Genomic DNA, 57,495 nt, shown 5'->3' on the forward strand with positions numbered 1-57,495 from the left:
ACGCGAGGTCCATCCCGAGCTGGAGCCCGCCGCCTACGGACTGCTCGTACGGCTGGAGGAGACCGGCTGCCAGCGGGCCACCGAGCTGGCCGGCTACTTCGGGGTCGGCAAGGCGACGATGAGCCGGCAGCTGCGTGCCCTGGAGGACCTGGGGCTGGTCACCCGCGAACCCGATCCGGCCGACGGGCGCGCCTCGCTGATCCGCATCACCGACGAGGGGCAGGCCCGCTTCCGGCGGGTCAGGGACGCGCGCCGCGCGATGTACGTACAGAAGCTGGCCGACTGGGACCGCGGCGAGGTCTCGGAACTGGCCCGTCTGCTCCACCACCTCAACGCCCGCGCGGAGAGCTGACAGCGGCAGGGGATGAGGGTTCGCGAGGGGTGAGGGGGGTGTGAGGAGGGGGGCGCCCCTCCTCACAGCTCCACGTACGTCACCGTCGCGTCATCGCTCGTCTTCCACCGGCGGAACGCCACCCCCTCGGGGTCCGCCCACTCCGCCGCCCGCACCCGGTCGATCAGCTCCTGCGGGCCGTTCTTCCGTACCAGCGCCAGGCAGTCCGTCCAGCCGCCCTCCCGGAACATCTCCACCCAGCGGGCCGCGCCGTCCGTCAGGGCCAGCACGGCACGCACCTCCGAGGCCGGCGTGCGGCCCGTCACCGCCTTCGCCGCGACCGCCGGATCCGCCGCGGCCGTGAAGTAGCCACCCTCCGTGTTGCGCAGGGCGTCCGCCGAGGCGACCGAGCGGAGGGCCTCGCGCGGGACGCGGTCCAGGCGGTCGTCCAGCACCGCCCGGACCTCGCCGTCCGGCGACTCCAGCAGCAGCGTCGAATCGGAGAGCACCAGATGCTCGACCGCGTCCGTGCCCCAACGCACCAGGACGACCGTCGCCTGAGGGGTACGTACGTGAGAAAGGTCACAGGTGGCGCGATGGGCGTCCGCGGTGCGCAGGATCGACATGGCCAGAATCTCGCTCAGTGTCATATCCCGCCGCGAACCGGACAGTTCGGCCAGCGCGCCACCCAGCCGGGCGGTGAACCAGGGCACCCCGTGCACACATCCGTCGTCGCCCGCCGGCGGTGTCACCCCGTCCAGGACGACCAGCGTCCCGCCCTCGCCCGCGGCGGGCAGCGCCACCGTGGTCCAGTCCTCATTGGGCCGTGCGGTGGCGCCGGGCGCGGTGGCGAATTCGATACGCATGGATCCCAGTCTGCACGACTCCGGCCGCCGTCCCCCACGACTCCTTCACGAGCTCTGCACGCCATGCCGACAGGCCCGTACCGCCAGGTCAGCCGCTGTCATTCGGCCAGCGCAAGCCGCCGGGGGAAGCTGCGGGCGCGCATCCTGCCAAAGCCCGCGCGGAAGGTCCACCCGGCAGGTAAGTTTCCGGAAGGGCCCTCAGTGGGAAGAGTTGTTCGCCAACTCCTTCTTGATGTTCACTCGTTCAGGTGGCGGAGCGGCCGATACACGCCTCCTTCCCAATAGGCTGGAATGGTCGAAAGCCGTACCAGGGGTGGGGGGTTCTCGTCGTGACCGGTCGTCACCTCTGCTTCACAGGCGGACGAATCAAGAATGCGAGCACCGGTGCAGAAAAAGCGGCCTCGGGGCAATGGCGTCACGCGCGGCGAATCTCCGGGCGACGCCCAGAAACCGGGAGTCACCGGGGCCGGCGAGGCCACCGGAGCTGAGGCCATCAAGGCTCAGGAAGGACGCCGAGTGCGGGTACGCAACCGGCTGGTCGCCGGTGTCGCCTTTGTCGGCATCACCGTCGTCGCGGCAGGCGCTCCCGCCGTGCTCAGCGCCTCCTCCGAACTGACCGACGCCCAGCGTCTGGTCACTCTCGCGGAGCTCAACCGGCAGGCCGTGACCCTCGCCCACTCCCTCGCGGACGAACGCGACGAGGTCATCGTCTACATCGCGGCCGGCCGCGACGAGCAGTCCGGCCAGGACGCCGGCTCCACCACCGGCGGCGCCGCCAAGGGCAAGGGCGAGCACCGGATCTCCGGTACCCGCAGCACCCGCGTCGACCGGCAGATCGACGAGATGCGCGCCGTCGCCTCCGCCTCCCCCGGCCTGCTGCGGGACCTCTCCACCGTCCCCTCCATCCGCCGCACCGCCCTCACCGGCAAGGGTTCGGCGCTGGAGGCGTACCGCGCGTACTCCGAGGTCATCGCCAAGCTCCAGGCCCTCGCGGACGAGCTGGCGGAGCGGACCCCGCCGGAAGCCGCCAACGGCACCCGGGCGCCCGCCGCCCTCGGCCGCGCCGTCGAGCAGGCCTCCGCCACGCGCGGACTGCTGCTGGCGGCGCTCGCCGTGCCGGCCGCCGCCGAGACCACCCCGCAGTTCGACCCGATCACCGGACTCCTCGTAGAGCCCCCGGCCGACGCGGACAGCAAGAAGAACGACCAGCTCCGCGACGATCTCAGCGCCGACGCACAGCAGTCGCGCGTCCGTGAACTCGCCGCGCTGGCCGACTTCGACCAGACCGCGGGCACCGAGGCGCGCGACTCCCTCACGACCACCGTCACCGGGCCCGACGTCAAGACCGCCGAGGGGTATCTGACCCGGCTCACCGACCAGCCCGAACTCTCCGACGCCGACCGCGACGCCGACCAGGAGAAGGTCGAGTCCTCGCTCTCCGCCAGGATCGACCAGATGCGTGGCGTCGAGTCGGGCCTCGGCTCCAGCCAGCTGGCGCGTCTCGAGCAGCTCCGTGACGACGATGTCACCGCGCTGGAACTGAGCATCGCGCTGCTCGGCGGCTGTCTGCTGATCGCCGTCGGGGTGTCCACCGCCGTCGCCCGCACGCTCACCAGGCCGCTCGCCGTCGTACGGATCGGCGCGGCCCGGCTCGCGGCCTCGCCCGGGACCGAGGAGCCGGTCCGCTTCACCGGCCGCAACGACGAGTTCGCCCAGGTCGTACGGTCCCTGAACACCCTGCACGGCAAGCTGCTCGACCTCTCCAGCCGCACCGGGAAGCTCGACAGCGACCGCACCGACCTGATCGGCGCGCGCGAGAAGGTCGTCGCCCAGCGCGCCGAACTCCAGGAGCGTACGGCCGACCTCGCCGCCCAGCTCCAGCAGCTGCGCCACACCGTCCACCACACCTTCGTGAACCTCTCGCTGCGCACGCTGGGACTCGTGGAGCGCCAGCTCGGCGTCATCGAGGGCCTTGAGGAGCGCGAGCAGGACCCGGAGCAGCTCGCCACGCTCTTCAAGCTCGACCACCTGGCCACGGTCATGCGCCGGCACAGCGAGAACCTGCTGGTGCTCGCGGGCCACGACCACGGCCACGGCTCCACCGGCCCGGTCCCGCTCGTGGATGTCCTGCGCGCGGCCGTCAGCGAGATCGAGCGGTACGAGCGGGTCACCATCCAGTCCCTGCCGCCGCACGCGCAGGTGGCCGGCTTCGCCGCGGACGACCTCAGCCATCTCGTCGCCGAACTGCTGGAGAACGCCACGGCCTTCTCCCCGCCGGACGCCGAGGTCCAGCTCTCCGGCTGGCTGCTGGAGAGCGGCGAGGTGATGCTCTCGGTGGAGGACCAGGGCATCGGGATGTCCGAGGACCGGATCGCCGAGCTCAACGCCCGGCTCGCCGAGCCGGCGGAGCACGACGACCACGAAGACGGCGAAGCCCGTGCGGACCGCGGCGGCCACGAGCCGCAGCGGGCGTACGGAGCCGACGCCGAGGGCGACGGGCTCGGGCTGCGTGTGACCGCGCTGCTCGCGGCCCGCCATGGCGTACAGGTCGAGCTGCGCAAGCACGAGCAGGGCGGGGTGGCCGCGGTCGTCGTACTGCCGCAGGCGCTGCTTCCGTCCTCGCCGCCGGCCGCCTCACCGCACCAGGCGCGTACGGCGGGGGCGGCCCCCGTGCTCAACCTGCCGGGGTCCGCCGCGGAGGCCAACTCCAATGCCCTGCCGGGCCGTTCGGCGGCCGATCCGCTGGTGGCCGCGGCGGAGGCCGCGATCCGCAAGGCGGAAGCGGCCGAGGCGCGGACGGCGGAGCCCCAGACGGTGGAGCCGCAACCCGAGCCCGCCCCGGAATCGGAGCCCGCCCCGGAATCGGAGCCCGTCGCGGAGGCGGAGTCCGTAACGGAGGCGGAGTCCGTCACGGAGCCGGAGACCGCCCCGGAGCCCGAGCCGACGCAGGCTGTCGCCGTACCCGAGACCGCGCAGCGGCCCGGCCCGTACGCCATCGGCCCTGACAGCCACGAGCGCGTCCCCGACGGCGAGCCGGAGACCACCGGCCCCGATCAGGACACCTTCACGATGCGGCTGCCCCGGCAGCAGCCCGCCGCGTCCCCGGCCACCGAGGTGGCACCCGAGGCGGCACCCGACGCGGACGAGTCCCCCGCCGCCGGCCCTGAGCGCATCACGGACAAGGGACTCCCCAAGCGCACCCCCAGGATCGTCGCGCCCGCTGCCGCGCCCACCAGGAGCAGTGGCAGTTTCGACGCGGACGCGCTGCGCCGCAGGCTCGGCGGCTTCCACCAGGGGGCGAAGGAAGGTCGACGCGATGTCGAGGCCGAGCTCACCGAGCAGATAGAGCCCACAGAGCAGACCGAAGAACATACCGATTCGACGGGGGAGACAGTCGAGGAGGCACGCAGTTGACTGCGACCGGCACATTCGGACTCAGTAGCGAAGCCCGTAACCTGCACTGGCTGTTGAGCAACCTTGTCGAGGAGGTGCCAGGAGTGCACTCGGTCGCGGTCGTCTCGTCCGACGGACTCCTGCTGCTCTCCTCGGACCCGGGGCAGAACGCCGAGGCGGCGGCCACCACCACCGTCCGCAAGGAGGGCCCCAGAGGCTCCAGCGCCGACCTGGCCACCATCGTGTCGGGCATCGGCAGCCTGACCGTCGGGGCGGCGAAGCTGATGGACGGCGGCGGGATCAAGCAGACCATGATCGCCATGGAGGAAGGCAGCGTCTTCGTCATGGCCATCAGCGACGGCTCGCTGCTCGGGGTGCACGCCACACCCGACTGCGATATGAGTGTGGTCGCGTACCACATGGCGCTGTTCGTCGGCCGCGCCGGACATGTACTGACCCCTGAACTCCGCGACGAACTGCGTAAATCGATGGAGAGCGCCCGATGACGCCTCCCGCAGACCCCACCCGCAGACTGCCCAAACGCGGCTCCGACCGCCGGCCGGCCCGGGTCCGCCCGTACTCGCTCACCGGCGGCCGTACCCGCTCCGGACACGTCCTGCTCGTCGAGACGTTCGTCGCCGCGCTGGAAGCGCCCGACGAGCGCATGGAACTGACGGACGGCGGGGCCTCCTCGCGCGTCATGCCGGAGATGCGGGCCATCGTCGAGCTGTGCCGGCGCATGCGTACCGTCGCCGAGATCTCGGCGCTGCTCAAGATGCCGCTGGGCGTGGTCCGCGTGCTGCTCAGCGACCTTGCCGACCAGGGAAAGATCCGTGTGTACGGGACCGGGCACGGCACCGGCCAGCCCGACCACGCGCTGCTGGAAAGGGTGCTCAGTGGACTCCGCCGTCTCTGACGTCACTGGCGTCTCCGGTTTCACCGGGGTCACCGGTAGGACCGGCCCGCCGGTCACCGCCGAACCCGAAGAGGCCGTCCAGGCCTGGCAGCTGGACCGTACCCGCGCGCCGATCGCCACCAAGATCGTGGTCGCGGGCGGCTTCGGGGTCGGCAAGACGACCTTCGTCGGGGCGGTCTCCGAGATCCCCCCGCTGCAGACCGAAGCGCTGATGACGCAGGCCAGTGCGGAGATCGACGATCTCAGCCAGACGCCCGACAAGCTCACCACGACCGTGGCGATGGACTACGGCCGGCTCACCCTCGACGACGACCTCGTGCTGTACGTCTTCGGCACACCCGGTCAGCAGCGTTTCTGGTTCATGTGGGACGACCTGGTCCGCGGCGCGATAGGCGCCGTCGTGCTGGCCGACACCCGGCGGCTGCCCGACTGCTTCCCCGCGCTCGACTACTTCGAGAGCTCCGGACTGCCGTACGTCGTCGCCGTCAACCACTTCGACGGCTCAGCGGCGTTCGAGACGGAGGATGTGCGGGACGCGCTGACGATCCCGCCGCACGTCCCCGTCCTGATCATGGACGCGCGCGACCGGATGACGGTCGTCAAGTCGCTGCTCACCCTGGTGCGTCACGCACTCGACGCCTCCCCCGAGTAGCGTCGGCCGACGTCAGCCGTCCGCCACGCGCGCACCACGTCGCACCACGTACGCAAACGGAGAACCCGCCATGCGGAAGATACTCATCGTCGGAGCCGGTCAGTCAGGACTGCAACTCGCCCTCGGACTCCAGTCGCAGGGGTACGAGATCACCCTCATGTCCAACCGTACGGCGGAGGAGATCCGGGCCGGCCGGGTCATGTCCACGCAGTGCATGTTCCACACCGCGCTCCAGCACGAGCGTGATCTCCAGCTGGGCTTCTGGGAGTCACAGGCACCGAAGATCGAGGGCGTCGGCGTCTCGGTCTCGGCCCCCGACTCGTCCCGCCCCATCGACTGGGTCGGCACGCTCGACGGTTACGCGCAATCCGTCGACCAGCGGCTCAAGATGGCCGGCTGGATGGAGACGTTCGCACAGCGTGGCGGCCAGCTGGTGATCCACGGCGCGGCCGTCTCCGACCTGGACTACTTCTCCCGTGCGTACGACCTGATCATGGTCTCCGCGGGCAAGGGCGAACTGGTCCAGATGTTCGGCCGCGATGCCTCCCGCTCTCCGTACGACGCCCCGCAGCGCGCGCTCGCCGTCTCGTACGTCCACGGCATGGGCCCGCGCCCCGAGCACCCGGACCACGAGGCGGTCCGCTGCAATCTGGTGCCGGGCGTCGGCGAGCTGTTCGTGATGCCGACCCTCACCACCTCCGGCCGCGCGGACATCCTCTTCTGGGAGGGCGTTCCCGGCGGTCCGCTCGATGTCTTCCAGGGCGTCAAGGACCCCGCCGAGCATCTCTCGCTCACCCTGGAGCTGATGGAGCGGTTCACGCCCTGGGAGTACGCGCGCGCCACGAAGGTCGAGCTGACGGACGCCAACGGCACGCTGTCGGGGCGGTACGCGCCGACCGTCCGCAATCCGATCGGGCGGCTGCCCGGCGGCGGCCTGGTCCTCGGTGTCGCCGATGTCGTCGTCGCCAACGACCCGATCACCGGACAGGGCTCCAACTCGGCGTCCAAGTGCGCCGCCTCGTACCTCGACTCGATCGTGGCGCGCGGCGACCGGCCGTTCGACGAGGCGTGGATGCAGTCGGCGTTCGACCGCTACTGGGACACCGCGCAGCATGTGACCAAGTGGACCAACGCCATGCTGGGCGTTCCCCCGGAGCATGTCCTCAATCTGATCGGCGCGGCGGGCCAGTTCCCGCCGGTCGCCGACCGGTTCGCGAACGGCTTCAACAACCCGGCCGACTTCGAGAACTTCTTCTACGAGCCCGAGAAGACGAACGCGTACCTGGCGGAGGTCTCGGGCGCGCTCTGACGGACGACCGGCCCGGGGGCGGGGCTTGTTTTTGATCCGGCGCCGCCCCCGGCCTTCGGTGTCCTAGGTGCCAGGGCCGTTCTACGGAGCGTTCTCCTCGCTGTAGCCGGTGTCCGTGCCGTCCATGGCGCCCGGCGGCAGCTCCGGTGGCCGGTACGACGCCGGGGCCAGCGAGCCGGCCGCCGGGTCCGGCCGTACGGCGCCCAGCAGCGGGTTCGCCGCGAGCGGTGAGACCTTGACGTGGCTGCCGGGGCGCGGTGCCTGGATCACCATCCCGTCGCCCAGGTAGATCGCCACATGCGTGGCCGTCGGGAAGTAGATCACCAGGTCGCCGGGGCGCAGTTCATCGAGCGAGACCCTGGGGAGCTCACGCCACTGCTCCTGGCTGGTGCGCGGGATGGCCAGACCGGCGCGCGCCCAGGCCTGTGAGGTCAGCCCCGAGCAGTCGAAGGACCCCGGCCCCTCGGCGCCCCACTCGTACGGCTTGCCGATCTGCTCGACGGCGTACTCCACCGCCTCGCCACCCCTCGCCGAGGGCGCCCTGCGCCCGCCCCCCTGCGGGGCCGCCTCGGGGCCGAGCGCGCCCGAACTGATCAGATCGCGCTGGGCCTTGTCCGTACCGGCCTTCTCCAGGGCGGTCACGGCGGCGATCTGCCCGCTGCTGAGGGAGGCGAGCAGCCGCTCGACCTCCTGGAGCCGGGCCCTGACCATGTCGCGCTGCCTCTGCTGCCTCGTGGCGAGGATCTGCTGCTTGTCGAGGGCCTTGCGGGAGGCCGACGCCAGGGCGTCGGCGCGCTTCTCGCCGCCTGTCAGCCGGGCCATGGTGGCCGCCCTGCCGCGCGCCGCGCGCTCCATCAGATGGCCTTCGTCCATGGCGTGCTGCGGGTCGCGGGCGAGCAGCAGCCGGAGAAAGCCGGAGAGTTCCGACCTTCCCTGGTACTGCTCGCGCGCCAGCCGGCCGACGTCGACGCGGCTGCGGGCGAGGGCGGTTCGGGCCCGGGTGAGGCCGGCGCCCAGTCTGGTGGTCTCGTCGCGCAGCCGGGTCAGCTCCGTCTCGGTGGCGTTGTACGCCTCGCTGGCCTCCTCGGCCTCCCGGTACAGCCGCTGGAGCTGGGTGAGCATCCCGGATACGGTGCCGGGCGCGGCCATCGCCCCGGGCGCGGCGACGGGGGCGGGTTCGGGTGCGGGTGCGGGTGCGGAGGCGGGTGCGGAGGCGGGTGCTGAGGTGGCCGGTGCGGAGGGGGCCGACGCAGAGGGGGCGGGCGCGGAGGGGTCCGGTGCGGCGGCGGTGTTCGTGGGTACGGCGCCGTCCGCCGCCGCGCCGGGCGTCGGTGACGCGGATGCGCTGGGTGTCGGCGCGGCGGGGGGCGGGGCGCCGGACGCGGACGCGCTGGGTACCGGATCGGCGCCGGGCTCCGCGGCGGCGTGCGACGCGAGGGGCACCGCCGCGAAGACCGTCGCGGTCGCCAGCGCCGCCGTACAGGCCGCGCGCACACGTCTTCCTGACACGTCATCACCTCCGGTTGCGGGATGGAGTATCCAGTCCTAGGTGATGACGAGAGGACAAATGGTGTGACTAGCTCACGAGTAGGCGGTTCAGCGCAACAGCGTCACCCCGGGCGGGCCGATGCGGCCGCCGCCCGGCGTGGCGTTTAGGCCCTGTCCGGGACTTATCGTGTGGAGCCGCCCGGCTTCGACCAGGGCCACTTCAGGGTGCGGGGTTCGCGGCCCTCGGAGACGTACTCGTACATCCAGCCGCGCTGGAGTCCGAGCCGCTTGGTGTAGCCGGCCGGCGCGCGCCGGTACGTGTGGATGGTGGGCGGCCCGCCGTCCGCGGCCGGCACCGGGATCTCGTACCACTTGGGCGGATGCCCGGTCGGCCCGGTCAGGACGGGCAGTACGCGCCCGTCCATCGGCCCGCCGACAAAAGGAGTTTCTTCGCTTCTCACACCCCCAGTCTCGCTCAGACCCGGCAGGCCGTCGCTCCGGTGCGGCGCGGGCGGCCGGGTCCGAGAACACCCGACGCGCGGCACTAGCGGAGATGCGCCGCCTCGTTCACCACGGGGATCAGCCGGCGGGCCAGCGTTCCGACAGGCCCGTCCGGATTCTCGTGTGCCGCCAGCCCGCTGATGGCCGCGGAGGTCTCCTCGTCCGTGGCCGACGTCGCGGCCAGCAGGGCGATGAGATGGTCGACCAGCCAGTCGCGCAGCTCACCGGCGGTCGGCTGCTTGCCTTCGTCCAGCCATATCAGCGACGCCGACTCGACGGCCGCTATCCAGGTGCGCACCATCATCCGCAGCCGCGCGCCGGGACGGTCCGTCCCGAGATGCAGCAGGATCTGCTCGGCCGCGACCCGCCGTACCTCGTCGACGATGGCGGTCGTCCGGGACGTCTCGCAGACGCTGCCGCCCTGGAGCAGCGCGCTGAACCCGGCGTCGTGCTGGTCGACGAAGGCGAGGTAGCGGTCGAGGACGCGCTTCAGCCGCTCGGTGGGCGGTCCCACCGGCGGCTCGGTGAAGCACAGCTCCAGCTCATCGGCGGCGGAGCGCAGCGCGGCCTCGTACAACTGCTGCTTACCGCCGGTGAAATAGCGGTAGACGAGCGGCCTGGACACGCCGGCGGCCGTCGCGACGTCGTCGAGGGAGACATCCTCGGGCGCCCGGTGCGCGAAGAGCGTGAGGGCGGCGTCGAGGAGTTGAGTACGGCGCTCCTCGACGCTGAGCCGTCGGTACGCGGGCGTTACGGGCGCGGTCATATCGGCAGCGTAACCGCAGCGCACCGCACCGGCGAGCGGCCGGACGGGAGCCGGTCAGGCAAGGAGACCGGATGACTTCCAGAGCTTGCGGCCCGGTCCGCGCAGTACGCCGATGTCGTCGAGGAAATCCGTGAGCCGCTTGGCACCCGACTGCATCACCTCGCGGCGGTGGCCGCTCGCCCTGACCTGCGCGACGGCCTCCGCGCGGTCGAGACCGACGTTCTCGTACACCTGCGGGTTGATGAAGCAGACCGAGAAGACCCGGGCCGCCTGGCCGCAGCTGAGCCGGGTGAACTCCTGCTCCCAGCGCGGGGCGGTCACCATCTGGCGCCGCAACTCCTCGCGGGCGTAGCGGACATGGCGTGCCTCTTCGATGACATGGATACGGGTCACGCCACGGACGAGGCTCTGGACGCGCTCGTCGGGGAAGGTCAGCCGCTGCATCCAGTCGAGGATCTCCTCGCCGAGGAGGGTGGCGGCGAAGGACCCCGGGGTTGTGGAGACGGTCTTCAGGACGCGCGCGATGTTGTGGTAGCGCCGGGGGACGGGGTAGGCGGGGGCGCCGCCCTTCTGGATCATTTTCGCGAACATCATCGAGTGCCGGCACTCGTCCGCGATCTCGGTGAGGGCGTAGCGGACGTGGTTGCTGGTCACGGGCTTGTCGTAGATGTGCCTGACCAGCAGCTGCATCAGGATGATCTCGAACCAGATGCCGAGCGAGGCGAGTGACGCGGCCTCGTGCCTGGCCAGGTCCATCCGCTGCTCCTCGGACATCTTCCGCCAGAGCGGAGTGTCGTAGAGGGACACCAGCTCCGGTGGCCAGAACCACTTGCCGTCCTCGGCCGGTGCCTCCCAGTCGAGTTCCTTGTCGGGGTCGAAGGAGTGCTTGGCGGAGGATTCGAGCAGCCGCTCGGCGACCTGCTCGCGATCCCGGAGGGGGCCGAGGGCGTCGCGGAGTATCTGCACGTCGCGTTCGGTCACTGTCGTCATGGCTGAGCGCACCTCATGGCTGGGTCACCGGGCACGGGCCCGGGCCCGGTAGGGGTTACCGGCGGGTCACCTCTTATGAGACTGCTCGTCAGCAGGGACGTCAATGCCTTGGGTGGGACTTGTTGACTCGGCGTCTAGTGGCGTGTGGGGGCTGGAGTTGTCGTCTGCGGGTGAGGGCCGAGGGGTATTCGGGGTGGGCCGGGTTGTGTGGTGTCGGGTGGGGCCGCCCCTTTCTGTGTGAGTGTCGCGGTTGCGGGCCGGGCGTCAAGGGCGCTCCTGCGTCGCGTCGGCTGCGCCGATTCCGCTGCGCTCCACCCTTGACCCCCGCCCCTCCACCGCAAGTGAAGGCAGTGGGGGGCGGCCGGGGGGAGGGGTTCCCGGGGGGCTTGGTTCTGGGCCCGGGCGCTTTGCCGTCTTCGGGTCGGTGGGTGGATTGCGCGGCAGTGGAATGGGGCGGCCCGGCACCGGCTCAGCGGCAAACCCTTATCAGCTGTCTGAGGCGCAAGCTGGTGTCTGAGCTGGGGTTGTCGTCTGCGGGTTAGGACCGGGGGGTACCCGGGGTGGACCAGGTCGCGTTGAGCACCGGAGGGCCGCCCCTTTCTGTTTGAGTGTCGCGGCTCCGGGCCGGGCGTCAAGGGCGCTTCGCGTCGGCTGCGCCGATTCCGCTCCGCTCCACCCTTGACCCCCGTCCCTCCACCGCAAGTGAAGGCAGTGGGGGGCGGCCGGGGGGAGGGTTCCCGGGAAGATCCGCTGTTCCCTGGGGTCCGTTCCCGGCCGCCAGGTCGGTGGGTGGTCCGCGCGGCAGTGGAATGGGGCGGCCCGGTTCGGCTCGGCGACTGACCATCGTCCGTGGCCGAGGCGCAAGCTGGTGTCTGAGCTCCGTGACCGCATGACACCCCAGAAGCGGGTACGAGAGGCGCTCGACGCCCTGATATGTACCTATTTGCCCGGCTGGTTGGGGTCCTCGGAGGACGGTGCTGTGTCAGGGGGTGCGTTAAGCGGGTTCCCGAGCACATCGGAGCCCTCTACCGGCCCACTTTCGTCTCATACGTCACACCCACCCCGCCACCCACCAAGCTCAGACACCTGCTTGTGCCTCGGACAGCTGATGAGGGTTTGCCGCTGAGCCGGTGCCGGGCCGCCCCATTCCACTGCCGCGCAGACGACCCACCGACCCGAGGTCGGCAAAGGGCCCGGGCCCAGAACCAAGCCCGCCGGGGAACCCTCCCCCCGGCCGCCCCCCTCAAAGAGTCACTTGCGGTGGAGGGACGGGGGTCAAGGGTGGAGCGCAGCGGAATCGGCGCAGCCGACGCGACGAAGGAGCGCCCTTGATGCCCGGCCCGGAGCCGCGACACTCACACAGAAAGGGGCGGCCCCACCCGAACCACACAACCCGACCCACCCCGAATACCAGCTTCTGACCCGCAGACAACAACCCCAGCTCAGACACCTGCTTGTGCCTCGGACAGCTGATGAGGGTTTGCCGCTGAGCCGGTGCCGGGCCGCCCCATTCCACTGACGCGCAGACCACCCACCGACCCGAGGTCCGCAAAGGGCCCGGGCCCAGAACCAAGCCCGCCGGGGAACCCTCCCCCCGGCCGCCCCCCTCAAAGAGTCACTTGCGGTGGAGGGGCGGGGGTCAAGGGTGGAGCGCAGCGGAATCGGCGTAGCCGACGCGACGGAGGAGCGCTCTTGATGCCCGGCCCGGAGCCGCGACACTCAAACAGAAAGGGGCGGCCCCACCCGACATCAAACGACCCGGCCCGCCCCGAATACCCCTCGGTCCTGACCCGCAGACAACAACCCCCCGCCTACCCCCGCACCGCAGCCGCGTGCGTTTCCGCCGCTTGGGCGATCTCAAGCAGCGAGGCATCCGCTCCTCGCTCCGCCACCAACTGCAGGCCCACCGGGCAGCCGTCCGGGGTGAAGCCCGCCGGGATGCTTGCCGCTGGGTGACCGCTCAGGTTGAAGGCCCAGGTCAGTGCGGTGGAGTACAGCTCGCCCGGACCCTCGTGCCCATGCGGCCGGTTCGGGGTCACCGGGGTGATCAGCAGTGACGTACGGGCGAACAGGCCGTCGAGCCTGCGGTCGTTCTCCGCCCGCACCTCCCCGGCCCGTACCCCCGCCGTCCCCGCCGCACCGCCGCCGCGCACCGCAAGCCATGCCTTGCGCGGGTCGAGCAGGGCGAACGGCCGCCGCGGCGGCTCCAGCCGTATGACCCCGGCCGTCACCAGCCGCTCCACGGCGGCCCGTACGACCGTCGCCACCTCCGGGTCCGGCCGGGCGAAGCCCAGGTCGGGGGAGAAGACAGCGGGTACGGGAAGCCGCACCGGGAGCGCCTGTGACGCCACCCCGCCCGGGTCGAGCACCCACCGCAGATACGCCTGCGCCTGTGCCGCCGAGCGGGCCAGCACTCCCGCCGACGCCAGGCCCGTACGGTCCGGCGACGGCAGCAGCCCGTTCGTCGTCTTCAGGCCGAACACCCCGCACCACGCCGCCGGGATGCGGACGGAACCGGCGCCGTCGCTGCCTGTCGCCAGCGGCACCATGCCCGCCGCGACCGCCACCGCCGACCCCGCGGAGGACCCGCCGGGGGTGCGGTCCGCGCGGTAGGGGTTGACCGTACGGCCGTGTGTGCCCTGCCCCCAGGTCTGCCAGTACGTGTCGGGCCCCGGCACCGCCGTCGAGCCGACCGGCACCGCACCCGCCGCGATCAGCAGTCCCGCCGCGTACGACCGGATACCGGTCGGCCCCTTCACCGCGAACGGCACCCCCGCGAGCGGCAGTCCCGCGTCCACCGTCCGTGCCCGCTCCAGCGCTTCGTCGCCCCACACCTCGATGAAGGCGCACAGCTCCGGATCGAGCCGTTCGATCCGCGCCAGCGCCTCCGCCACCCTCTCCACATCCGCCATCGCGCCCCCGCCCCGCCTTCCCCGGTCGCCCCGATCGTCCCCTGGCGCCCTTCGCCGCGCCCCGCTACTTTCTCAGCGCCTCCTCCATCACCGCCCGCGCGATCGGCGCCGCGTCACCGCCCCCGCTGATGTCCGCCCGGTCGGCCGCCGCGTCCTCGACCACCACCGCCACCGCCACCGCCGGCCTGAACGTGTTGTCCGCCTGCGCCCACGCGATGAACCAGGCGTACGGCGTACCGGAGTTGCCCACCCCGTGCTGCGCCGTCCCCGTCTTTCCGCCGACCGTCGCCCCGTCGATCGCCGCGTTCGTGCCCGTACCGTCCGTGACGACGTCGATCATCAACTGCCTGACCTGCTGCGCCGTGGCCGGGTTCATCACCCGCCGATAGGTCCGGTCGCCGGTACGGGACACGACATCGCCGTCCGAGGCCAGGGTCCGGTCCACCAGATAGGGGTATCTGAGGTCCCCGCCGCCCGCGACCGCCGACGCGACCATCGCCATCTGGAGCGGAGTCGCTGTCGTGTCGAACTGCCCGATCGAGGAGAGCGCCAGCTGATCGTCGCTCATGCGGGTGTCGAAGTGGGACGCGGCGACCCCGGACGGGATCCTGAGCCCGCTGTCGTTGAAGCCGAACCTCTTCGCCATGTCCAGCATCCCGTTCAGCCCGACCTCCACCCCGAGTCCGGCCAGCACCGTGTTGCAGGACCAGGTGATGGCGTACGCCAGCGACGCCCCGTCGCACCCGCCCGCCTCATTGGGAAGCGTGGTCCGCGTGCCCGGCAGGACATACGGCTCGGGGATGCCGGTCGGGGCGTCGACATCGGTGACCGTACGGGAGTCCAGCGCGGCCGCCGCCGTCACGATCTTGAAGGCGGAGCCCGGCGGATAGGTCTGCCGGATGGCCCGGTTGAGCATCGGCTGCGCGGCCTCGCCGTTCAGCCGGGTCCAGGCGTCGGTGACGTCCTGGCCGGTGCCCGACAGCTGCTCGGGGTCGTACGACGGACTGCTGACCAGCGCCAGAATCTTGCCGGTGGTGGGCTCGATCGCCGCGACCGCGCCCCGTCTGCCGGCGAGTCCGTCGTACGCGGCGCGCTGCATCGACGCCTTGATGGTGGTGGCGACCCGGCCGCCGGGCTGCCGGCTGCGGGTGACGTCGTTCCAGAAGGGAAGAGGGGCCAGCCTCGGGTCCGTACCGGAGAGGATGTCGTCCTCGGCGTTCTCGATCAGCGTCGTGCCATAGGTCTGGGAGGCGTAACCGGTGACGGGTGCGTACAGCGGACCGTGCCGGTAGGTGCGTTCGTAGCGCAGCTGCTGCCTGGTGTCCTTCGAGCCGGTGACCGCTTGGCCGTCGACAAGGATATTGCCGCGCGGCTGCGCGTAACGGGCCACGGTGTCACGGCGGTTGGCGGGATTGTTGTCGAGTGAGTGGGCCTCGAACACCTGGATCCTGACCGCGTTGACCAGCAGCGCGAGGAGCAGCAGCAGACAGAGGGCGGCGGCCCGTCGGATGTACCGGATCACCGGTCGTCCTCCCCGGTCGGCCTGATGGCGCCGTCCTGCGGTCTGATGGCCCCGTCCTGTTCGTTCCGCCCGTCCTGTCCGCCCCACCCGTTTTGCCGGCCCCACCCGTCCTGCCCGTTCGGGGCGATGACTCCGGTCTCCACGGTCTCCGGATGCGGACTGCGGGCCGAGTCGCTGAGCCTGATGAGCAGCGCCACGATGATCCAGTTGGTGACGACGGACGAACCGCCCTGCGCGAGGAAGGGCATCGCCATACCGGTGAGCGGGATCAGCCCCATCACGCCGCCCGCGATGACGAAGACCTGGAAGGCGAGGATCGAGGCGAGTCCGATGGCGAGCAGCTGTCCGAAGGGGTCGCGCAGGGCGACGCCGGCGCGGTAACCGCGGGCCACGAGCAGCGTGTACAGCAGGAAGATGGCGGTGAGACCGACCAGGCCCAGTTCCTCGCCCGCGGTGGCGAGGATGAAGTCCGACTTGGCGGCGAAGCCGATCAGGATGGACCGGCCGCGGCCGAGGCCGGTCCCGAACAGCCCGCCGGCGGCGAACGCGAAGAGCGACTGGGCGAGCTGGCCCGGGCCGCGGCCCTCGTCGATGGACGCGAAGGGGGCGAGCCAGTCCTGAACCCGGCTGTGGACATGAGGTTCGAGGGAGCCGACCGCGAAGGCGCCGACCGCGGCGAGCAGCAGTCCGACGGCGATCCAGCCGGTGCGCCCGGTCGCCACGTACAGCAGGATCACGAAGAGCCCGAAGAAGAGCAGCGAGGTGCCCAGATCCCGTTCGAGGACGAGGACGATGACGCTGAACAGCCAGATGGCGACGATCGGGCCGAGGACCCGGCCGGTGGGCAGCTGGAGCTTCCAGAGGGTGCGGCCGGTGAAGGCGAGGGCGTTGCGGTTGGCGGCGAGGTACGCGGCGAAGAAGACGGCGAGCAGGATCTTGGCGAACTCGCCCGGCTGGAAGGAAAATCCGGCGAACCTGATCCAGATCTTGGCGCCGTTCACGGCGGGGAAGAAGATCGGCACGATCAGCAGCACCAGCGCGGTGGCGACCGAGAGATAGGCGTACCGCTGTAAGACGCGATGGTCGCGCAGGAACACGACGACGCCGGTGAAGAGCGCGACACCGAGCGTGGACCAGATCAGCTGGGTGGGCGCGCCCCGGGCGTCCGGGGTCTCCAGGTCGAGCCGGTAGATCAGCACCAGGCCGAGGCCGTTGAGGAGGACCGCGATGGGGAGCAGCAGCGGATCCGCGTACGGGGCGCGGAGACGGACCGCGATATGCGCGAGGAGGGCGAGCATGCCCAGACCGGCGCCGTACGCGGCCGCGTCCTGCGGTACGGCGCCGTCCGCGCCGAGCCCGACGCTGATGTAACCGAAGACGGAGATGAGGACGGCGCAGACGAGGAGCGAGAGTTCGACACCGCGGCGCTTGGGGAGGCGTTGCCCGGGCGGGGGAGCGCCCGCCGTCGTTGCGGTCATGTTCCGCAACGTAGCAAGGCAGCCTGCCTCATGTCCGCTTATGTAAAGACATAAGGCATGTCGAACTCATGTCGAACTCACGTAGCCCGACGTCCGTGCTCAGGAAGCGTCAAGCCGCGGATGGGTCAAGCCGCGGGAGGGTCAGCCGCGCGAGTGCCCCGCCGTCCGGCGCGTTGCTGAACACCAGCTCGGCCCCGATCACCGCGGACTGGCCGACGGCGATGGTCAGTCCGAGTCCGTGCCCCTTGCCGCCGCCTTCCGTACGGAACCGTTGTGGCCCGTGCTCCAGCAGATACGCCGGATAACCCGCGCCATGATCGCGTACGGTCACGGCCGGGCCCTCCACGGTCAGGACCACCGGCGGCCGTCCGTGCTTGTGGGCGTTGGCGACGAGATTGCCGAGCACCCGCTCCAGCCGTCGCCGGTCGGTCTCGACGGAGGCGTCCCTGACGACCCGTACCTCCGCCGGTGTGCCCGACGCCCGCACCACCCCCGCCGCCAGCGGCGCCAGTGCGTGGACGGCCAGATCGACCTGCTCCGTACGGGCGTCGAGGCGCGAGATCTCCAGCAGGTCTTCGGTCAGTGCCCGCATTGCCCGTACCCGGTCCCGCACCAGCTCGGTCGGCCGGCCCTCGGGCAGCAGTTCGGCGGCCGCGGAGAGTCCGGTCAGCGGGGTGCGCAGCTCATGGGCCACATCGGCGGTGAAGCGCTGTTCGCTCAGCAGCTTGTCCTGGAGCGTGGAGGCCATGGTGTCGAGCGCGCCGGAGACCGTGGCCACTTCGTCCTCGGGGCGTGAAGGGTCCTTCGTACGGGGGTCGTTGACGCGGGCGTCGAGATCGCCGGCGCTGATCCGCCGCGCCACCTGCGCGGTCAGGTGCAGTCGGCGGGTGACCCGGGTGACGGCGAACGCGCCGACGAGGAGGGTGGCGCCGATGGCGAGCACGGAGGAGCCCAGGATCGACCGGTCCAGGTTGGTGATGGTGCTCTGGCTGAGGGTGTAGTCGACGCGGGCCGCGAGCGCCGTATTTCCGGCGGGTCCGGCCGCCCACATGGTGGGCCGGCCTTTGAAGTCGGCCACCATCGTGCCGCGCCGGCCGCTCGTGGCGAGCGCGCGCAGCGGCTCGGGCAGACCCGGCGCGTCCAGCCCGGCGAACCGGGGGAGCGGCTGGCCCGCCTCGTACGCCCGGGTCACGGTGGCGAGCCGGGACAGCGCCTTCTGGCGGGCCGAGTCGACGGTCTGGCGGGTCACCGAGACATGCACGAGGGCGCCGAGCAGGGCGGCGAGGGCGCAGCACATCACGGTGATGAAGACGGCCGACTTCCAGGTGAGGGTGGCGGTCCAGGCGGGCGCGCGGGGTCTCATGGGGTGCCTGCCGACGATGAGGCGCGAGGTGTTGGTGGCGGCTGTGTGCCCTGTGGGGTCTGTCTGTCCTGTGTGCTTGGTGGGTCCTGTGGTGGGGCGGGGGAGGGGGCGCCGGAGGCTTCCGGCGCGGGCGGGGTGTACATCCGGGCGGGGACGATCTCGTCCTGGGCGGGGAGCATTGTCCCCTGCCGGGCGTCCCAGGACCAGGCCGTCCGGTACTCGTATCCCGGGATGCCCGCCGAGACCACCCGCAGAATCAGATCCTCGCCCGCCAGCTCGACGGCGACGACCTGGTCGGAGGTGGACATGATGCGGGTCAGCCCGCCGTTCTCGGCCTGATAGCAGCGCACGGCCAGCTGCTGGCGGGGCAATGTGACGCCCACGATCAGCTCGTCCCGGCCGTCACCGGTCAGATCGTGGTGGTACGCCTTCAGGACCGGGCACGAGGCGGGTGCTTGCGGCTGCCTTTCCGGTCGTGTCCCCGCCCGGCTCCCCGGCCGCTTCTCGCCCTGCGTCGCCGATCGCCTGTCACAGTCCGCGAGCCGCGTGACGGTCTGCTCGGGGAGCCCACCGGCGCCGGTGGCGTCCTTCGGGTGGGCGGCGACCTCCGCCCTGACGACGGTGACGGGATCCAGGCCGCGGGTGCTGTTGTGGGTGACCCGGACGCCCGGGACGCGTTCCTTGTCGCTCTCCCCGAAGCCGAGGGGCGGCGCGGAGATCGCGGGGAGGCCGGGCCAGAGGCGCACCGGCCCGACAGCGGCCGTGGTGGGGCCCGCGCTCTTGAGCCCGCTCTCGCTGCCGCACGCGGACAGCGAGAAGGACAGCGCGGCGGCGGTGGCTGCCAGCACTGTTCCGACTGCGGTGCGACGAGGGGACAAGGTGCTCCTGGAACGATCGGTCGTTCCAGCACCCTATGGTGAGAAAAGTTCCTTTAGTCGCTTTTACGGCGCCGCCGGTCGGTGTGGACGCGGAGAGTGTGGTGCTCGGGGAGGCGGGGGTGGCTCAGCGCTGGTACGGGTTCTGCTGCTCCGGCTGTCCGCCGCCCTGGCCGTACCCCTGGCCGCCGGCCTGCCCGTACCCCTGTATGCCGCCCTGCCCGCTGCTCTGGGCCAGCAGCTGGTCCGCCTGCTCCTTGCTCAGCTGCTGCTCGGCGCCGCAGAACGTGCACTGGGTCGCGTACTTCGTGGAGAACGGGAACAGCGGCACGAAGAACAGCGTGAACTTGCTGACGCGCTTCCTGAGCGTGTGCGCCGACGGGTTGCCGCAGCGGCCGCAGACCAGCGTCAGTATCGCCAGTTGGTAGAGATAGCCCTTGGTACCGAAGATGATCATGCGTGGGATTCCTTCCGCGAGACACGCGCCCTGGGGAGAGTGTGCCGCACGCCTCTGACAGTCGCGCGGCCCGGGCGGGTCCGGGGTGGGGCCGAGGTCGGATCCGGGAGTGGGGCCGGGTCAGGTGGCAGATCCGGAGCAGATCTCAGAACCCGGGCAGGGGCGGTCACGGGAGCCGCCCGGCCTGGTCCGGGTCGGTGAGCGGGCCGAGGAGGTCCCCGTACCGCTCCAGCCGCCCCGCGATGTCGTTCACGCCGAAGACCAGCTGCTCGGCAGCCGTACAGCCCTCGACCTCTTCCCAGGTCAGGGGTGTGGAGACGGTCGGCTCCGCCCTGGCCCGCAGGGTGTAGGGCGTCGCGGTCGTCTTCGCCGCCGCGTTCTGGCTGTGGTCGACGAAGACCTTCCCGGGCCGCAGCGACCGGCGCATCCGGTGCACCACCAGCCGCGGCAGCGCCGTCTCGGCCTCGACGGCCAGGCCTTTCGCGTACGCCGAGACCTCCGCCGAGGGCGCCCGCTCCAGCGGTACGAGCAGATGCAGCCCCTTCGAGCCGGAGGTCTTCGCGTACGCCTCCAGCCCGTCCGCGCTCAGCCGCTCACGCAGCCAGAGCGCCACCTCGCAGCACTCCACGGCGGTGGCGGGCGCCCCCGGATCCAGGTCGAACACCAGCCGGTCGGCGCAACCCGGCTCGTCCGCGCACCACTGCGGCGTATGGAACTCCACCACCAGATTCGCCGCCCACATCAGCGTCGGCAGATCCTCCACCACCACCTGCCGGCTGGTCCCCGCGGTGGTGCTGGGTACGTCGGCGATCCGTACCCAGGACGGGGTGCCCGGCGGCGGGTTCTTGGTGAAGAACCGCTGGCCGTCAGGCCCGTCCGGATAGCGCAGGAAGGAGACGGGGCGGTCGGCGAGATGGGCCAGCAGAGGGCCCGCCGTACGGGCGTAATAGTGCAGGACCTCGCCCTTGGTGGTGCCAGTGGCGGCGTACAGGACCTTGTCCAGATTGCTGAGCGCCAGGCGCCGCCCCTCCACCTCTGTGATCGGCGTCATACGATGACAATCCCATGAATCTCGTACGAAAGGGATGAAACGTGCGATCCATATGGAACGGCGCGATCTCCTTCGGGCTGGTCAGCATCCCGATCAAGCTGGTGAACGCCACCGAGAACCACTCGATCTCCTTCCGCCAGTTCCATATCGCGGACGGCGGCCGCATCCGCTACCGCAAGGTCTGCGAGCTGGACGAGCAGGAGGTGTCGTCGGCGGAGATCGGCAAGGGGTACGAGGAAGCCGACGGGTCCATCATCCCGATCACCGACGCCGACCTGGCCGCACTGCCGCTGCCCACCGCGAAGACGATCGAGATCGTGGCGTTCGTCCCGGCGACCACGATCGATCCGCTCCAGATGGATACGGCGTACTACCTCTCCGCGAGCGGCGTGCCGGCAGCCAAGCCGTACGTCCTGCTGCGCGAGGCGCTGAAGCGCAGCGAGAAGGTCGCCGTCGCCAAGTTCGCGCTGCGGGGGCGGGAGCGGCTCGGCATGCTGCGGGTGGTCGGCGACGTCATCGCCATGCACGGCCTGCTCTGGCCGGACGAGATCCGCGCCCCCGAGGGGGTCGCGCCCGATACCGAGGTCACCGTACGGGACGCCGAACTCGACATGGCGGACGCCTTGATGGACACCCTCGGCTCGGTCGACATCGACTCGCTGCACGACGACTACCGCGAGGCGGTCGAGGAACTGATCGCCGCCAAGGCGGAGGGCGAACCGGTACCGGAGCGCGAGCCGGCGGCGGGCGGCGGCAAGGTCCTCGACCTGATGGCGGCGCTGGAGAACAGCGTCCGCGCGGCGAAGGAGGCGCGGGGCGAGGGCGGCGAGGGCGGGGAGGTCGCTGAGGTCACGCACCTCAAGCCGACGGAGAAGCCGGCGAAGAAGGCCGCCGCAAAGAAGCCGGCGGAGAAGGCTGCGACGGCGAGCACCACCGGGACGAAGGGCACCGGGAAGAAAGGCGCGGCGAAGAAGACGTCGGCGTCGAAGGACGACGCCAAGACCGGTACGGGCAAGCGCGCGGCCAAAAAGACGGACACGGCCGCCGCGAAGAAGTCCGCGTCCGGAAAGCGAGCATCGGCCTGAGTCACGGCGGGGCAGACGCCGACCGGACGGCACCCACGCCCCGAACGAGCCCACCGCGGCGGTAGCCCGCCAACTCGCGGTCCCCGAGGCGGCCGTGGCCAAACACATCGGCAGGACCCTCGCCACACTCGACCTCCCCCCGACGCACAACACCCCCCGCCGCGCCCTCACGGTCCTGGCCTTCCCCCGCGCCCGAGAACCCCCGCCACCCCCGCCGCAACGCGAAGCGGCAGCCGGAAATACCTGTTCACGGCCACCCCGCCGAAGCTGGTAAGGTTTCTTTCGTCGCCAAGCAACACAGCGATACGCCCCCGTAGCTCAGGGGATAGAGCATCGGCCTCCGGAGCCGGGTGCGCAGGTTCGAATCCTGCCGGGGGCACTTCCGGATAGAGGGTCTGACCAGCAGAAATGCCGGTCAGGCCCTTTCTTGTTCGTACCGAAACGCACCCGGACGTCCGAGGCTGTTTCGGTTTCCCATCCCTTGTCCTGGCGTTCAGTCAGATGGGCATCGCCGAGCGAAGAGATGACTGTTCGCCGGATGCAGAGGCAGACCGATCCGGGGGCTGAGGTGCGGCGCAGCAACACGATTCCCCGGCCCTCCGGGTCGCCGAGGGACGTTCCCACTCCACGTCGGGAGGATCGCAGGTAGGATAAGGAGCATGAGTGACCCTACTGGGAAGTATTCGATCACGATGCCACGCGACATCGCTGAAGCCGCCCGCGCGCGTAGTGGTCCGTCCGGCCTGTCCGCGTACGTCGCCGCGGCCGTGGCCCGCCAGATCGAGCGGGACAATCTGAACGAGCTCATCTCAGTCGCCGAGGCTGAACACGGACCGGTCACCGAGGAAGAGATCCAGGCCAAGCGCGACCAACTGCACCGTGCCCGCGAACAGCAGCAGGCCGACGCGGTGAGCGCTGCGTGACGCGCTCGCCCGCCGCACCGGGCGGCACGCTGGTTCTCGACAGCGAGGGACTGGCCAAGGCTGTACTGCGCGACCGCGAAGTGACCGGCTGGCTCGCCCTGGCGAGAGCCGACGATATGCGGGTCATCGTCAGCGCGGCCACCCTCGTGGAAGTGATCCACCCCAGGATCAAACGTCCCGCCCTCGAATGGATCCTGTCGCGCATCGTCGTCGAGCCGGTCACTGAGCCCATCGCCCGTCATGCTGCCGCCCTGCTGGCCGACGCTGAATTGCACGGGCACAAGTACGCCATCGATGCCATGCTCTGCGCCACCGCCCTCGCATCCCCCGGGCCTGTCACCGCGCTCACCTCAGACCCTGAGGACCTCGCCGCACTGTGCGGCGGACTTGTCACCGTCATTAAGGTCTGACTGCAGCCCGCGTGTCCCCCCTGACGTCGGGTCAGTGGCTCTTCCGGATCGGGGTCGGCGCCTGCGGACCGTAGGGAGTGTTGACTCCGGAAAGTTGGTACGGTAATGGGGTGAAAACCGGGATCGTGGCGCGGCGTCTTACGCCGAAGGGGCAGGCCACCCGTGACCGCATTGTGGCGGCCGCGGCGAAGCTGATGTTCGAGCGCGGCGTCGCGGGCACCAGCACGGACGACGTGCTGAAGGCCACCGGGATCAGCAGTCCCTCGCAGCTGTACCACTACTTCGGCGGGAAGCAGTCTCTCGTCCGGGCCGTCATCACCTACCAGACGGAGTCCATTCTCGCCTTCCAGCGGCCGCTGCTGAGCCGACTGGACAGTTTCGAGGCGCTGGAGGCGTGGCGGGATGCCATCGTCGACCTCCAGCGCGCGGGCAACTGCAGGGGCGGCTGTCCCATCGGATCCCTGTCCGTGGAGCTGTCCGACCACGATCCGCAGGCCCGCGCCGAGATCGTGGCCGGCTACAGCCAGTGGGAGCGGGCCATCCGCGACGGACTGAACGCCATGCGGGCCCGCGGTGAGCTGCGCGAGGACGCCGACGCTCTAAAAAATGAGGCGATTATCGCCCATGGCCAGGCAAGACGCAGGTCAGCGACCCGCAGTCGCTGACGAAGCGGAGCCTCGAACTAGCCGAGGGAAGTAATCCGATGGAACTGAAGGATCAGATCGCGCTCATCACCGGCGGCACGGCCGGAATCGGTCTGGAAGCCGCCCGGCTGTTCGCCCGCGAGGGCGCGACGGTCGTCATCTCCGGCCGGAATGCCGAACGCGGCGCCACCGCCGTCGCCGACATCGGGGACATCGGGGACGGCCCCGGCTCGGTCCGTTTCGTCGCCGCGGACCTGGGCGACCTGGAATCGGTCGGTGCCCTGGCCGAACAGGCAGGACCGGTCGACATCCTGGTCAATAACGCGGCGGCGTTCCCGGTCGCCGCGACCGTGGAGCAGAGTGTCGCCGGGTTCCAACAGATGTTCGACACCAATGTGCGCGGCGCGTTCTTCCTCACCGCCGCCCTGGCGCCGGCGATGCTCGCCAAGGGCGCCGGCAGCATCGTCAACGTCACCACCATGGCCGCCTCCATGGGCGTGCCCGGAGCCTCCGGCTACAGCGCCACCAAAGCCGCGCTCGCCTCGTTCACCCGCACCTGGGCGGCCGAGTTCAGCCCCGGCGGCGTCCGCGTCAACAGCGTCGCCCCCGGTCCGACCGTCACCGAAGGCGTCCTGGCCGAGTGGGGCGACGGCGTCGCCGAACTCGGCGAGGCCCTCCCCCTGCGCCGTACCGCTACCCCCACCGAGATCGCCGAGGCCATCCTGTTCCTGGCCTCCCCCCGCTCCAGCTACGTCACCGGCTCCACCCTCGCCGTCGACGGCGGCGCCACCGCCATCTGACCCCCACAACACACCGCCACGGGCGGACCCGGCGGCGGGGGTGGTTGGGGGGAGCATGATTGCTCGGGTCAGGGCGAAGGTGATCGGGATGGCGCAGGCCGCCGCGAGGAGCGGGGCTGTGCGGCGGTCCGTGTGGAGGACGTTCACGAGCAGGTGGATGCCGCCGGTGGTGATCAGGAAGTTGGCGGCCGTCGTCAGGGGGAAGGCGAAGAACTTCCGCCAGGTCGGGCGGGTGCGGTAGGTGAACCAGGAATGCAGGAAGAACGAGCCGACCACGCTGAGCGCGAAGGCCAGCACATGCGCCGCCTGGTAGGGCAGGGAGAGCAGGAACAGCAGATAGAGGCCGTAGTAGACGGCCGTGTTGACCACACCCGTCAGTCCGAATCTGATGAGGTGTCCGGACATCAGCCGGCCAGACTGCCGGGCGGGTTGCCGGCGCCGACCGCGAGCGGGCGGCGGCGTTCGGCCGGGGCGCCGGTGTTGGTGGCCTTGACCAGGAAGTGAGGGCGGTCCTTCACCTCGTAGTAGACGCGCCCGACGTATTCGCCGATCACGCCGACCATGACCATCTGCACGCCGGCGAGGGCGGTGACGATCACGATGAGGGTGACGTAGCCCGGTGCCTCGACGCCGTTCAGGAGTACGTCCCCGACGGACCACAGCGTGTACACCGCGGCGATCGTCAGGAGCGTCAGGCCCAGATAGAGCGCGGCGCGCAGGGGCTTGTTGTTGAAGGAGAGCAGGCCGTCGAGTCCGTAGTTGAGGAGCTTGCCGAACGTCCAGGTGCTGCTGCCCCGCTCGCGTACGGCGTTCTCGTAGTCGAAGGTCGTGCTGGGGAATCCCACCCAGGCGAACAGGCCCTTGGAGAAGCGGTTGTACTCGGTCAGTTCCAGCACGGCGTCCACCGCCCGGCGGGAGAGCAGCCGGAAGTCGCCAGCCCCGTCGACCAGTTCGACGTCGACCAGCCGGTTGATGAACCAGTAGTACGCCCGCGCGGTGAGGGTACGGGTCACCCGGTCGCCCTTCCGGGTGCGCCGGGTGATCACCTGGTCGAAGCCGTGTTCGTGCAGGTCCACCATCCGCGGTATCAGCTCCGGCGGGTGCTGCAGATCCGCGTCCATGATGACCACGGTGTCGCCCGAGGCGTGGCGGAGACCGGCGAGCATGGCCGCCTCCTTGCCGAAGTTACGGCTGAAGGAGACGTAGCGGGCGCGGGGATCCTCGTCCGCCAGCCGCGTCAGCAGGCTCAGCGTCGCGTCGCTGCTCCCGTCGTCCACGTACACGAACTCGATGTCGTGACGGACACTCAGGAGCTCACGATCGACGCGCTCATGGAACTGCCTGATGACCTCCTCTTCGTTGTAGCAAGGAACGACGATCGAGATCAGCATGTTTCTCTCCTTCTGCGAAGACGGTGGGCGGTGCGGCGGGCGCGGAGGCCCGGGAGCGCGTGGAGCAGGATCAGGGCCAGCAGCGTGGCGGCCCCCAGCGTGAGGCCCAGCCACAGGCCGGGCGGGTGGAAGGTGCAGGTGACGGCGGTCGTCGAGGCGGTGAGCGGGACCGCGACGAGGCCGAGGTACTCCCCGGCGGGGCGCGCCTCGCCGTCGCCCGCCGCGCAACGCCACCCGGCGATCCGCGGTACGGCGAGCACGGCGACGCCCGCGCTTCCGGGCGGCAGTTCGGCCCGTACGGTGCTGCCGGAGACCGTCACCTCGGTGGCGCCGGTGGAGGTGAGCCGGTCAACAGCCGTACGCAGCCGTACGGGGTCGAGGCAGCCGATCGCGCCGTCCGGGATGACGCCGCCCTGTTCGGATGTCACGTCCACGGCGACACGACCGGACGCCGGCGCCGCGCCCAGCGGCTGCATCGCGGCCCGTCTGCGGGCGGAGTCGCCGTGGAAGCGCTGGGTGAGGGAGCTTCCGGAGAGCGTCGCGGTACCCCGGAACGTCGGCGCCCAGAGGTGGACCTCGCTGCCCGCCGGGCAGGAGGCGGTCAGTACGTACGCGGGCTCAGCCGACCGCTTCGTCGGCGGGCCGGGGATCCGGTAGCCGGAAGCGGCCTCGTCCCTGCGCGGTGCCGGTGCTCCGTCGCCGGCGCGCACGAAGATACGGGGCACGGTGTACACCTCCGCGCCGAGCAGCTTCTCCTGATTGCGGTAGGCGGACGGGCCGAAGGCGGGCGCGGTACCCGTGCTCCGTACGGTCACCAGGGGCGGGACGTCCTGGCGGGACACCGTCGGCCCGCGCAGGTCCGTGCTGGCGTCCCGGTCCTGGTCCCGGGACCGGTCCTTCTCCCGGTCCTTCGCCCGGTCCTTCTCCTGGTACGGATCGGGCGGGGAATGCAGCCGTACACCGACGGAGAAGATGGCGTCCGTGACGGCGTTGTCGAGGCTCTGGACGGACCGGCCGCCCGAGGTGTAGCCGCCACCGAGCGCGGTGAGGGTCCTGCTCAGGACGTCGGAGGTGACGCTGCTGTAGTACTGCGCGCCCTGGCCGCCGACCAGCATCGGATCGTTGCCGACCGTCTGCTCACGGCCCGGATCGGTGCGGTACCGGGGCCAGCCGTCCGCCTCGGCGATCGTCTCCGCCTGCCGCGCTTGGCGCTGTCCCCAGGGCCCGTAGTCGTCGAGACGGGCGATCCTCGCCGCGTCGCCGTACGCCGTCGTGGCGGCGGACTGGACGAACTGCGTGCCGACGAGGAGCGCGGCCGTGAGGAACAGCGCCCAACGGCCGCCGCTGCGGCGGCCCGTGAGTCGGGTACGCAGCAGCGTCAGGGCCAGCGCCGTCGCCGCGAGGCCCGCCAGCAGGAGCGGGATCGTGAGGACGCTGATCAGCCGGCTTTGCCAGGCGACCGCGGTGAGCAGGGCGAGCAGCGCACCGGCGGCGAGCAGCGCGCGCCGGCCGGGCGCGCCCCGCGCCATGGACGTCCAGGCGGCGATCACCAGCAGCCCGCAGAGCACGAACGTCTGGCGGTACGGGCTGCCGTTGGGGGTCGCGAAGGCATGCCAGGCCAGATGCGTGGGGCCCCACTGCATCGACAGGGCCACGGCGACGACCAGCAGGCTCCACACCCCGCGCTCCCGCCGGGGGACGGCGCGGTTGAACGGCAGCGTGAGGGCGAGCAGCAGCGCCGCGGTATCGACGTACGAGGCGGGGGTGCCGAAACTCCACGCGCCGGGAAGCACGCCGGCGAACACGTCCGCCCAGGGCTCGGGCGTGAACTCCCGGACCGCGCCGGGATACGCGTGCCGGGTGCCGAAGTAGACGACGACCACGACGGGTGCGGCGAGACCGATACCGATCGCCGCACTCACGGCGGCACGCCGCAGTACGAGGAGCCGCTCCCGGAATGTGACGGGCCCGTTCGGCGTGACGGGCCCGTGCGGCGCGAGAGGCCCGTCCAGCAGCAGCCGGGCGAGCAGCACCAGAGCGGCGCCGATGGTGGCCATGTACGCGGTGTAGAAGTTGGCGGCCCAGACCACCGCGACCACGACCGGGCCGAGGACACGGTGCCGGCCGGACATCGCCCAGCCGCCGACGAGACACAGCAGCGGCAGAGCGATGAGACCGTCCACCCACATGGGGTTGTACGACGCTTCGAGGACGGACCAGCCGCACAGGGCGTACGAGGCGCCCAGGATGCCCGCGATCCACCAGCGGCCGGTCCTGAGGGTGAGCAGCAGACAGGCCATGGCGGCCCCGGCCGTCGCCATCTTCAGTACGGTGATCACATAGACCGCGAGATCGATCTCCTCGCGCGGGAACAGTGCGACGAGCGGGGCGAACGGGCTGGTCAGATACGTGCCGAGGTCCGGCAGCAGGCTCGCGCCGAAGCCGGACCGCCAGTTGATGAACAGCCCTCCGTCGCCCCGTCCGTGCAGCAGATCCCACAGATAGGCGTGGAGCGGTACGTACTCGTTGCCGAGGTCGTTCACGCTGCGTGAGCCCGGCCCGAAGGGGAAGGTCCGGGCGGCGGCGTCACCGGCGCAGAACGCCACCACGGTGAGCGCCGCCGCGAGAAGCGCGGCACGCCCGCGGACGTCCCCGGCCGGCCGGAACGGCAGCCGGAGGCACGGCGACCGGGAGACCGACGACGCGCGAGCAGAAGCTGACGACCGGGCAGCGGGCCCCGGCGGGCTCGATACGGCGCCCGCTCCCGTATCGGCGGCGGCTGCCTCGGTGGGCGGGATGTGTTTCACACTCTGTCCTGTCCGCCCAGCGGCTCACGCTGCTGTGACGCCGACCACGTACATGGATCGGCACCTGCGGAACAGGCCTTTATCCCTCAGGTATCCCTCAGGCCGGACAGAGAGAGGCCGGCCCCGGCCGCGGGCCCTTTCGGGTGCGGACGGGGCCGGGTGGGTCGGTGGAGGGTCAGCCCTTGATGAGGCGGACGACCACGGTCTCGGCGGCGGTCACGGTTACGCCGTAGTTCGGGTCCAGCGCGGAGGCCTGGGCCTCGACCTCGACTTTGCCCTTCTGGAACGGAGTCGTTCCGGTGGGGGTCGACTTGGCCGTCCAGGCCGCCGGGGTGCCCGGCTCGCAGTCCACCGAGGTGGAGTACGTGCCGTTGATGAGGACGCGGTTCTTCACCTGCGTCACATGGCCCGACAGGGTCACCTCGACCGGCGCGTTGCAGCTCACCGTGCCGTGCAGGGTGGCCTTGCCGTTCAGGGTGGAGGCCGTGCCGTCGAGCGCGACGACGAGGCCGAGGTCGAGCTCCGCGGGCGGGGCGGGGTTGTTGATGTGGACCTCGCCGCGCAGGGCGGCGGAGCCCCCCTCGCAGTGCTGCTCGTACGTGGCGTCCAGGGTCTGTACGTATCCACTCGGCCCGAACGCCACATTCGAGATGGTGAAGGAGCCGGTCAGCGTGTTGCAGCCGCGTCCGTTCCCGTCGAGGGAGAGACCGGGCTCGGCCGCCTCGTTGAACGGGTACCGGGTGGCGCCGGTGTATTCGCCCGGCGTCAGGGTCTGGCCGGCCGGCGCCGCGAGGTCGAGGTACCACCAGTCACCGTTGGCCCCGTCGACCGAGACGGAGATGACCCTGTTGTCGGCGTTGCCGGACGCCGTGAGGCGGTCCTGCGACGCGGTGTCGTAGGAGTAGGACCGGCCGCCACTGATGTAGTCGTCGGCGTCGCCGCTGAAGCTGAGCGATCCCGTCTCGACGGGTGTCCGGGCCTGCGCGGCGGTGCTCGCGAGGACGGTCGTGCCGGTCGCCAGCGTCAGTGCCAGCGACAGTACGACCGTCACGCGAGCGAGGGCGCGTCTGGGCGCGCTGAGTTTCATCGGTGATTCCCCCCCAAGGAGAAGCAGAGTGACCCTGTTGTCGGCGGGGTGTCCTTCCCGCCGGGCCGCAGTGAGTGTGTCAAGCACCGAGGGTAGTCACAACACCTTTTCCTGTAGCGGAAGTTGGCCTGAACGACAGGATTTCTGACGACATCGGGCAGTGGTGGGGGATCAGCGCACCGGAGCTCCCGGGCCCAGCGGGATGCCGAGCAGCCACCAGGCGAAGAAGAGCACCGTCCAGGCGACCAGCATCGCCAGGGCGACCGGCAGGGTGCAGGAGACGAGTGTGCCGATGCCCGCGTTCTTCTTGCGGGTCTGGATGAAGCCGACCGTCAGCATGAAGGTGGTGCTCATGGGAGTGATCGAGTTCGTGCAGGAGTCGGCTATCCGGTAGAGCGCCATCGTCGTCGCCGGATTGATGTGCAGCAGCATCAGCATCGGGACCAGGACCGGAGCGACCAGGGCCCACAGCGCCTGACCGCTGGTGATCAGCAGGTTCATACAGGCGACGGCGGCGATGAGGGCCGCGAAGAGGATCAGGGTCGGCGCGCCCATCTCGCGGATGGCGTCGGCGCCCCTCACCGCGACGTACGTCCCGATGTTCGTCCACTTGAAGAGCGCCACGAACTGCGAGACCGCGAAGAAGATCACCAGCAGCGGCGCGATGGAACGCAGCCCGTCCGCCATGAAGGCCGGCACATCGTGGTTGGAGGCGATGGCGCGGGTGAGCCTGCCGTACACCACACCGATGACCAGGAAGAAGAGCGCGAGGAAGATCGCGATGTTGTCGAAGAGCGGGGACTCGATGACGGCGCCGTCCGCCGCTCGGAGCGGCGAGTGCCGGGGCAGGGTGGCGAGGGCGATCAGCGCCCAGTAGGCCAGGGCGGCCCAGCCCGTCAGCTTCAGCGCGCGGATCTCGCGGGGGCCCGGCGCGGGGCGCGCCCCGTCCGTCAGCACGTCGGGGTCGTCCGGCATCAGCGTGTTCTCGCGCCGTGCCAGCACCCGTTCGACCACGAAAGTGATGACGAAGGCGAGCACGACGGCCGACACGGTCGTGAAGTACATGTTGTCGGTCGCGCGGACGACGGTGTCGGGCGAGACCGTCTGCGCGGCCTCGGTCGCCATCGCCGCGAAAGCCGCGTCACCGGGTGCGATCAGCGGGTTCGCGTCACCGGCCGCGTTGATGGAGACGAAGGCCACGATCATGCCGAGGACCGGTGAGCGGCCCACCGTCTGGAAGGCGATGGCGCCGAGCGGGATCAGGATGATGTACGCGGAGTCCGAGAGGAACTTCGACAGCGCACCGGCGAGGGCCACGGCCAGCACCACGTACCCGGCGGGCACCCGGGCGAGCGACTTGCGGGCCAGCGTCTCGAAGAAGCCCGCACGCTCGGCGACGGCCACGCCCAGCATCACGATCGTGACGGTCCCGAGCGGACCGAAGGTGACGAAGTTCTCCTCGATCATCGAGAGGAACTCGCGCGAGCCCTCCACGGAGAGCACCGTCTGCACGGCGACCCGCTTGCCCGTGGCCGGGTCGGCGACACCGAGCCCGCCCGCGGCCATCGCCCAGCTCGCCACAGCCGTGATCGCGAAGAGGATCCAGAAGAGCCAGAAGGGGTGCGGGAGGCGGTTTCCGGTGCGCTCGATCGCGCTGAGGAATCTCATGAGCCTGGGTGGTGCGGGGTCGACGGCTGTGGTGTCCACGGCTGCCATGGGCCCTCCTTCTGCGGTGCGACTGCTGTGGGTGGGTCGAACGGTGCCGTCGACCTGTCGGGGTGGCGCGGGAACGGCCGGCGGCCGGCCGGCGCCCTGGGGGTGGGCGGTACGGCCGAGCCGGAGGCGGTCTGCGGTGCGGCGACCCTACGAGCAGCTAAGAGGAGTCTGACCAGGGTTACCTGGGCCGCGGTAATCGGGGTCCGGGGAGACGGCCGCGGCCGCAGTCTCGACGTACGAAGAGTCTCGGCGTACCAGAAGCCCCGGCGTACGGACAGTCCCCCGTACGGACAGTCCCCCGTACGGACAGTCCTCCGTATGGACAGTCCCCTGTACGGACAGTCCCCGCGTACGCCGCTCGTCCACGGCCGGTGTTCGAGCGCGCCGGGAGCGCCGAGCGAGTCGTACGTCAGCACCGCCTCGCACCATGGGAGTCCCCTTGTCCGCTGCCGCCCCCACGCCGCAGTCCCTTGCCGCCGAAATCTCCGCTCTGCGGCCGCGCATGGAGAGCGTCAGCCGCGCGATCCACGCCAGGCCCGAGCTGAAGTTCGAAGAGGTCCACGCCCAGGAGGTGCTGACCGGTTGGCTGGCCGAGGCCGGCTTCACGGTGAAAGCGCCGGTCGGCGGCGTCGGCACCGCCTTCGTCGCGGTCCATGAGGGGAGCGCGCCAGGACCGTACGTCGCCGTGCTCGCCGAGTACGACGCGCTGCCCGGCATCGGGCACGGCTGCGGTCACAACCTGATCGCGGCGGGCGGCGTGGCCGCCGCGATAGCCGCCGTACGGGCACTGCCCGATCATCCCGGCACCATCGCCGTGATCGGCACGCCGGGCGAGGAGATGGGGGGCGCGGGCAAGATCCGGCTGGCCGACGCGGGGGTCTTCGAGGGGGTGGACGCGGCCGTGATGTTCCATCCGGCGGACCGTTCGCTGACCACCCGGCACGGCCTGGCCGCGGCACATCTCCGGGTCGCCTTCTCCGGCGTCAGCGCCCACGCGGCCAAGTCGCCGTGGGAGGGGCGGAGCGCGCTCGCCGCCGCGCAGCTCTTCCTGAACGCTCTCGACGCCATGCGTCAGTTCATGCCGCCGACCGCCCGGATCCACGGGATCGTCACGGACGGTGGGGAGGCCCCGAATGTGGTCCCGGCCCATGCCGCGGTTGATCTGTATGTGCGGGACCGCACGGCGTCGTCCGCCGAGGCGCTGGTCGCCCGGGTCCACCGGGCCGCGCACGGGGTGGCCATGGCCACCGAGACCGAGGCCGAGGTGTCCGAGACCGGCCCGATGTACGCGGACCGGCGCAACAACACGGTGCTGGCCGAGCGCTTCGGGGAGACCGTACGTGCGCTGGGCCTGGACATCGTGCCGGGCGACCCGGCGACCCCGGCGGGCTCCTCCGACATCGGCAATCTCTCGCAGCTGCTGCCGGTCATTCACCCGTACGTCCAGATCGCCGCGACGGGGACGCCGAGTCACTCGGAGGCGATGCGGGAGGCCGCGGTCACGGCGCACGCCCATGACCGCACGGCGATTGCCGCGACCGGGCTGGCGCGGGTGGTGAGCGACCTGGTCGCAGACCCGGAGTTCCTGGCGGCGGCGCGTGCGGAGTTCGAGGGCGCCGGGCAAGGTGCCTGACGGGAGGGTTCGGCCGGTCTCCCGGGGCCCTGAGCGGGCGGCGGGACCGGTGCGTACGGGCCGGGGCCCGCACGTCCGGCCGGTACGTAAACTTCCCGTATGTCGGTCGTCATCGTCCTGGAGGGGGCCGGGCCCGGCTCCTTCACGGTGGCGGTGTCCCCGCTCGCGGAGCTCTCCGCCTGTCTGCACGCGCTGACCGAGTCCGGCCACCACCCGGAGCTGCGGGACTGGGGGCGTACGGTCACCGCGGGCGCGTCCGCGGAACTCCGCGCCGGGCTGCGGCGGTTCTCACCGCTGTGGTCCGCGCTGCGCTGGCGCGGTTTCTACCCGGGGCTCGACGGTACGAGGACGGCCGGCGGCCCCACGACGGGTACGGGCGCGGCGGGCAGGGCCATGACGGGTACGGGCGCTGCGGGTACGGGCGCGGCGGGTACGGACAGGGCTCGTACGGGCCACGCGCCGGACACCGCCGGTCCGCCTGATCCGCCCGGTACCGGCCGCCTCGGCCCCGGCCTCGGCGAGCAGCTCCGTACCCTCGCGGAACTGCCCACCGGCCGCTTCGCCGAGCTGACCGCCTTCGCCTGCGTGAACGGCTACACCCGCTTCGACTTCTCCCGGCTGCTGCGCTCCGCCGAGCAGCGGGCCGCACTCGAACACGCCGCCGCCGCGCTGTCGGCCGGGCGGCAGGAACTCGCCGCGCAGCTGCTGCGCGACCCCGAGGGCTGCCGCGCCGACCTGCTCGGCTTCCTCGACCTGTGCCGCTCGGAGTTCTTCGCGGACGCCTGGGCGGGGACCGAGCCCGAGCTCACCCGCTCCGCGCTCGCGGTGCGGCGACGGCTGGCGACGGGCAGAGGGCGCGGTCCGGGTGCCGGGCGAGGTCCCGGCGGCACCGAAGACCTCGCGGAGGCCCTCGCCTCCCTCAGCCCCGACTCCTCCCGCCTCGCCGGACCGCCGCGCGTCGTCTTCGACAAACTGCACCACTCGGTGATCACTCCGGCGCGCACTCCGGTCATCCTCGTCCCCACCCGCTACAACTCACCGCACCTCGTCGTCAAGAACGAACCGGGTCTGCCGCCCGTACTGCACTACCCGGTGGACGCCCCCGAGGTGGGCGTCACGCTCGCCCGCAGCCGGATGCTGGCGCTGACCGATCCGCACCGGGTACGGCTGTGCCGGCTGATCGCCCGGGAGCCGATGACCACCCTGGACCTGGCGGCGAGGCTGTCGATGACCCCGCCACAGGTCTCGCGCCATCTGCGGGCCCTGCGCGACCTCGGCCTGGTCGGGACCGAACGGAGCGGCCGCTTCGTCCACTACCGTCTTGACCTCTCGGCGGTCGAGCGCATCGGCCAGGACGTGGTCCGGGCGCTCCAGCACTGATGAGGAGTCAGCATGCCGATGGACCGGCAGCCCATGGATCTTCCGTCGTACGAGGCGCGGGTGCGCAGCGGACCGTGCTTCGTCTGCGCGTTCCTCGCGGGGGATCCCGCGTACCGGCACGAGACGGTCCATGAGGACGAGGAGCATGTGGCCTTCCTCGACCGGTGGCCCACGCTGCCCGGCAGAGTCCTGGTCGCGCCGAAAGCACATATCGAGCACGCGGTCCGGGAGCTGGACGAGGCCGCGTACAGGCGACTGATGCTGGTCGTACGGACGGTGGCGCTGGCGGTGGAGGACACGCTGAAGCCCGAGCGGACATATCTGCTGTCACTGGGGAGCCAGCAGGGCAACGCGCATCTGCACTGGCATATCGCGGGGCTGCCGCCCGGGGTGCCCTACGAGCAGCAGCAGTACCACGCGCTGATGACCGAGAACGGGGTGCTGGCCGCGCGGGAGCAGGCCCCCGACCTGGCCGCGCGCCTGCGCGGAGCCGTCGCCGAGCGGCTGCGGACCGCCTGACGCCGGGGACGGCCTGACGCCGCGGACCGCCTGACGCGCACCCGCTAGGAGAGATGGCCGGTCAGTGCGCCGGGAACGCGTGGCGGCGAGCCGCCGCCACGGTCACCAGGGCGACGGCGATCAGCGGCAGGGCCGTCCAGGGCAGGGCGCCCGCCCCGCCCCCTGAGCTCTCCAGGACGACACCGCCGGCCAGAGATCCGGCGGCGATACCGCCGTTGTAGACGGTGGTCTGCATGGAGGTCGCCACATCCGCGTCGGCGGGGCCCGAGATACGCACCAGCGCGGTCTGGAGCAGCGTAGGCGCTCCGCCGAAGGCGACACCCCACGCGGCGACCGCCGTCAGCAGCACCACGGGGCTGTCCCCGAACAGGCCGAGGGCGAGCATCGCGGCCGTGATCAGGGCGAGAGCGCCGAGGAGGGTCGGCCGTGGACGGCGGTCGATCAGGGCGCCGACGATCCAGATCCCGGCGACCGTGGCGACGCCGAAGACGAGCAGGACCAGCCCGGTGCGGCCGAAGCCCGAGCGTGCGGAGAACGGCGCCATGTACGTATACACGGCCTGGTGACCCAGCAGCAGGAGCAGAGTGATGGCCAGCACCGCAGGGATGCCGGGCAGGGTAGCGATACGGCGCAGCGGAACGCGGTCGGCGGCCGGTTCGCCGGGGAAGTCGGGGACCTGCCATCTCACCCAGGCCACCAGGACCACGGCCAGGACGGCCACCGTGGCGAAGGCGGCGCGCCAGCCGAGGAGCGCGGCCAGGGCGGTGCCGGCGGGGATACCGAGGGAGAGTGCGACGGTGATGCCGGCCAGGACGACGGCGATGGCACGGCCCCGGCGTTCGGCCGGGACCATCCGGGCGGCGTAGCCGGCGAGCATCGCCCACATCGTGCCGCCCATGACGCCGGCCAGCAGCCGGGCCCCGAAGGTGAGCGGGTAGGAGGAGGAGAAGGCGGTGACGGCGTTGCAGAGCGCGAAGCCGGCGAGCGCGCCGATGAGCACCGGGCGGCGGCGCAGGCCACGCAGCGCCGCGGTGAGGGGGATCGCGGCGAGAAAGGAAGCGGCCGCGTAGCCGGTTACGAGGAATCCGACCCGGCCTTCGGACACCTGCAGGCTCCGGCCCATCGGCGGCAGCAGGCCGGCGGGGAGCAACTCGGTCATCACGGCGGTGAACGCGGCCGTGAACAGGGCCAACAGGCCCCACAACGGCAGTTTCCCGGTCGGTGTGGCAGACATGCGACCATGGTGAAACCTTCACATCAATGTGAAGGCAAGCGCGGTCGTACGACCCGCCAGCAGGCCCCCGAGGAGCGCAGCGCCATGAAGATCGGTGAACTGTCCCGGCGCACCGGCGTTCCCACCCGGATGCTGCGCTACTACGAGGAGCAGGACCTGCTGCACCCCGGGCGGGCCGACAACGGCTACCGCCGCTACGACGAATCGGCGCTCCATCGCGTCCAGCAGATCCGCGGACTTCTCGACTCCGGCCTCACCACCGAGATCATCCGCACCATCCTGCCCTTCCTGAACAAGCCGGACGAGATCCATCTCCACCCGGAATGCCTGACCCCGGAGACCGCGGCGCTGCTGCGCGGCGAGGCCGTACGGATCCAGCAGCGCATCGACTGCCTGGCCCGAAACCGCGACGCCATCCGCGCCTACCTCGCCGCCGTCCAGCCGGAGACCGCGGGCTGATCCGCGAGGATCCGCGAGGATCCGCCGGACAGGACCGGACCTACGTGACGTCGTTCGGGCGGGACATGCGCAGGGCCAGTTCGCGCAGGACGTCCGCCGAGGTGACGTCCGTACGGCCGGTGTCATGGGCGTCGGCGAGTTCGGAGAAGACGAAGGTGAAGGCGCCGATCAGCTGCATGATGGCGGGCAGCGCCGCCTCGGTCACCGCGTGCGCCGCTTCGAGCGGGGTGGCGTCCTGGGACACCTCGAACGAGGGAAAGACCTCGGCGAGCAACGAGCCGATCTGCCCTTCCCCGGAGTCCCTGTCCGCCGGCTCCCCGTCCGACTCGTCGTCAACTCTCGCGTCCACGCCCCGGTTGGCGGTGCGGATCCACTCCGCGGACTGCGTGAGAATGCCGATGGCCCTGAGGACGACTTCGCTCTGCTCCATGCCGAGAGTGTCCATCATGCGGGCAGGTGTGTGACCCCGTTCCGCCCTGCCCGCCCGGGCACCGCGCCCGCGTCGCCCGCGCCGCGCGGAACACGTCGCCCGCACCGCGCGGAAGTGGCCAAAAGCCGGACGCGGCCCCGGGATCGGACCTACTCTCGAATGGTGTCGGGCGAGTCCGGCCGGGTGCTCGTTGTCGACGACAACAGGGTCATCAGGCAGCTGATCAGGGTCAATCTCGAGCTTGAGGGCTTCGAGGTCGTGACCGCGGCCGATGGTGCCGAGTGCCTGGACGTGGTGCACGAGGTCCGGCCCGATGTCGTCACTCTCGATGTGGTCATGCCCCGCCTGGACGGGCTGCGTACCGCCGCGCGGCTGCGCGCCGACCCGCGCACCAGCGGTCTGCCGGTCGCGATCATCAGCGCCTGTACGCAGTACGAAGTGGATTCCGGCCTCGGCGCGGGAGTGGACGCCTTTCTCGCCAAGCCCTTCGAGCCCGCGGAGCTGATCCGGCTGGTCCGGCGGCTCAGAGCGGAGGGCCCGCCGTCCGTGGACGGCAGGTACGGCGCCGGGCGGGCGAGGAGCACACGGGGCTGACCGCATCGCGAAACCGGTTCGCGAAGAGGCCCCCCTCCTCCCATACGCTGGTCCCGTGACCCCCGCAGAACTCTCCCGAACCGTGCTGCACGCCGTGTGCCGCGCGGTCGAGGACGATGTCCTGCCGGGGCCCGTGCCCGAGCGGGTCACGGTCGAGCGGCCCCGCCCCGGCGGCAGCGGGGACTACGCCACCAATGTCGCGCTGCGGCTGGCGGGCCCCGCGGGACGCCCGCCCCGCGAGATCGCCGAGATCCTGCGCGCCCGCATCCTGAGCTCCGGACCGAGCGGCGGCCCGGCCCAAGACATCGGCGAGGGCATCGGCCGGTCCGTCGGCCGGTCCATCGTCCGGATCGAGATCACAGGACCGGGCTTCCTGAACTTCACCCTGGGCCGCGACAGCCGCGCCGGACTGGTCCGTACGGTGCTGCGCGCAGGCCCCCGATACGGACACGGCGACGCACTCGCCGGCACGGCCGTGGCGCTCGCGCCCGCCGAAGAACCGCGGGCCGCGCTCTGGACCCGCACGGTCGTCGGGCTGCTCCGTTCGCAGGGCGCCGAGGCAGCGGTCGTACCGGGCGCCGCGGAGGAACTGCGGGTCGTGCCCGCACCGGCCGCCGACGACCCCTTCGCCCGGCTCGGCCCCGACGCCGCCCGCTGGGGGCTGCTGCGGCCCGCCGCCCACGACCGGCCGCGGCTCGGCGCGGAGCTGCTCGTACAGCGCGAGAGCAATCCCCTGTTCCGCGTGCGCTACGCGTACGCCCGCACGCGCGCCCTCGCGCGCAACGCCGTACAACTGGACATCACCCCGGGATACGCGGAATCCGCCGACCCGGACGAGGCACCGGCCCTCCTCACCGCCCTCGGCGACCACCCCGCCGTCCTGGAAGCCGCCGCCCGGCTGCGCGCGCCCGACCGGCTCGCCCGCCATCTCGAACACACCGCGGAGGCGTTCCTGCGCTTCCAGGAGACCAGCCGCCCGCTGCCGCTCGGCGACGAGAAACCCTCGGCCGCCCACAGCTCCCGGCTCGCGCTCGCCGAAGCCGCCGGGGCTGTGCTGGCCGGTGGCCTGTCCCTGCTCGGCATCGATGCCCCCGAACACCTCTGAGAAAGCCAAGAGAGCCACGAGATGAGCCGTTCCGCACACCCCGCAGGCCCCCGCCACGCGGATGTCATCACCGAGGGGCACTACACCGCCCCGGCCGCCGATCTCAACGCGCTGGACGAGAAGGTCTGGTCGCGTACGGTCCGCCGGAACGAGGAGGGTGTGGCGACCGTCGGGGGGATCGAAGTGACCCGGCTGGCCGAGGAGTTCGGCACCCCGGCGTACTTCCTCGACGAGACCGACTTCCGCGCCCGCTGCCGCGCCTGGTCCGATGCCTTCGGCAAGGACGCGGACGTGTTCTACGCGGGCAAGGCGTTTCTCTCCCGGGCCGTCGTCCGCTGGCTGCACGAAGAGGGCCTGAACCTCGATGTGTGCTCCGGGGGCGAACTGGCCACCGCGCTGGCCGCCGGAATGCCCGCCGAGCGCATCGCCTTCCACGGGAACAACAAGTCCGCCCAGGAGATCGAGCGGGCCGTGTCCGTCGGGGTCGGCCGTATCGTCCTCGACTCCTTCCAGGAGATCGTGCAGGTCGCGCATATCGCGCGGAGCCTCGGCAAGCGCCAGCGCGTCCAGATCCGGGTCACGGTCGGCGTCGAGGCCCATACGCATGAATTCATCGCCACGGCGCACGAAGACCAGAAGTTCGGGATCGCGCTCGCCGGCGGCCAGGCCGCCGAGGCCGTCAGAAGGGCCCTCGGGCTCGACGGGATCGAGCTGATCGGCATCCACTCGCACATCGGCTCGCAGATCTTCGACATGGCCGGCTTCGAGGTCTCCGCCCGCCGCGTCGTGCAGCTGCTCGCCGAGGTCCGCGACGAGCACGGCGTCGAGCTGCCCGAGATCGACCTCGGCGGCGGCCTCGGTATCGCGTACACCTCCGAGGACGACCCGAGCGAGCCGCACGACATCGCCAAGGCGCTCAGCGACATCGTCACCCGTGAGTGTGAGGCGGCGGGACTCAGCACCCCCCGGATCTCCGTCGAGCCGGGCCGCGCGATCGTCGGTCCCACAGCCTTCACCCTGTACGAGGTCGGCACCATCAAGCCGCTGGAAGGGCTGCGCACGTATGTCAGTGTGGATGGCGGCATGTCCGACAACATCCGTACGGCCCTGTACGACGCCGAGTACAGCGTGGCGCTCGTCTCGCGCCGCTCCGACGCCGAGCCGATGCTGTCGCGCGTCGTCGGCAAGCACTGCGAGAGCGGCGACATCGTCGTACGCGACGCGTTCCTGCCCGCCGACCTGGCGCCCGGCGACCTGATCGCCGTCCCCGCCACCGGCGCGTACTGCCGCTCGATGGCGAGCAACTACAACCACGCGCTCCGGCCGCCCGTCGTGGCGGTCAGGGACGGCGAGGCGCGCGTCATCGTCCGGCGCGAGACGGAGGAAGATCTGCTGCGTCTCGATGTCGGTCAGTGAAATACATGTCTCGAATTCTGGACGAAGGGAAGAAACTCCCGTCCGGTGAGTGAGACTGGTTGGCACTCAGGCTTCAAGGGCTGTGGTCTATGAAAGGCGTAGGTCGGATGATGCGTACGCGTCCGCTGAAGGTGGCGCTGCTGGGCTGTGGTGTGGTCGGCTCAGAGGTGGCGCGCATCATGACGACGCACGCCGACGACCTTGCCGCACGGATCGGCGCCCCGGTGGAACTGGCCGGGGTCGCCGTCCGGCGCCCTTCCCGGGTGCGTGCGGGCATCGACCCCGCCCTGGTCACCACCGACGCCACCGCCCTCGTCAAACGCGGCGACATCGACGTGGTCGTCGAGGTCATCGGCGGGATCGAGCCCGCCCGCGCCCTCATCACCGCCGCCTTCGAGCACGGCGCCTCCGTGGTCTCCGCCAACAAGGCGCTGCTCGCCGAGGACGGCGCGACCCTCTACGAGGCGGCTGCCCAGCACGGCAGGGACCTCTACTTCGAGGCCGCGGTCGCCGGCGCCATCCCGCTGATCCGGCCGCTGCGCGAGTCCCTCGCCGGCGACAAGGTCAACCGCGTCCTCGGCATCGTCAACGGCACGACCAACTTCATCCTCGACCGGATGGACAGCGCGGGAGCCGGCTACTCCGAGGCGCTCGACGAGGCCACCGCCCTCGGGTACGCGGAGGCCGACCCGACCGCCGACGTCGAGGGCTTCGACGCCGCCGCCAAGGCCGCCATCCTCGCCGGGATCGCCTTCCACACGCGCGTACGCCTCGACGACGTACACCGCGAGGGCATCACGGAGGTCACCTCCGCCGACCTCGCCTCCGCCCAGCGCATGGGCTGCACCGTCAAGCTCCTCGCCATCTGCGAGCGCGCCGCCGACGGCCGGTCCGTCACCGCGCGCGTCCACCCGGCGATGATTCCGCTCAGCCATCCGCTCGCCTCCGTGCGGGAGGCATACAACGCGGTCTTCGTCGAGGCCGAGGCGGCCGGACAGCTGATGTTCTACGGTCCCGGCGCGGGCGGCGCGCCGACCGCCTCCGCCGTCCTCGGCGACCTGGTCGCCGTCTGCCGCAACCGGCTCAACGAGGCCACGGGGCCCGGTGAGTCCGCGTACACCCAACTGCCCGTGAGCCCCATGGGCGAGGTCGTGACGCGCTATCACATCAGCCTCGACGTGGCCGACAAGCCGGGTGTGCTCGCCCAGGTCGCGACGGTCTTCGCCGAGCACGGCGTGTCCATCGACACGGTCCGCCAGAAGGGAAAGGACGGCGAGGCCTCCCTTGTCGTCGTCACCCACCGCGCGCTCGACTCCGCCCTCTCCGGGACCGTCGAAGCGCTGCGCAAGCTCGACACCGTCCGCGGTGTCGCCAGCATCATGCGTGTTGAAGGGGAGTAAGGGAACCCATGACCAGCAATGGCACCCACCAGTGGCGCGGCATTATCGAGGAGTACCGGGACCGCCTCCCGGTGACGGACACGACGCCGGTCGTCACGCTCCGCGAGGGCGGTACGCCGCTCGTACCCGCGCAGGTGCTGTCCGAGCGAACGGGCTGTGAGGTGCATCTCAAGGTCGAGGGCGCCAACCCGACCGGCTCCTTCAAGGACCGCGGCATGACCATGGCCATCAGCCGGGCCAAGGAGGAGGGCGCCCAGGCGGTCATCTGCGCCTCCACCGGCAACACCTCCGCCTCGGCGGCCGCCTACGCGGTACGGGCCGGGATGGTCTGCGCCGTACTGGTGCCCCAGGGCAAGATCGCGCTCGGCAAGATGGGCCAGGCCCTGGTCCACGGCGCGCGCATCCTCCAGGTCGAGGGCAACTTCGACGACTGCCTGACGCTGGCCCGCTCGCTGGCCGACAACTACCCGGTGGCGCTGGTCAATTCCGTCAATCCGGTCAGGATCGAGGGCCAGAAGACCGCCGCCTTCGAGATCGTGGACGCGCTGGGCGACGCCCCGGACATCCATGTGCTGCCGGTCGGGAACGCCGGCAACATCACGGCGTACTGGAAGGGGTACACCGAGTACGCCGCCGACGGCCCGGCGGCCGGCACCCCGCGCATGTGGGGCTTCCAGGCTTCCGGCTCCGCGCCCATCGTGCGCGGCGAGGTCGTCAAGGACCCGCACACCGTTGCCACCGCGATCCGGATCGGCAACCCGGCGTCCTGGCAGTTCGCGCTGGCGGCCCGTGACGAGTCCGGCGGCTTCATCGACGAGGTGACGGACCGGCAGATCCTCTCCGCCTACCGCCTGTTGGCCTCCCAGGAGGGCGTCTTCGTCGAGCCCGCCTCGGCCGCCTCCGTGGCCGGCCTGCTCAAGGCCGCCGAGGAGGGCAAGGTCGACCCCGGCCAGCGCATCGTCTGCACGGTCACCGGCAACGGACTCAAGGACCCGGACTGGGCGGTCGCGGGAGCGCCCCAGCCGGTCACCGTCCCCGTCGACGCGGTCCAGGCCGCGGAGCGTCTCGGCCTGAACTGACGTACCCGTCCCGGGCCCCGCACGGGCCCGGGACCGGGCCCCCGGCCCCGGGCATCACGGGGCGAAGCACGGCAAGGCCGACATAGGCGCACAGCAAGGCATGCGACACGCATCGTGCGCCTCCTGTGCGCCCTATGTCGCCACAGAACCTTCCTTCGATAGGCTGTACCTCACCCGCCCCGCCGCACATGCCGCGGTGTTGTCGCCCCCGTGGCCCCCCGGGTGTTCGCCACCTCCCCGAACATCTCGCAGTCAGCACATCTCGCCGTCACAAGGAGAGTCGTCAGAGCGATGGCCGGTCCCGCGTTCCGCGCCGCCGCCGTACGGGTGCGCACCCCCGCCACCAGCGCCAATCTCGGCCCGGGCTTCGATGCCTTCGGCCTGTCGCTGGGGCTCTACGACGACGTGGTCGTCCGCGTGGCCGACTCCGGCCTCCACGTCGACATCGCGGGTGAGGGCTCCGACACGCTTCCCCGCGACGAGAACCATCTGCTCGTACGCTCCCTGCGCACGGCCTTCGACCTGCTCGGCGGACAGCCGCGCGGCCTGGAGGTCGTCTGCGCCAACCGCATCCCGCACGGCCGCGGTCTGGGCTCCTCCTCGGCGGCCATCTGCGCCGGGATCGTCGCCGCCCGCGCGGTGACCATAGGCGGGGACGCCAGGCTCGACGACGCGGCCGTGCTGGAACTGGCCACCGAGATCGAGGGCCACCCCGACAATGTCGCCGCCTGTCTGCTCGGCGGCTTCACGCTGGCCTGGATGGACGGCGGAGCGGCGCGCGCGATCAGGATGGACCCCGTCGATTCCATCGTTCCGGTGGTTTTCGTCCCCGGCGAACCGGTCCTCACGGAAACGGCCCGCGGCCTGCTGCCGCGCACCGTCCCCCATGTGGACGCGGCGGTCAACGCCGGCCGTGCGGCCCTGCTCGTCGAGGCGCTGACCAGGCGCCCCGAGCTGCTGCTGCCGGCCACCGAGGACCGGATCCACCAGGAGTACCGGTCCCCGGCGATGCCGCAGAGCCTCGCCCTGGTCAACCGACTGCGCGCGGACGGTGTCCCCGCGGTCATCTCCGGCGCGGGCCCCACGGTGCTCGCGCTGGTCGAGGACGGTGCGGCCGACAAGGTCGCACGGCTGGTGGGGGAGGGATGGGCTGCCTACCGGCTCTCCCTCGACGGCGCGGGTGCGAGTGTTCTGCCGCTCGGCTCGTCGTGACAGGAGATTGCCGGTGAGTGAGAGGGGGAATGTTTGTTGGAGCCGGTAGTGTTAACCTCAAGTCTGCAACCGACGTCTTTGTGGCGCGGTGCTTCGTGTCCCGATTCGGGACCACCCTTCTTCCGGGAGCCTCCCCAACTGCCTGAGCAGCCTGCCTGAGCAGTTTTGAGCACGCACCGGAAACCGGCACGACACCCCCCGTTTTTCCCAGCGGTGGGCCGAGCAGGGGGACCTCGGGCCGGACCCATTGCACGTACGCATGTTTCTCCGCCATACCCGGCGGGACCACCGCCCCGGCACGGTCCACAAGATGGGACCGCAGTCGGACAGCACAACCGGTCGCCGAGCCAGAAGGCCGACGTCCGCTCCAGGGAAGGACCCTTCGTGAGCGACACCACCGATCTGATGGGCGTGACTGCCGACAACAGTGTCGACGCCACCGCGCCCGCCGCAGGTGCTGCCTCCGGCACCACCGCACGGCGCCGCCGCTCCGGCACCGGCCTTGACGGCATGGTCCTGGCCGAACTGCAGCAGGTCGCGTCCGGCCTCGGCATCAGGGGCACCGCGCGGATGCGCAAGAGCCAGCTGATCGAGGTCATCAAGGAGACGCAGGCCGGAGCCTCGTCCGCGCCCAAGAGCGCCGAGGCCGGCAGCACCGACGCCGAGACCAAGCCGAAGCGCCGCGCGACCTCCAAGGCCCGTACGGGTGACACGGCCGCCGCGGAGAAGACCGACAAGGCCGAGAAGGCCGTGGCCCAGCAGATCGACATCCCCGGTCAGCCGGCCAGCGACGACCAGCCCGCGGGCGAGCGTCGCCGTCGCAGGGCCACCGCGCAGGCGGGCAGCCCCGACACCAAGGCGGAGACCAGGACCGAGGCCCAGGCCGACGTCAAGGTCGAGGCCCAGCCCGACGCCAAGGCCGAGGCCGCCGTGTCCGCGTCCGGCGCGGGCTCCGCCCAGACCGACACCGACGGCCGGCGCGGCGACCGCCAGGACCGCGGCCAGCGGGGCGAGCGCGGCGACCGTGACCGCGGCGACCGCCGTGACCGGCAGCGCGACCGTCGCGGCAAGAGCGACGAGCAGCAGGGCGGCCAGGGCGGCCAGCAGCAGAGCGGCGGCCAGCGCCAGCAGCGCGACAACCGCGGCGGCAGCAGCAGCCAGAGCATCCCCCAGAACAACGGCCCGCAGGACGACTTCGACGACGAGGCGGGCGGCCGGCGCGGCCGGCGCGGACGCTACCGCGACCGCCGAGGCCGCCGCGGGCGCGACGAGTTCGGCCCCGGCGAGCCGACGGTCGCCGACGACGACGTGCTGATCCCCGTCGCGGGCATCCTCGACATCCTCGACAACTACGCGTTCATCAGGACCTCCGGCTACCTGCCCGGTCCCAACGACGTGTACGTCTCGCTCGCCCAGGTCCGTAAGAACGGCCTGCGCAAGGGTGACCACACCACCGGCGCGGTGCGCCAGCCCAAGGAAGGCGAGCGCCGCGAGAAGTTCAACGCGCTGGTCCGCCTCGACTCCGTCAACGGCATGGCGCCCGAAACCGGCCGCGGCCGCCCGGAGTTCCAGAAGCTGACCCCGCTCTACCCGCAGGACCGGCTCCGTCTGGAGACCGACCCGGGTGTGCTGACGACGCGGATCGTCGACCTCGTCGCACCGATCGGCAAGGGCCAGCGCGGTCTGATCGTGGCCCCGCCGAAGACCGGTAAGACCATGATCCTGCAGGCCATCGCCAACGCGATCACGGTCAACAGCCCCGAGTGCCACCTGATGGTCGTCCTTGTCGACGAGCGGCCCGAAGAGGTCACCGACATGCAGCGGTCGGTCAAGGGCGAGGTCATCTCCTCGACCTTCGACCGTCCGGCCGAGGACCACACCACCGTCGCCGAGCTGGCCATCGAGCGCGCCAAGCGTCTCGTCGAGCTGGGTCACGACGTGGTCGTCCTGCTGGACTCCATCACCCGTCTGGGCCGTGCGTACAACCTCGCCGCGCCCGCCTCGGGACGCATCCTGTCCGGTGGTGTCGACTCGACCGCGCTCTACCCGCCGAAGCGCTTCTTCGGTGCGGCGCGCAACATCGAGGACGGCGGCTCGCTGACCATCCTGGCCACCGCGCTGGTCGAGACCGGCTCGCGCATGGACGAGGTGATCTTCGAGGAGTTCAAGGGCACCGGCAACATGGAGCTCAAGCTCGACAGGAAGCTCTCGGACAAGCGCATCTTCCCGGCGGTGGACGTGGACGCGTCCAGCACCCGTAAGGAAGAGATCCTGCTCGGCAGCGACGAGCTCGCCGTCGTCTGGAAGCTGCGCCGGGTGCTGCACGCGCTCGACCAGCAGCAGGCGATCGAGCTGCTCCTGGACAAGATGAAGCAGACGAAGTCGAACGCGGAGTTCCTGCTCCAGATCCAGAAGACGACGCCCGGGCCGGGCAACGGCAACAACGACTGACCAGCCCTGACGCCGCACGGAAAACCGCCCCGCCGCCTTGGCGACGGGGCGGTTTTCCGTTGTCCGCGCCCGTCCCGCCCCTGCCCCGCCCCCGCGCGGAACACAGCGCGTTGTGAAACCCTTCTGGGGTGCTCCACCGTCCGTTCGAGTGACCCACCACGCGCCTGATCACCACCCCTGGGGGCGGGACCGGAGCCACGGACAGAGGGAGACCATGACCGAGCGGAGCGGCACCCGAATACGCGGCGGCAAGCGCCGGCGTACGGCCACGACCGTCGTCGCCTGGTCGGCGGCGGCCCTGGTCGCCGTCGGGGGGTCCGGAATCGGCTTCGCGTATCTCAAGCTCGACGGCAATCTCCGGGGCATCGACATCAACGCCCAGCTGGGCAGGGACCGCCCCGTCAATATCGACAACGGTTCCCAGGACATCCTGGTGCTCGGCTCGGACTCCCGCTCCGGCGCGAACCGCGAGTACGGCCGGCGCATCAGCGGCGCCCGCTCGGACACGGCCATGATCGTCCATGTCTACAAGGGCCATAAGAAGGCCAGCGTCGTCTCCATACCGCGCGACACCCTGGTCGAACGCCCCGAATGCACCGATTCCAAGGGCAAGGCCGTCCCCGGCGCGCAGCTCGCCATGTTCAATTCGGCGTACGAGCTCGGCGGGCCCGCCTGCGCGGTGAAGACCGTCGAGAAGATGTCCGGCATCCGCATGGACCACTTCATCGAGGTCGACTTCACCGGCTTCAAGAAGCTCATCGACGAGCTCGGCGGCGTCAAGATCACCACCACCCGGCCCATCAACGACGCCAAGAGCCATCTGAAGCTGGCGCCCGGTACCCACACCCTCGACGGTGAGCAGGCCCTCGGCCTCGTCAGGACCCGCAAGAGCATCGGCGACGGCAGCGACCTCGGCCGGATCCAGCTCCAGCAGGCCTTCATCAAGGCGCTGATCAACCAGGTCAAGGACATCGGCGTCTTCAGCAGCCCCAAGAAGCTGTACGACGTCGCCGACACCGCCACCCGCGCGATCACCCCCGACTCCCAGCTCGACACGGTCAACGAACTGATCGGCTTCGCCGGCGGCCTCAAGGACCTCGGCACCGGCGACGTCAGGACGATCACGCTCCCGGTGCGCTACGACCCCGCCGACCCGAACCGCGTCCTGCCCCTCCAGAAGGGCTCCCAGCAGGTCTGGACGGCCCTCAGGCACGACAAGCCGATCCCCGCCTCCGCCACCAAGGACTCCGCGGGCGACAAGGGCGACGCACAGGGCGTGATCAAGGGCGGTTAGCTACCCACGCGCCCCCGGAATACTTCCGCCCGCCCCCCGGTTTTGGGAGATACGGCCGGTCCTGGCAGACTGGTACGTCGGCCCCGGTTCACGTACGCGCAATCCGCGCTGACGACCCGGTGCCCTCCCGAAACTAGGAGCCACCTTGAAGCGCGACATCCACCCCGCGTACGTCGAGACCCAGGTCAGCTGCACCTGCGGTGCGTCGTTCACCACCCGGAGCACCATCGAGAGCGGCAGCATCCGTGCCGACCTGTGCTCCGAGTGCCACCCGTTCTACACGGGCAAGCAGAAGATCCTCGACACCGGTGGCCGCGTGGCCCGCTTCGAGGCCCGCTTCGGCAAGGCCGCCGCCAAGAAGTAGCGAGCAGTCCGCGCCGGTTCTCGGTGTCCCGCTCCGGGACGTCGAGACCGGCGCTTTGGCGTCCCGAAGCACCTTCGTACGAACCCAGGAGCCACCGATGTTCGAGGCGGTCGAGGAACTGATCGGCGAGCACGCCGATCTGGAGAAGAAGCTCGCCGACCCGTCGGTCCACGCGGACCAGGCGAACGCGCGCAAGCTCAACAAGCGATATGCCGAGCTGACGCCGATCGTCGGTACGTACCGCTCCTGGAAGCAGACCGGCGACGACATCGGGACGGCCCGCGAGTTCGCGGCCGACGATCCCGACTTCGTCGCCGAGGTCAAGGTTCTGGAGAAGCAGCGCGAAGAGCTCACCGAGAAGCTCCGCCTGCTGCTCGTACCGCGCGACCCCAGCGACGACAAGGACGTCATCCTTGAGGTCAAGGCGGGCGCGGGCGGCGACGAGTCCGCGCTCTTCGCCGGTGACCTGCTGCGCATGTACCTGCGGTACGCCGAGCGCGTCGGCTGGAAGACCGAGATCATCGACGCCACCGAGTCCGAGCTCGGCGGCTACAAGGACGTCCAGGTCGCGGTGAAGACCAAGGGCGGCAACGGGGCCACCGAGCCGGGACAGGGCGTCTGGGCCCGGATGAAGTACGAGGGCGGGGTGCACCGCGTGCAGCGCGTGCCCTCCACCGAGTCCCAGGGCCGCATCCACACCTCGGCCGCCGGAGTCCTGGTGACGCCCGAGGCCGAAGAGGTCGACGTCGAGATCCACGCCAACGATCTGCGTATCGACGTCTACCGCTCCTCGGGCCCCGGCGGCCAGTCCGTCAACACGACCGACTCCGCCGTCCGCATCACCCATCTGCCGACCGGTGTCGTCGCCTCCTGCCAGAACGAGAAGAGCCAGCTCCAGAACAAGGAGCAGGCCATGCGTATCCTGCGCTCGCGGCTGCTCGCGGCCGCCCAGGAGGAGGCGGAGAAGGAGGCCGCCGACGTCCGGCGCAGCCAGGTCCGTACCGTCGACAGGTCCGAGAAGATCCGGACCTACAACTTCCCGGAAAACCGGATCTCGGACCACCGCGTCGGTTTCAAGGCGTACAACTTGGACCAGGTCCTCGACGGAGAGCTGGACGCCGTCATCCAGGCGTGCGTCGACGCGGATTCCGCCGCGAAGCTCGCCGCCGCCCAGTAACCACAACCGCAGTCCGGAGGAACCAGCGTGCAGCCACATTCTGGGGGGCCCAGCGACCCTCAGCGGCTCCGCCGCGGGCCCGGCCCCCGCAGCCTGCTGCTCGCCGAGGTGGCCCAGGCCACCCAGCGGCTGGCCGACGCGGGTGTGCCCTCACCGCGCTTCGACGCTGAGGAGCTCGCCGCTTACGTGCACAGCGTCAAGCGGGGAGAGCTGCACAACGTCAAGGACACGGACTTCGACGCCCGCTACTGGGAAGCCGTGGCCCGCCGCGAGGCCAGGGAGCCGCTCCAGCACATCACCGGACGTGCCTTCTTCCGGTATCTGGAGCTCCAGGTCGGGCCCGGGGTCTTCGTACCGCGCCCGGAGACCGAGTCGGTCGTCGGCTGGGCCATAGACGCCGTACGGGCGATGGACGTCGTCGAACCGCTCATCGTCGACCTGTGCTCCGGCTCGGGCGCCATCGCGCTCGCCATGGCGCAGGAGGTGCCCCGCTCGCGCGTGCACGCCGTCGAGCTGTCCGAGGACGCCCTCACCTGGACGCGGAAGAACGCCGACGGGTCCAGGGTCACCGTGCACCAGGGAGACGCCCTCACGGCCCTTCCCGAGCTCGACGGCCAGGTCGACCTGGTCATCTCCAACCCGCCGTACATCCCGCTGACCGAGTGGGAGTACGTCGCCCCCGAGGCCCGCGACCACGATCCGGAGATGGCCCTCTTCTCCGGCGAGGACGGCCTCGACACGATCCGCGGCATCGAACGCACCGCCCACCGGCTGCTGCGCCCCGGCGGCCTCGTCGTCGTCGAGCACGCGGACACCCAGGGCGGACAGGTCCCGTGGATCTTCAGCGAGGAGTCCGGCTGGGCCGACGCCGCCGACCACCCCGACCTGAACAAGCGCCCCCGCTTCGCGACGGCCCGCAAGGCCATGCCGTGACCGTCCCCGCCATCCCTTCCGCCTTGATCATCCAGACCGTGTACGTGCACGAGGAGGCCCGTTAAATGGCTCGGCGATACGACTGCAACGACGCGACGGATCGTGCGACGGGTCTGCGTGAGGCCGCGTCGGCGGTACGCCGCGGTGAGCTGGTCGTGCTGCCCACCGACACCGTGTACGGGATCGGTGCGGACGCCTTCGGATCCGAGGCCGTCGCCGATCTGCTGGAGGCCAAGGGCCGCGGGCGCAATATGCCCACCCCTGTCCTGATCGGCTCCCCGAACACCCTGCACGGCCTGGTCACCGACTTCTCCGAACAGGCCTGGGAACTGGTCGACGCGTTCTGGCCCGGCGCCCTCACCCTGGTCGCCAGGCACCAGCCGTCCCTCCAGTGGGACCTGGGCGACACCCGGGGCACCGTGGCCATCCGGATGCCGCTGCACCCCGTCGCCATCGAGCTGCTCACCGAGGTCGGCCCGATGGCCGTATCCAGCGCCAATCTCACGGGACACCCGGCCCCCGAGGACTGCGACGCCGCCCAGGAGATGCTCGGGGACTCCGTCTCCGTCTACCTCGACGGCGGCCCGACACCCGGCAACGTCCCCTCCTCGATCGTCGACGTCACCGGCAAGGTCCCGGTGCTGCTGCGGGCCGGCGCCCTCGACGCGGAGGAGCTCCGCAAGGTGGTACCCGACCTCGAGGTGGCCAATTGACCGCCCCTGAGGGGCGTGGCATAGCGGAGACCGCATACACCGGCAACACCTTCCGCATCCTCCACGTCAGTACCGGCAATGTCTGCCGCTCGCCCATCACCGAGCGGCTGACCAGGCATGCCCTGAGCGTCCGCCTCGGCGAACGGCTCACCGGCGGCCTGATCGTGGAGAGCGCCGGCACCTGGGGACACGAGGGCGCGGCCATGGAGGCCAACGCCGAGGCCGTGCTCGCCGACTTCGGCGCCGACGCGTCCGGCTTCGTCGGCCGTGAACTGCTCGACGAACACGTCATCCGCGCCGACCTGGTCCTCACCGCGACCCGCGACCACCGGGCCCAGGTCATCTCCATGGGCCACTCCGCGGGGCTGCGCACCTTCACGCTCAAGGAGTTCACCCGGCTCGTACGGGCCATAGACCCGGCGACACTCCCCGACCCCCTCGACGAGGGCGTGGTCGAACGCGCCCGCGCACTGGTACGCGCGGCCGCGGCTCTACGCGGGTGGCTGCTGGCCCCGACGGCGGAGGCGGACGAGGTCTACGACCCGTACGGCGCGCCGATCACGTTCTTCCGCTCCATCGGCGACGAGATCAACCAAGCCTTGGACCCAGTGGTCACCGCCCTGACAGGAGTCCCCGCCTGCCCGCCCCTTCTTTAAGGGCTCGGTTCGCCTCCGGGGCGCCTTATGCCACTGTCGACGGTCGACCGTGCTCGATTCGCTCGTACCTCGCGAACCTCCGCGCGCTCTCCCTTTCGACAGCGGCGCGCCCCTTCGGCTCACTCGCCGGCGGTCGTGGAGACGGGCGGTCGTTATACGGAGGCAGCGGCCCTTGTGCCATGGGCGCGCGTGTCCCCACTTTCCCCAGGCGGGGCCGAGCGGGTTGGTGGGCCACCGGCGGGAGGGGGGTGGGGGCGCAGGAGGTGTGTGTCCGGACGTAAAGCGTGATTTGTCGGCGCACACAAGCCGCACCCGACAAACGAGCCGCACGGCGCCGTAAATCATGCAGTCCGGACACACACCTCCGGAGCCCGCGCCCCCCGCACCCACGACGACCGGCCTCGCACCCGCACCACCCGCGCCGCGCATCGGCACCCGCACCCGCACCACCCGCGCCGCGCACCGGCAACCGCACCCGCCTACATTGGAAAGCACGCACCCCCTCCGAGGTGGGAGCCCGCCATGCCGGTCGTCGTCACCGCGCCATCCGCCAGCACCCCCTGGGCCGACCCGGACGCGCTGCTCCGGCAGGATCCCGAGATGGCCGAAGTGGTCCTCGGCGAGGCCCACCGGCAGAGCGACAGCCTCCAGCTCATCGCCGCCGAGAACTTCACCTCGCCCGCCGTCCTCGCCGCCCTCGGCTCCCCGCTCGCCAACAAGTACGCCGAGGGCTACCCCGGCGCCCGCCACCACGGCGGCTGCGAGCTGGTCGACGCCGCGGAGCGGATCGCCGTCGGGCGGGCGCAGACGCTCTTCGGCGCCGAGCACGCCAACGTACAGCCGCACTCCGGCTCCTCCGCCGTGCTGGCCGCGTACGCCGCGCTGCTGAGGCCCGGGGACACGGTGCTCGCGATGGGGCTGCCGTACGGCGGTCATCTCACCCACGGCGCACCGGTCAACTTCTCCGGCCGCTGGTTCGACTTCGTCGGGTACGGCGTCGACGCCGGGACCGGCCGCATCGACTACGCGCAGGTGCGGCGGCTGGCGCGGGCGCACCGCCCGAAGGCCATCGTCTGCGGCTCGATCTCGTACCCCCGGCACATCGACTACGAGGCGTTCCGGGTGATCGCCGATGGTGTCGGCGCGTATCTGATCGCCGACGCCGCGCACCCGATCGGGCTGGTTGCCGGGGGAGCGGCGCCCAATCCGGTGCCGTACGCCGACATCGTGTGTGCGACGACACACAAGGTGCTGCGCGGTCCCCGCGGCGGGATGATCCTCTGCGGCGCGGAGTACGCGGAGCGGGTCGACCGCGCGGTGTTCCCGTTCACGCAGGGCGGGGCGCAGATGAACGCCATTGCCGCCAAAGCTGTCGGCTTCGGCGAGGCGGCGACCCCCGGGTTCACGGCGTACGCCCATCAGGTCGTCGCCAACGCACGGGTGCTCGCGGACGCTTTGGCCGCGGAGGGTCTCCGGATCACCACGGACGGTACCGACACCCATCTGATTACGGCCGATCCGGCACCACTGGGTGTGGACGGCAGAGCGGCCCGTGGCCGGCTCGCGGCCGCGGGCATCGTGCTGGACACCTGCGCGCTGCCGTACACGGAGGGGCGCGGGATCCGGCTGGGCACCGCCGCCACGACCACTCAGGGCATGCGAGAGGCCGAAATGGCGCGGATCGCGGCCCTCTTCGCCTCGGCGCTGCGCGAGGACGCGGAGGAGGCGCGTGGAGCCCGCGCGGATGTAAGGGAACTCGTGCGGCGGTTTCCGCCGTATGGAACCGTTTCCTGAATGAAATGACTGCCGGCGGGAAGCCGTGCGACTATCTCTCTCATTTCCCCGTCCTGGCTCATATGGCGACTCGGTATCCAACGGTGGGTCCGACGCGGGCTAGTGTGTGGGGCTGAGATGGCCAGCGATTCCTGTGGGGCAGCCCGTGCGTGATTACCTGCTGACGCTCTGTGTGACGGCTGCGGTGACTTATCTGCTGACCGGCCCGGTGCGGAAGTTCGCCATCGCGACCGGCGCGATGCCGGAGATCCGTGCGCGTGACGTTCACCGCGAACCGACGCCGAGACTCGGCGGCATCGCCATGTTCTTCGGCCTGTGCGCCGGACTGCTCGTGGCGGACAACCTGCAGAACCTCAACGGGGTCTTCGAGTTGTCCAACGAGCCGCGCGCGCTGCTCTCCGGCGCCGCCCTGATCTGGCTGATCGGTGTCCTGGACGACAAGTTCGAGATCGACGCCCTGATCAAGCTCGGCGCGCAGATGATCGCCGCCGGTGTGATGGTGATGCAGGGTCTGACGATCCTGTGGATCCCGGTGCCCGGTATCGGCATGGTCTCGCTGACCTCGGGACAGGGCACCCTGCTGACCGTCGCCCTGGTCGTGATCACCATCAACGCGGTCAACTTCGTGGACGGTCTCGACGGCCTTGCGGCGGGCATGGTCTGCATCGCCGCCGCGGCCTTCTTCCTGTACACGTACCGGCTCTGGTACGGGTACGGCCTGGAGGCGGCCGCTCCCGCGACGCTCTTCGCCGCCATCCTGATGGGCATGTGCGTCGGGTTCCTGCCGCACAACATGCATCCCGCCCGGATCTTCATGGGCGACTCGGGATCGATGCTGATCGGTCTGGTGCTCGCGGCGGGCGCGATCTCGGTGACCGGTCAGGTCGACCTGGACGTCCTGGCTGTCTTCGAGGGCTCCACCCGCGAGGCCACGCACGCGGCGCTGCCGGTCTTCATCCCGCTGCTGCTGCCGCTGACGATCATCGCGATCCCGTTCGCCGACCTGGTGCTCGCGGTCGTGCGCCGTACCTGGAACGGCCAGTCGCCGTTCGCCGCCGACCGGGGCCACCTCCATCACCGGCTGCTGGAGATCGGGCACTCGCACAGCAGGTCCGTCCTGATCATGTACTTCTGGTCGGCGCTGATCGCGTTCGGTGTCGTCGGCTACTCGGTGCACTCGACGTCGATGTGGATCGTGCTGACCGTCGTCGCGCTGAGCGCGGTGGGCCTGGTGCTTCTGCTGCTGCCGCGCTTCACGCCGCGGGCTCCGCTCTGGGCACAGGCCGTTGTGCCGCCGCGCTACCGGCGCCGCCGGCGGCAGGAGGAGACGTACGAGGAGCCCACGCCCGGACTCGCCCGCGCACCCCAGGAGATGATCGAGGAGCGCACGCCTGTTCCCGCCGGCGTCAACGGGGCGACCGCCCTGGGCGCTCGTTCGCGTCTTCCCGACCGACGGAAGGCCGGTTCGCGGCACTGACCGTTCGGCCATTTCTCTCATCGAGGCCCAATACCAGACAAGATGCTGTGGCGTCCTGCACACACGCGCGAAGTAACTCTCATGTGTGACAGTCAGCACACGCCCTTGGTAAAGACCTCATCAAATAGTTTGTGATACTGTTCACGAGACCCGGCGACAGAGCCGAAGGACCGTAGTGCGACGGTCCGTTGGCCCGAGAAACCTTCTCTCGGACCGGGCATACGCTCGTCCATGACGACACCATCTGCCCCACCCAGTCAGCGGAGCTGCCGCCATGCCGTCCAACGACGTCCGGAACCTCCTTCACACCGCCGTACCCACTGCTGCCGTCGGCGTCATCGCCGCGGTGACCGGTGGTGTGCTCGCGGGCGGGAAGGGAGCTCTGGGCGCCGCTGTCGGTGCGCTGGTGGTCATCCTCTTCATGGGGATCGGGCTCGTGGTGCTCCAGTGGGTGGCGAAGTCACTGCCGCACTTGTTCCAGGCGATGGGCCTGATGCTCTACACGGCCCAGCTGTTGCTGCTCTTCATCTTCGTGGCCGCTTTCAAGAACACCACGCTGTTCAACCCGAAGGCCTTTGCCCTCACGCTCGTTGTGGCGACCCTCGTCTGGGTCGCAGCTCAGGCCCGTGCGCACATGAAGGCCAAGATTCTTTACGTCGAACCCGAGTCCTCGAAGGCCAACGCGGCCGAGAAGACGGGGTCGTCGACGTGAGGAGTAGGGCCGGGATAAGTACTCGTTCGAGATCCTGCTATCGTCCGGTGCCAACTGCGGCATTGCGGGCGCGGGCATCCGAGCTGACGCCTGTTCTCACGCGAGGCTCAACGCCCGACCGCCGTCCTCACATCCGTCACACCAGTCCAGTGCCGAACCGCGGCTGCGCGCCGCGCCGACACAACGAGGTTGCCGTACCTATGCGCCATGCTGAAGGAGCCCGCGGTGAGTGCTGACCCGACGCAGGTGCTCGCCTTCGAGACCGATTGCCACATCTTCGAAGGATGTGGCTTCCCGGCACCCGGCCTGCACTCGTTCCTGTTCGAGCCGATTGTCGGCAACGCGGACAGCAGCTTGTACTTCAACAAAACGATGCTGCTGGCGCTGCTCGGCTCGATCGTCATCGTCGGCTTCTTCTGGGCCGCTTTCCGTAAGCCGAAGGTTGTCCCGGGCAAGCTTCAGATGGTGGCCGAGGCCGGCTACGACTTCGTACGCCGAGGCGTCGTCTACGAGGTCATCGGCAAGAAGGAGGGCGAGAAGTACGTACCGCTGGTCGTCTCGCTGTTCTTCTTCGTCTGGATCATGAACCTCTGGTCGATCGTCCCGGTCGCTCAGTTCCCGGTGACGGCGATCATCGCCTATCCGGCGGCGCTGGCGGCGATCGTCTACGTCCTGTGGGTGTCGCTGACCTTCAAGCGGCACGGCTTCGTCGGCGCCTTCAAGAACTTCACCGGCTACGACAAGTCGCTCGGCCCGGTTCTGCCGCTGGCCATGGTCATCGAGTTCTTCTCGAACCTGCTGGTCCGGCCGTTCACGCACGCGGTGCGACTCTTCGCGAACATGTTCGCGGGCCACACGCTGCTGCTGCTCTTCACGATCGCCAGCTGGTACCTGCTGAACGGCATCGGGATCGCGTACGCCGGCGTCTCGTTCGTGATGGTTCTCGTGATGACCGCCTTCGAGCTCTTCATCCAGGCGCTTCAGGCGTACGTATTCGTGCTCCTGACCTGCACCTACATCCAGGGCGCGCTCGCCGAGAACCACTGATCGCCCTCCCCCTCAGACCCCCAGACGTCCGGTGGCCAACCCCCACCGGTCCGTGAAAGAGAAGGAAGAACTGGCATGTCCCAGACTCTTGCCGCCGTATCCGGTTCGCTCGGCTCCATCGGCTACGGCCTGGCCGCCATTGGTCCCGGCGTCGGCGTCGGCATCATCTTCGGTAACGGCACCCAGGCCCTCGCCCGTCAGCCCGAGGCTGCCGGTCTGATCCGTACCAACCAGATCCTTGGCTTCGCCTTCTGTGAGGCGCTCGCCCTCATCGGCCTGGTCATGCCGTTCGTCTACGGGATCTGATTCACGACCAGCCCACTAGACGAAAGGCACTGATATGAGCCCGTTGCTCACTATCGCGGCTGAGGAGTTGCAGAGTCCTCTCATTCCGCCGATTCCCGAGCTCGTCATCGGCCTGCTCGCCTTCGTCATCGTCTTCGGCTTCCTTGCCAAGAAGCTTCTCCCGAACATCAACAAGGTTCTGGACGAGCGACGCGAGGCCATCGAGGGCGGTATCGAGAAGGCCGACGCCGCCAAGACCGAGGCCCAGAGCGTCCTTGAGCAGTACAAGGCGCAGCTCGCCGAGGCCCGGCACGAGGCCGCCCGTCTCCGCCAGGAGGCGACCGAGCAGGGCACCGTGATCATCCAGGAGATGAAAGCGGAAGGCCAGCGGCAGCGCG

52 protein-coding genes, 1 tRNA gene and 1 pseudogene (2 of these 54 running past the window's edge) are annotated in these 57,495 nt (G+C 70.6%); 35 read left to right on the plus strand and 19 right to left on the minus strand.

Annotated elements, in window-relative coordinates:
• Positions 1-352, plus strand: the 3' portion of a protein-coding gene (locus ACZ6MZ_RS05365) for a MarR family winged helix-turn-helix transcriptional regulator (RefSeq protein ID WP_384193544.1). It extends 143 nt beyond the left edge of the window; the window shows 352 of its 495 coding nt (coding positions 144-495); its start codon lies off the left edge, out of view; its stop codon occupies positions 350-352.
• Between the two features lie 62 nt (positions 353-414).
• Here the strand turns inward: ACZ6MZ_RS05365 and ACZ6MZ_RS05370 are convergent, their stop codons facing one another.
• On the minus strand, positions 415-1,197 hold the full coding sequence (locus tag ACZ6MZ_RS05370; protein ID WP_469349961.1) for a protein phosphatase 2C domain-containing protein: 783 nt from the start codon (positions 1,195-1,197) through the stop codon (positions 415-417).
• A 384-nt stretch (positions 1,198-1,581) separates the two neighbouring features.
• Here ACZ6MZ_RS05370 and ACZ6MZ_RS05375 point away from each other — a divergent pair, with 384 nt between their 5' ends.
• The 5 genes from ACZ6MZ_RS05375 (at position 1,582) to ACZ6MZ_RS05395 (ending at position 7,467) form a co-directional block, all read left to right on the plus strand.
• Entirely contained in the window at positions 1,582-4,611 is a 3,030-nt protein-coding gene (locus ACZ6MZ_RS05375; RefSeq protein ID WP_469350382.1) for a sensor histidine kinase, read from the plus strand.
• Positions 4,608-5,096, plus strand: a complete 489-nt coding sequence (locus ACZ6MZ_RS05380; RefSeq protein ID WP_384193550.1) for a roadblock/LC7 domain-containing protein — start codon at positions 4,608-4,610, stop codon at positions 5,094-5,096. The genes ACZ6MZ_RS05375 and ACZ6MZ_RS05380 overlap by 4 nt, the downstream gene beginning before the upstream one ends.
• Complete coding sequence (locus ACZ6MZ_RS05385; RefSeq protein WP_389788447.1) at positions 5,093-5,506, plus strand: DUF742 domain-containing protein; 414 nt, start codon at positions 5,093-5,095, stop codon at positions 5,504-5,506. The genes ACZ6MZ_RS05380 and ACZ6MZ_RS05385 overlap by 4 nt, the downstream gene beginning before the upstream one ends.
• Positions 5,487-6,158: a GTP-binding protein gene (locus tag ACZ6MZ_RS05390; RefSeq protein WP_469349964.1), complete on the plus strand. Its 672-nt coding sequence runs from the start codon at positions 5,487-5,489 to the stop codon at positions 6,156-6,158. Before ACZ6MZ_RS05385 ends, ACZ6MZ_RS05390 begins: the two co-directional genes overlap by 20 nt.
• A gap of 70 nt (positions 6,159-6,228) precedes the next feature.
• On the plus strand, positions 6,229-7,467 hold the full coding sequence (locus tag ACZ6MZ_RS05395; RefSeq protein WP_469349966.1) for a styrene monooxygenase/indole monooxygenase family protein: 1,239 nt from the start codon (positions 6,229-6,231) through the stop codon (positions 7,465-7,467).
• Between the two features lie 81 nt (positions 7,468-7,548).
• Here the strand turns inward: ACZ6MZ_RS05395 and ACZ6MZ_RS05400 are convergent, their stop codons facing one another.
• From ACZ6MZ_RS05400 to ligD, 11 genes are all read right to left on the minus strand, one after another.
• Positions 7,549-8,976, minus strand: a complete 1,428-nt coding sequence (locus ACZ6MZ_RS05400) for a C40 family peptidase (protein WP_469349968.1) — start codon at positions 8,974-8,976, stop codon at positions 7,549-7,551.
• A gap of 161 nt (positions 8,977-9,137) precedes the next feature.
• Positions 9,138-9,416, minus strand: coding sequence for a hypothetical protein (locus ACZ6MZ_RS05405; protein ID WP_389788438.1), 279 nt, complete (start codon positions 9,414-9,416; stop codon positions 9,138-9,140).
• Positions 9,417-9,499: 83 nt separating this feature from the next.
• A complete protein-coding gene (locus tag ACZ6MZ_RS05410) occupies positions 9,500-10,222 on the minus strand; it encodes a TetR/AcrR family transcriptional regulator (RefSeq protein WP_469349970.1) in 723 nt (240 codons plus the stop codon).
• Between the two features lie 54 nt (positions 10,223-10,276).
• The gene (locus ACZ6MZ_RS05415) at positions 10,277-11,212 is read right to left on the minus strand and encodes an AurF N-oxygenase family protein (protein ID WP_469349972.1); all 936 of its coding nucleotides are present in this window, start codon (positions 11,210-11,212) and stop codon (positions 10,277-10,279) included.
• A gap of 1,811 nt (positions 11,213-13,023) precedes the next feature.
• Positions 13,024-14,124, minus strand: a complete 1,101-nt coding sequence (locus ACZ6MZ_RS05420) for an amidase family protein (RefSeq protein ID WP_469349974.1) — start codon at positions 14,122-14,124, stop codon at positions 13,024-13,026.
• Between the two features lie 64 nt (positions 14,125-14,188).
• A complete protein-coding gene (locus tag ACZ6MZ_RS05425; RefSeq protein WP_469349976.1) occupies positions 14,189-15,646 on the minus strand; it encodes a penicillin-binding transpeptidase domain-containing protein in 1,458 nt (485 codons plus the stop codon).
• The gene (locus tag ACZ6MZ_RS05430) at positions 15,643-17,124 is read right to left on the minus strand and encodes an FtsW/RodA/SpoVE family cell cycle protein (protein WP_384186260.1); all 1,482 of its coding nucleotides are present in this window, start codon (positions 17,122-17,124) and stop codon (positions 15,643-15,645) included. Before ACZ6MZ_RS05430 ends, ACZ6MZ_RS05425 begins: the two co-directional genes overlap by 4 nt.
• Positions 17,125-17,233: 109 nt before the next feature.
• Positions 17,234-18,487: a histidine kinase dimerization/phospho-acceptor domain-containing protein gene (locus ACZ6MZ_RS05435; RefSeq protein ID WP_469349978.1), complete on the minus strand. Its 1,254-nt coding sequence runs from the start codon at positions 18,485-18,487 to the stop codon at positions 17,234-17,236.
• Positions 18,484-19,335 carry a hypothetical protein gene (locus ACZ6MZ_RS05440; RefSeq protein WP_469349979.1) on the minus strand — a complete coding sequence of 284 codons (852 nt, stop codon included), beginning with the start codon at positions 19,333-19,335 and terminating at the stop codon, positions 18,484-18,486. Before ACZ6MZ_RS05440 ends, ACZ6MZ_RS05435 begins: the two co-directional genes overlap by 4 nt.
• 154 nt (positions 19,336-19,489) lie before the next feature.
• A complete protein-coding gene (locus ACZ6MZ_RS05445) occupies positions 19,490-19,819 on the minus strand; it encodes a zinc-ribbon domain-containing protein (protein ID WP_469349981.1) in 330 nt (109 codons plus the stop codon).
• Between the two features lie 166 nt (positions 19,820-19,985).
• On the minus strand, positions 19,986-20,870 hold the full coding sequence (gene ligD, locus ACZ6MZ_RS05450; RefSeq protein WP_469349983.1) for a non-homologous end-joining DNA ligase: 885 nt from the start codon (positions 20,868-20,870) through the stop codon (positions 19,986-19,988).
• A 41-nt stretch (positions 20,871-20,911) separates the two neighbouring features.
• Here ligD and ku point away from each other — a divergent pair, with 41 nt between their 5' ends.
• The 6 genes from ku (at position 20,912) to ACZ6MZ_RS05480 (ending at position 24,732) form a co-directional block, all read left to right on the plus strand.
• On the plus strand, positions 20,912-21,955 hold the full coding sequence (ku, locus tag ACZ6MZ_RS05455; RefSeq protein ID WP_469349985.1) for a non-homologous end joining protein Ku: 1,044 nt from the start codon (positions 20,912-20,914) through the stop codon (positions 21,953-21,955).
• A gap of 307 nt (positions 21,956-22,262) precedes the next feature.
• Positions 22,263-22,334, plus strand: a tRNA-Arg gene (locus ACZ6MZ_RS05460).
• Between the two features lie 280 nt (positions 22,335-22,614).
• A complete protein-coding gene (locus ACZ6MZ_RS05465) occupies positions 22,615-22,878 on the plus strand; it encodes a CopG family transcriptional regulator (protein WP_384186277.1) in 264 nt (87 codons plus the stop codon).
• Complete coding sequence (locus ACZ6MZ_RS05470; RefSeq protein ID WP_384186280.1) at positions 22,875-23,288, plus strand: PIN domain-containing protein; 414 nt, start codon at positions 22,875-22,877, stop codon at positions 23,286-23,288. Before ACZ6MZ_RS05465 ends, ACZ6MZ_RS05470 begins: the two co-directional genes overlap by 4 nt.
• A gap of 110 nt (positions 23,289-23,398) precedes the next feature.
• Positions 23,399-23,953 (plus strand): TetR/AcrR family transcriptional regulator, encoded by a 555-nt coding sequence (locus tag ACZ6MZ_RS05475; protein ID WP_469349987.1) that lies wholly within the window; start codon positions 23,399-23,401, stop codon positions 23,951-23,953.
• Between the two features lie 38 nt (positions 23,954-23,991).
• Complete coding sequence (locus ACZ6MZ_RS05480) at positions 23,992-24,732, plus strand: SDR family NAD(P)-dependent oxidoreductase (RefSeq protein ID WP_389788420.1); 741 nt, start codon at positions 23,992-23,994, stop codon at positions 24,730-24,732.
• Between the two features lie 42 nt (positions 24,733-24,774).
• Here the strand turns inward: ACZ6MZ_RS05480 and ACZ6MZ_RS05485 are convergent.
• The 5 genes and pseudogenes from ACZ6MZ_RS05485 to ACZ6MZ_RS05505 all read right to left on the minus strand — a co-directional run.
• A pseudogene (locus ACZ6MZ_RS05485) lies at positions 24,775-25,137 on the minus strand (GtrA family protein); the annotation flags it as partial.
• Entirely contained in the window at positions 25,137-26,123 is a 987-nt protein-coding gene (locus ACZ6MZ_RS05490) for a glycosyltransferase family 2 protein (protein WP_469349989.1), read from the minus strand. The gene ACZ6MZ_RS05490 and the pseudogene ACZ6MZ_RS05485, both read right to left, overlap by 1 nt.
• A complete protein-coding gene (locus tag ACZ6MZ_RS05495; protein WP_469350384.1) occupies positions 26,117-28,795 on the minus strand; it encodes a YfhO family protein in 2,679 nt (892 codons plus the stop codon). The genes ACZ6MZ_RS05490 and ACZ6MZ_RS05495 overlap by 7 nt, the downstream gene beginning before the upstream one ends.
• Before the next feature lie 310 nt (positions 28,796-29,105).
• Positions 29,106-29,981 carry a hypothetical protein gene (locus tag ACZ6MZ_RS05500; RefSeq protein ID WP_469349990.1) on the minus strand — a complete coding sequence of 292 codons (876 nt, stop codon included), beginning with the start codon at positions 29,979-29,981 and terminating at the stop codon, positions 29,106-29,108.
• 207 nt (positions 29,982-30,188) lie between these two features.
• The gene (locus tag ACZ6MZ_RS05505) at positions 30,189-31,733 is read right to left on the minus strand and encodes an AbgT family transporter (protein WP_389788410.1); all 1,545 of its coding nucleotides are present in this window, start codon (positions 31,731-31,733) and stop codon (positions 30,189-30,191) included.
• 439 nt (positions 31,734-32,172) lie between these two features.
• Here ACZ6MZ_RS05505 and ACZ6MZ_RS05510 point away from each other — a divergent pair, with 439 nt between their 5' ends.
• From ACZ6MZ_RS05510 to ACZ6MZ_RS05520, 3 genes are all read left to right on the plus strand, one after another.
• Entirely contained in the window at positions 32,173-33,366 is a 1,194-nt protein-coding gene (locus tag ACZ6MZ_RS05510) for a M20 family metallopeptidase (RefSeq protein WP_469349993.1), read from the plus strand.
• Positions 33,367-33,465: 99 nt separating this feature from the next.
• On the plus strand, positions 33,466-34,746 hold the full coding sequence (locus ACZ6MZ_RS05515; RefSeq protein ID WP_469349995.1) for a DUF5937 family protein: 1,281 nt from the start codon (positions 33,466-33,468) through the stop codon (positions 34,744-34,746).
• 12 nt (positions 34,747-34,758) lie between these two features.
• A complete protein-coding gene (locus ACZ6MZ_RS05520; protein WP_469349997.1) occupies positions 34,759-35,265 on the plus strand; it encodes an HIT family protein in 507 nt (168 codons plus the stop codon).
• A gap of 61 nt (positions 35,266-35,326) precedes the next feature.
• Here ACZ6MZ_RS05520 and ACZ6MZ_RS05525 read toward each other — a convergent pair whose 3' ends face one another.
• A complete protein-coding gene (locus ACZ6MZ_RS05525; protein ID WP_469350000.1) occupies positions 35,327-36,499 on the minus strand; it encodes an MFS transporter in 1,173 nt (390 codons plus the stop codon).
• Between the two features lie 84 nt (positions 36,500-36,583).
• On the opposite strand from ACZ6MZ_RS05525, the gene ACZ6MZ_RS05530 reads away from it, so the two are divergent.
• Positions 36,584-36,958: a MerR family transcriptional regulator gene (locus ACZ6MZ_RS05530; RefSeq protein WP_469350002.1), complete on the plus strand. Its 375-nt coding sequence runs from the start codon at positions 36,584-36,586 to the stop codon at positions 36,956-36,958.
• Positions 36,959-36,998: 40 nt separating this feature from the next.
• On the opposite strand, the gene ACZ6MZ_RS05535 is transcribed toward ACZ6MZ_RS05530, so the two are convergent.
• Positions 36,999-37,388 (minus strand): hypothetical protein, encoded by a 390-nt coding sequence (locus tag ACZ6MZ_RS05535; RefSeq protein ID WP_389788398.1) that lies wholly within the window; start codon positions 37,386-37,388, stop codon positions 36,999-37,001.
• A gap of 159 nt (positions 37,389-37,547) precedes the next feature.
• Here ACZ6MZ_RS05535 and ACZ6MZ_RS05540 point away from each other — a divergent pair, with 159 nt between their 5' ends.
• The 19 genes from ACZ6MZ_RS05540 to ACZ6MZ_RS05630 form a co-directional block, all read left to right on the plus strand.
• Positions 37,548-37,982, plus strand: a complete 435-nt coding sequence (locus ACZ6MZ_RS05540; protein WP_386878187.1) for a response regulator — start codon at positions 37,548-37,550, stop codon at positions 37,980-37,982.
• Between the two features lie 55 nt (positions 37,983-38,037).
• The gene (gene nrtL, locus ACZ6MZ_RS05545; RefSeq protein WP_469350005.1) at positions 38,038-39,087 is read left to right on the plus strand and encodes an ArgS-related anticodon-binding protein NrtL; all 1,050 of its coding nucleotides are present in this window, start codon (positions 38,038-38,040) and stop codon (positions 39,085-39,087) included.
• 21 nt (positions 39,088-39,108) lie between these two features.
• Positions 39,109-40,503: a diaminopimelate decarboxylase gene (gene lysA / locus ACZ6MZ_RS05550; protein WP_469350007.1), complete on the plus strand. Its 1,395-nt coding sequence runs from the start codon at positions 39,109-39,111 to the stop codon at positions 40,501-40,503.
• A gap of 107 nt (positions 40,504-40,610) precedes the next feature.
• Entirely contained in the window at positions 40,611-41,903 is a 1,293-nt protein-coding gene (locus ACZ6MZ_RS05555) for a homoserine dehydrogenase (protein WP_384186337.1), read from the plus strand.
• 8 nt (positions 41,904-41,911) lie between these two features.
• Entirely contained in the window at positions 41,912-42,982 is a 1,071-nt protein-coding gene (gene thrC / locus ACZ6MZ_RS05560; RefSeq protein WP_384335568.1) for a threonine synthase, read from the plus strand.
• A 291-nt stretch (positions 42,983-43,273) separates the two neighbouring features.
• Positions 43,274-44,194 carry a homoserine kinase gene (gene thrB, locus ACZ6MZ_RS05565; RefSeq protein ID WP_384186343.1) on the plus strand — a complete coding sequence of 307 codons (921 nt, stop codon included), beginning with the start codon at positions 43,274-43,276 and terminating at the stop codon, positions 44,192-44,194.
• Positions 44,195-44,578: 384 nt separating this feature from the next.
• Positions 44,579-46,645 carry a transcription termination factor Rho gene (rho, locus tag ACZ6MZ_RS05570; protein ID WP_469350009.1) on the plus strand — a complete coding sequence of 689 codons (2,067 nt, stop codon included), beginning with the start codon at positions 44,579-44,581 and terminating at the stop codon, positions 46,643-46,645.
• A 214-nt stretch (positions 46,646-46,859) separates the two neighbouring features.
• Positions 46,860-47,939: an LCP family protein gene (locus ACZ6MZ_RS05575; protein ID WP_389788386.1), complete on the plus strand. Its 1,080-nt coding sequence runs from the start codon at positions 46,860-46,862 to the stop codon at positions 47,937-47,939.
• Between the two features lie 145 nt (positions 47,940-48,084).
• Positions 48,085-48,303, plus strand: coding sequence for a 50S ribosomal protein L31 (rpmE, locus tag ACZ6MZ_RS05580; protein WP_384186350.1), 219 nt, complete (start codon positions 48,085-48,087; stop codon positions 48,301-48,303).
• Between the two features lie 97 nt (positions 48,304-48,400).
• Positions 48,401-49,480, plus strand: coding sequence for a peptide chain release factor 1 (prfA, locus tag ACZ6MZ_RS05585; protein ID WP_389788383.1), 1,080 nt, complete (start codon positions 48,401-48,403; stop codon positions 49,478-49,480).
• Positions 49,481-49,573: 93 nt separating this feature from the next.
• Positions 49,574-50,413 carry a peptide chain release factor N(5)-glutamine methyltransferase gene (gene prmC, locus ACZ6MZ_RS05590; protein ID WP_389788453.1) on the plus strand — a complete coding sequence of 280 codons (840 nt, stop codon included), beginning with the start codon at positions 49,574-49,576 and terminating at the stop codon, positions 50,411-50,413.
• A 65-nt stretch (positions 50,414-50,478) separates the two neighbouring features.
• Positions 50,479-51,126, plus strand: a complete 648-nt coding sequence (locus ACZ6MZ_RS05595) for an L-threonylcarbamoyladenylate synthase (RefSeq protein WP_384186356.1) — start codon at positions 50,479-50,481, stop codon at positions 51,124-51,126.
• Positions 51,123-51,782 carry an arsenate reductase/protein-tyrosine-phosphatase family protein gene (locus tag ACZ6MZ_RS05600; RefSeq protein ID WP_389788380.1) on the plus strand — a complete coding sequence of 220 codons (660 nt, stop codon included), beginning with the start codon at positions 51,123-51,125 and terminating at the stop codon, positions 51,780-51,782. The genes ACZ6MZ_RS05595 and ACZ6MZ_RS05600 overlap by 4 nt, the downstream gene beginning before the upstream one ends.
• Before the next feature lie 522 nt (positions 51,783-52,304).
• Positions 52,305-53,576: a serine hydroxymethyltransferase gene (locus ACZ6MZ_RS05605; protein ID WP_469350011.1), complete on the plus strand. Its 1,272-nt coding sequence runs from the start codon at positions 52,305-52,307 to the stop codon at positions 53,574-53,576.
• Between the two features lie 145 nt (positions 53,577-53,721).
• The gene (locus ACZ6MZ_RS05610) at positions 53,722-55,053 is read left to right on the plus strand and encodes an MraY family glycosyltransferase (protein ID WP_389788376.1); all 1,332 of its coding nucleotides are present in this window, start codon (positions 53,722-53,724) and stop codon (positions 55,051-55,053) included.
• A gap of 274 nt (positions 55,054-55,327) precedes the next feature.
• On the plus strand, positions 55,328-55,765 hold the full coding sequence (locus ACZ6MZ_RS05615) for a hypothetical protein (RefSeq protein ID WP_384186367.1): 438 nt from the start codon (positions 55,328-55,330) through the stop codon (positions 55,763-55,765).
• A 210-nt stretch (positions 55,766-55,975) separates the two neighbouring features.
• Positions 55,976-56,812: a F0F1 ATP synthase subunit A gene (gene atpB / locus ACZ6MZ_RS05620; RefSeq protein ID WP_469350385.1), complete on the plus strand. Its 837-nt coding sequence runs from the start codon at positions 55,976-55,978 to the stop codon at positions 56,810-56,812.
• A gap of 75 nt (positions 56,813-56,887) precedes the next feature.
• A complete protein-coding gene (atpE, locus tag ACZ6MZ_RS05625; RefSeq protein WP_066950113.1) occupies positions 56,888-57,118 on the plus strand; it encodes an ATP synthase F0 subunit C in 231 nt (76 codons plus the stop codon).
• A gap of 34 nt (positions 57,119-57,152) precedes the next feature.
• Positions 57,153-57,495: the 5' portion of a F0F1 ATP synthase subunit B gene (locus ACZ6MZ_RS05630; RefSeq protein WP_384186371.1), read on the plus strand. Its footprint extends 212 nt past the window's final position; only the first 343 of its 555 coding nucleotides appear in the window; its start codon is at positions 57,153-57,155; its stop codon lies beyond the right edge, outside the window.

The organism is Streptomyces sp. NPDC042201 (genome assembly GCF_055582185.1).

Excerpts from the sequence above, each read along its gene's own strand:
- ACZ6MZ_RS05480 (WP_389788420.1), top strand. The coding sequence starts at position 23,992 with ATGGAACTGAAGGATCAGATCGCGCTCATCACCGGCGGCACGGCCGGA.
- ACZ6MZ_RS05370 (WP_469349961.1), bottom strand. The coding sequence starts at position 1,197 with ATGCGTATCGAATTCGCCACCGCGCCCGGCGCCACCGCACGGCCCAAT.
- ACZ6MZ_RS05465 (WP_384186277.1), top strand. The coding sequence starts at position 22,615 with ATGAGTGACCCTACTGGGAAGTATTCGATCACGATGCCACGCGACATC.
- ACZ6MZ_RS05525 (WP_469350000.1), bottom strand. The coding sequence starts at position 36,499 with ATGTCTGCCACACCGACCGGGAAACTGCCGTTGTGGGGCCTGTTGGCC.
- ACZ6MZ_RS05435 (WP_469349978.1), bottom strand. The coding sequence starts at position 18,487 with ATGAGACCCCGCGCGCCCGCCTGGACCGCCACCCTCACCTGGAAGTCG.
- ACZ6MZ_RS05605 (WP_469350011.1), top strand. The coding sequence starts at position 52,305 with ATGCCGGTCGTCGTCACCGCGCCATCCGCCAGCACCCCCTGGGCCGAC.
- ACZ6MZ_RS05410 (WP_469349970.1), bottom strand. The coding sequence starts at position 10,222 with ATGACCGCGCCCGTAACGCCCGCGTACCGACGGCTCAGCGTCGAGGAG.
- ACZ6MZ_RS05430 (WP_384186260.1), bottom strand. The coding sequence starts at position 17,124 with ATGACCGCAACGACGGCGGGCGCTCCCCCGCCCGGGCAACGCCTCCCC.
- ACZ6MZ_RS05575 (WP_389788386.1), top strand. The coding sequence starts at position 46,860 with ATGACCGAGCGGAGCGGCACCCGAATACGCGGCGGCAAGCGCCGGCGT.
- thrB (WP_384186343.1), top strand. The coding sequence starts at position 43,274 with ATGGCCGGTCCCGCGTTCCGCGCCGCCGCCGTACGGGTGCGCACCCCC.
- atpE (WP_066950113.1), top strand. The coding sequence starts at position 56,888 with ATGTCCCAGACTCTTGCCGCCGTATCCGGTTCGCTCGGCTCCATCGGC.
- ACZ6MZ_RS05505 (WP_389788410.1), bottom strand. The coding sequence starts at position 31,733 with ATGGCAGCCGTGGACACCACAGCCGTCGACCCCGCACCACCCAGGCTC.
- thrC (WP_384335568.1), top strand. The coding sequence starts at position 41,912 with ATGACCAGCAATGGCACCCACCAGTGGCGCGGCATTATCGAGGAGTAC.
- lysA (WP_469350007.1), top strand. The coding sequence starts at position 39,109 with ATGAGCCGTTCCGCACACCCCGCAGGCCCCCGCCACGCGGATGTCATC.
- prfA (WP_389788383.1), top strand. The coding sequence starts at position 48,401 with ATGTTCGAGGCGGTCGAGGAACTGATCGGCGAGCACGCCGATCTGGAG.
- ACZ6MZ_RS05535 (WP_389788398.1), bottom strand. The coding sequence starts at position 37,388 with ATGGAGCAGAGCGAAGTCGTCCTCAGGGCCATCGGCATTCTCACGCAG.
- ACZ6MZ_RS05520 (WP_469349997.1), top strand. The coding sequence starts at position 34,759 with ATGCCGATGGACCGGCAGCCCATGGATCTTCCGTCGTACGAGGCGCGG.
- ligD (WP_469349983.1), bottom strand. The coding sequence starts at position 20,870 with ATGACGCCGATCACAGAGGTGGAGGGGCGGCGCCTGGCGCTCAGCAAT.
- ACZ6MZ_RS05515 (WP_469349995.1), top strand. The coding sequence starts at position 33,466 with ATGTCGGTCGTCATCGTCCTGGAGGGGGCCGGGCCCGGCTCCTTCACG.
- ACZ6MZ_RS05530 (WP_469350002.1), top strand. The coding sequence starts at position 36,584 with ATGAAGATCGGTGAACTGTCCCGGCGCACCGGCGTTCCCACCCGGATG.
- ACZ6MZ_RS05445 (WP_469349981.1), bottom strand. The coding sequence starts at position 19,819 with ATGATCATCTTCGGTACCAAGGGCTATCTCTACCAACTGGCGATACTG.
- ACZ6MZ_RS05615 (WP_384186367.1), top strand. The coding sequence starts at position 55,328 with ATGCCGTCCAACGACGTCCGGAACCTCCTTCACACCGCCGTACCCACT.
- ACZ6MZ_RS05385 (WP_389788447.1), top strand. The coding sequence starts at position 5,093 with ATGACGCCTCCCGCAGACCCCACCCGCAGACTGCCCAAACGCGGCTCC.
- ACZ6MZ_RS05540 (WP_386878187.1), top strand. The coding sequence starts at position 37,548 with ATGGTGTCGGGCGAGTCCGGCCGGGTGCTCGTTGTCGACGACAACAGG.
- ACZ6MZ_RS05555 (WP_384186337.1), top strand. The coding sequence starts at position 40,611 with ATGATGCGTACGCGTCCGCTGAAGGTGGCGCTGCTGGGCTGTGGTGTG.
- ACZ6MZ_RS05395 (WP_469349966.1), top strand. The coding sequence starts at position 6,229 with ATGCGGAAGATACTCATCGTCGGAGCCGGTCAGTCAGGACTGCAACTC.
- ACZ6MZ_RS05595 (WP_384186356.1), top strand. The coding sequence starts at position 50,479 with ATGGCTCGGCGATACGACTGCAACGACGCGACGGATCGTGCGACGGGT.
- ACZ6MZ_RS05490 (WP_469349989.1), bottom strand. The coding sequence starts at position 26,123 with ATGCTGATCTCGATCGTCGTTCCTTGCTACAACGAAGAGGAGGTCATC.
- ACZ6MZ_RS05420 (WP_469349974.1), bottom strand. The coding sequence starts at position 14,124 with ATGGCGGATGTGGAGAGGGTGGCGGAGGCGCTGGCGCGGATCGAACGG.
- ACZ6MZ_RS05415 (WP_469349972.1), bottom strand. The coding sequence starts at position 11,212 with ATGACGACAGTGACCGAACGCGACGTGCAGATACTCCGCGACGCCCTC.